44 protein-coding genes, 1 tRNA gene and 1 other RNA gene are annotated in these 57671 nt (G+C 56.4%); 27 read left to right on the top strand and 19 right to left on the bottom strand.

Annotated elements, in window-relative coordinates:
* The first annotated feature begins 107 nt into the window (after nucleotides 1-107).
* From G449_RS0100945 to G449_RS15420, 5 genes are all read left to right on the top strand, one after another.
* A complete protein-coding gene (locus G449_RS0100945; protein WP_022657437.1) occupies nucleotides 108-1487 on the top strand; it encodes an FAD-binding oxidoreductase in 1380 nt (459 codons plus the stop codon).
* Between the two features lies 1 nt (nucleotide 1488).
* Nucleotides 1489-2640 (top strand): (Fe-S)-binding protein, encoded by a 1152-nt coding sequence (locus tag G449_RS0100940; protein WP_022657436.1) that lies wholly within the window; start codon nucleotides 1489-1491, stop codon nucleotides 2638-2640.
* A 256-nt stretch (nucleotides 2641-2896) separates the two neighbouring features.
* Nucleotides 2897-4015, top strand: coding sequence for a transglutaminase-like cysteine peptidase (locus G449_RS17985; RefSeq protein ID WP_022657435.1), 1119 nt, complete (start codon nucleotides 2897-2899; stop codon nucleotides 4013-4015).
* Between the two features lie 99 nt (nucleotides 4016-4114).
* Entirely contained in the window at nucleotides 4115-6304 is a 2190-nt protein-coding gene (locus G449_RS15425; protein ID WP_022657434.1) for an HD domain-containing phosphohydrolase, read from the top strand.
* Nucleotides 6305-6344: 40 nt separating this feature from the next.
* Nucleotides 6345-7343, top strand: a complete 999-nt coding sequence (locus G449_RS15420) for a hypothetical protein (RefSeq protein ID WP_245559799.1) — start codon at nucleotides 6345-6347, stop codon at nucleotides 7341-7343.
* Between the two features lie 199 nt (nucleotides 7344-7542).
* On the opposite strand, the gene G449_RS0100915 is transcribed toward G449_RS15420, so the two are convergent.
* From G449_RS0100915 to G449_RS0100855, 14 genes are all read right to left on the bottom strand, one after another.
* Entirely contained in the window at nucleotides 7543-9342 is a 1800-nt protein-coding gene (locus G449_RS0100915; protein WP_022657432.1) for a flagellar hook protein FlgE, read from the bottom strand.
* 84 nt (nucleotides 9343-9426) lie between these two features.
* The gene (locus G449_RS15415; protein WP_022657431.1) at nucleotides 9427-10182 is read right to left on the bottom strand and encodes a flagellar hook assembly protein FlgD; all 756 of its coding nucleotides are present in this window, start codon (nucleotides 10180-10182) and stop codon (nucleotides 9427-9429) included.
* A gap of 24 nt (nucleotides 10183-10206) precedes the next feature.
* A complete protein-coding gene (locus tag G449_RS0100905; protein ID WP_022657430.1) occupies nucleotides 10207-12234 on the bottom strand; it encodes a flagellar hook-length control protein FliK in 2028 nt (675 codons plus the stop codon).
* A 123-nt stretch (nucleotides 12235-12357) separates the two neighbouring features.
* Complete coding sequence (locus tag G449_RS0100900) at nucleotides 12358-13773, bottom strand: glycosyltransferase family 9 protein (RefSeq protein WP_022657429.1); 1416 nt, start codon at nucleotides 13771-13773, stop codon at nucleotides 12358-12360.
* 2 nt (nucleotides 13774-13775) lie between these two features.
* Nucleotides 13776-15554 carry a CgeB family protein gene (locus G449_RS0100895; protein WP_245559797.1) on the bottom strand — a complete coding sequence of 593 codons (1779 nt, stop codon included), beginning with the start codon at nucleotides 15552-15554 and terminating at the stop codon, nucleotides 13776-13778.
* Nucleotides 15551-16684 (bottom strand): FapA family protein, encoded by a 1134-nt coding sequence (locus G449_RS0100890; RefSeq protein ID WP_022657427.1) that lies wholly within the window; start codon nucleotides 16682-16684, stop codon nucleotides 15551-15553. The genes G449_RS0100895 and G449_RS0100890 overlap by 4 nt, the downstream gene beginning before the upstream one ends.
* 41 nt (nucleotides 16685-16725) lie before the next feature.
* Nucleotides 16726-17079: an STAS domain-containing protein gene (locus G449_RS0100885; RefSeq protein WP_022657426.1), complete on the bottom strand. Its 354-nt coding sequence runs from the start codon at nucleotides 17077-17079 to the stop codon at nucleotides 16726-16728.
* Between the two features lie 33 nt (nucleotides 17080-17112).
* Entirely contained in the window at nucleotides 17113-17595 is a 483-nt protein-coding gene (gene dtd, locus G449_RS0100880) for a D-aminoacyl-tRNA deacylase (protein WP_022657425.1), read from the bottom strand.
* A complete protein-coding gene (locus tag G449_RS0100875) occupies nucleotides 17595-19358 on the bottom strand; it encodes a long-chain-fatty-acid--CoA ligase (protein ID WP_022657424.1) in 1764 nt (587 codons plus the stop codon). Before G449_RS0100875 ends, dtd begins: the two co-directional genes overlap by 1 nt.
* Before the next feature lie 48 nt (nucleotides 19359-19406).
* Nucleotides 19407-20618, bottom strand: a complete 1212-nt coding sequence (ispD, locus tag G449_RS0100870; RefSeq protein ID WP_022657423.1) for a 2-C-methyl-D-erythritol 4-phosphate cytidylyltransferase — start codon at nucleotides 20616-20618, stop codon at nucleotides 19407-19409.
* Nucleotides 20619-20634: 16 nt separating this feature from the next.
* Nucleotides 20635-20997, bottom strand: an RNA gene (rnpB, locus tag G449_RS17580) — RNase P RNA component class A.
* A gap of 64 nt (nucleotides 20998-21061) precedes the next feature.
* Nucleotides 21062-21838, bottom strand: a complete 777-nt coding sequence (locus G449_RS0100865; RefSeq protein ID WP_022657422.1) for a zinc ribbon domain-containing protein — start codon at nucleotides 21836-21838, stop codon at nucleotides 21062-21064.
* Nucleotides 21839-21857: 19 nt separating this feature from the next.
* Nucleotides 21858-22649, bottom strand: a complete 792-nt coding sequence (locus G449_RS0100860) for a Nif3-like dinuclear metal center hexameric protein (protein WP_022657421.1) — start codon at nucleotides 22647-22649, stop codon at nucleotides 21858-21860.
* 364 nt (nucleotides 22650-23013) lie between these two features.
* Nucleotides 23014-23823, bottom strand: a complete 810-nt coding sequence (locus G449_RS0100855; protein WP_022657420.1) for a phosphoribosylformylglycinamidine synthase subunit PurQ — start codon at nucleotides 23821-23823, stop codon at nucleotides 23014-23016.
* A 274-nt stretch (nucleotides 23824-24097) separates the two neighbouring features.
* Between G449_RS0100855 and G449_RS0100850 the strand changes: the two genes are divergently transcribed.
* The 10 genes from G449_RS0100850 (at nucleotide 24098) to G449_RS0100800 (ending at nucleotide 33752) form a co-directional block, all read left to right on the top strand.
* Complete coding sequence (locus G449_RS0100850; RefSeq protein ID WP_022657419.1) at nucleotides 24098-25741, top strand: CTP synthase; 1644 nt, start codon at nucleotides 24098-24100, stop codon at nucleotides 25739-25741.
* Nucleotides 25742-26036: 295 nt separating this feature from the next.
* Nucleotides 26037-27461 carry an RNA polymerase factor sigma-54 gene (gene rpoN / locus G449_RS0100840; protein ID WP_022657417.1) on the top strand — a complete coding sequence of 475 codons (1425 nt, stop codon included), beginning with the start codon at nucleotides 26037-26039 and terminating at the stop codon, nucleotides 27459-27461.
* Between the two features lie 35 nt (nucleotides 27462-27496).
* Nucleotides 27497-28036 carry a ribosome hibernation-promoting factor, HPF/YfiA family gene (gene hpf / locus G449_RS0100835; RefSeq protein ID WP_022657416.1) on the top strand — a complete coding sequence of 180 codons (540 nt, stop codon included), beginning with the start codon at nucleotides 27497-27499 and terminating at the stop codon, nucleotides 28034-28036.
* Between the two features lie 186 nt (nucleotides 28037-28222).
* Entirely contained in the window at nucleotides 28223-29173 is a 951-nt protein-coding gene (gene rapZ / locus G449_RS0100830) for an RNase adapter RapZ (RefSeq protein WP_022657415.1), read from the top strand.
* Between the two features lie 33 nt (nucleotides 29174-29206).
* Entirely contained in the window at nucleotides 29207-29650 is a 444-nt protein-coding gene (locus tag G449_RS0100825) for a PTS sugar transporter subunit IIA (protein ID WP_022657414.1), read from the top strand.
* Between the two features lies 1 nt (nucleotide 29651).
* The gene (locus G449_RS0100820) at nucleotides 29652-30110 is read left to right on the top strand and encodes a PTS sugar transporter subunit IIB (protein WP_022657413.1); all 459 of its coding nucleotides are present in this window, start codon (nucleotides 29652-29654) and stop codon (nucleotides 30108-30110) included.
* 198 nt (nucleotides 30111-30308) lie between these two features.
* Nucleotides 30309-30785, top strand: a complete 477-nt coding sequence (locus G449_RS0100815; protein WP_022657412.1) for a hypothetical protein — start codon at nucleotides 30309-30311, stop codon at nucleotides 30783-30785.
* Between the two features lie 78 nt (nucleotides 30786-30863).
* Nucleotides 30864-30940 (top strand) — tRNA-Arg (locus G449_RS0100810).
* 396 nt (nucleotides 30941-31336) lie between these two features.
* Nucleotides 31337-33472, top strand: coding sequence for a hypothetical protein (locus tag G449_RS0100805; protein WP_027180580.1), 2136 nt, complete (start codon nucleotides 31337-31339; stop codon nucleotides 33470-33472).
* Entirely contained in the window at nucleotides 33459-33752 is a 294-nt protein-coding gene (locus G449_RS0100800; protein ID WP_022657409.1) for a hypothetical protein, read from the top strand. Before G449_RS0100805 ends, G449_RS0100800 begins: the two co-directional genes overlap by 14 nt.
* Nucleotides 33753-33768: 16 nt before the next feature.
* On the opposite strand, the gene G449_RS17575 is transcribed toward G449_RS0100800, so the two are convergent.
* The 5 genes from G449_RS17575 to G449_RS15405 form a co-directional block, all read right to left on the bottom strand.
* Entirely contained in the window at nucleotides 33769-36222 is a 2454-nt protein-coding gene (locus G449_RS17575; RefSeq protein WP_022657408.1) for a response regulator, read from the bottom strand.
* Between the two features lie 364 nt (nucleotides 36223-36586).
* Complete coding sequence (locus G449_RS0100790; protein WP_022657407.1) at nucleotides 36587-37069, bottom strand: hypothetical protein; 483 nt, start codon at nucleotides 37067-37069, stop codon at nucleotides 36587-36589.
* 73 nt (nucleotides 37070-37142) lie between these two features.
* A complete protein-coding gene (locus G449_RS0100785) occupies nucleotides 37143-38645 on the bottom strand; it encodes a vWA domain-containing protein (RefSeq protein ID WP_022657406.1) in 1503 nt (500 codons plus the stop codon).
* A gap of 3 nt (nucleotides 38646-38648) precedes the next feature.
* Entirely contained in the window at nucleotides 38649-39641 is a 993-nt protein-coding gene (locus G449_RS0100780) for a P-loop NTPase family protein (RefSeq protein ID WP_022657405.1), read from the bottom strand.
* A gap of 227 nt (nucleotides 39642-39868) precedes the next feature.
* A complete protein-coding gene (locus G449_RS15405) occupies nucleotides 39869-40822 on the bottom strand; it encodes an AraC family transcriptional regulator (RefSeq protein ID WP_022657404.1) in 954 nt (317 codons plus the stop codon).
* 339 nt (nucleotides 40823-41161) lie between these two features.
* Here G449_RS15405 and G449_RS0100770 point away from each other — a divergent pair, with 339 nt between their 5' ends.
* The 12 genes from G449_RS0100770 to G449_RS0100715 all read left to right on the top strand — a co-directional run.
* Entirely contained in the window at nucleotides 41162-41698 is a 537-nt protein-coding gene (locus G449_RS0100770) for a flavodoxin family protein (protein WP_245170858.1), read from the top strand.
* A gap of 161 nt (nucleotides 41699-41859) precedes the next feature.
* Nucleotides 41860-42741, top strand: a complete 882-nt coding sequence (larC, locus tag G449_RS17565; RefSeq protein WP_081640422.1) for a nickel pincer cofactor biosynthesis protein LarC — start codon at nucleotides 41860-41862, stop codon at nucleotides 42739-42741.
* A 93-nt stretch (nucleotides 42742-42834) separates the two neighbouring features.
* Complete coding sequence (gene larB / locus G449_RS0100760; protein ID WP_022657401.1) at nucleotides 42835-43599, top strand: nickel pincer cofactor biosynthesis protein LarB; 765 nt, start codon at nucleotides 42835-42837, stop codon at nucleotides 43597-43599.
* 318 nt (nucleotides 43600-43917) lie between these two features.
* Nucleotides 43918-45087, top strand: coding sequence for an aminotransferase class I/II-fold pyridoxal phosphate-dependent enzyme (locus G449_RS0100755; protein WP_022657400.1), 1170 nt, complete (start codon nucleotides 43918-43920; stop codon nucleotides 45085-45087).
* Nucleotides 45077-45745: a pimeloyl-ACP methyl esterase BioG family protein gene (locus G449_RS0100750; RefSeq protein WP_022657399.1), complete on the top strand. Its 669-nt coding sequence runs from the start codon at nucleotides 45077-45079 to the stop codon at nucleotides 45743-45745. The genes G449_RS0100755 and G449_RS0100750 overlap by 11 nt, the downstream gene beginning before the upstream one ends.
* Nucleotides 45742-46482 (top strand): malonyl-ACP O-methyltransferase BioC, encoded by a 741-nt coding sequence (gene bioC, locus G449_RS0100745; protein ID WP_022657398.1) that lies wholly within the window; start codon nucleotides 45742-45744, stop codon nucleotides 46480-46482. The genes G449_RS0100750 and bioC overlap by 4 nt, the downstream gene beginning before the upstream one ends.
* Nucleotides 46483-46577: 95 nt before the next feature.
* Nucleotides 46578-47327, top strand: a complete 750-nt coding sequence (locus G449_RS0100740; protein WP_159060401.1) for a hypothetical protein — start codon at nucleotides 46578-46580, stop codon at nucleotides 47325-47327.
* 143 nt (nucleotides 47328-47470) lie between these two features.
* Nucleotides 47471-49303, top strand: a complete 1833-nt coding sequence (locus G449_RS15395; RefSeq protein WP_245170859.1) for a glycosyltransferase — start codon at nucleotides 47471-47473, stop codon at nucleotides 49301-49303.
* Between the two features lie 5 nt (nucleotides 49304-49308).
* The gene (locus G449_RS0100730; protein WP_022657395.1) at nucleotides 49309-51306 is read left to right on the top strand and encodes a polysaccharide deacetylase family protein; all 1998 of its coding nucleotides are present in this window, start codon (nucleotides 49309-49311) and stop codon (nucleotides 51304-51306) included.
* Nucleotides 51306-56228 (top strand): tetratricopeptide repeat protein, encoded by a 4923-nt coding sequence (locus G449_RS0100725; RefSeq protein WP_022657394.1) that lies wholly within the window; start codon nucleotides 51306-51308, stop codon nucleotides 56226-56228. The genes G449_RS0100730 and G449_RS0100725 overlap by 1 nt, the downstream gene beginning before the upstream one ends.
* Nucleotides 56229-56306: 78 nt before the next feature.
* Entirely contained in the window at nucleotides 56307-57341 is a 1035-nt protein-coding gene (locus tag G449_RS15390; protein WP_022657393.1) for a glycoside hydrolase family 18 protein, read from the top strand.
* Between the two features lie 69 nt (nucleotides 57342-57410).
* Nucleotides 57411-57671: transposase (locus G449_RS0100715; protein WP_022657392.1), on the top strand; the 261-nt coding region annotated here is incomplete at its 3' end.

Raw genomic sequence — 57671 nt, 5'->3', positions numbered from 1 at the left:
CTCTGCGTCAGGCAGGCTGGGCATGTAGAGCAGATTTTTTGTGTATCCCTTTCGGCGGCCCGCCGAATGAATGTTGCTGCGCAGCAATAACCGCACTGGAGTATGCCATGACAGGGGAATTTCTGACCTCGCTCACCCCTGAGCACAAGAAGTTTCTTGTGGATCTGTTCAAGGACGGCGTGTCCTTTGACCCCAAGGTGCTGCGCGTTTACGCATCCGATGCCAGCCTGCTTACGGGTACGGTGCTGGCCATGGTTCGGCCCGAGAGTGCCGGGCAGTTGTGCGAATTTATGCGATGGGCAGATGCGGAGCATGTGGCCGTGCACCCGCGCGGGCGCGGCACCAGCCTTTCCGGCGGCTGCGTGCCCACGGTTCCCGGCATTGTGGTTTCCATGCTGGGCATGGATAAAATCATCGAAATCAATAAGGAAGATTTTGTTGCCGTGGTGGAGCCGGGCGTTAATACGGCTCTGCTTCAGGCCGAGTGCGAAAAGCTGGGCATGTTTTACCCGCCGGATCCGGCCAGCGGCAAGGCAACCAGCGTTGGCGGCAATGTCATCACCTGCGCCGGGGGCCTGCGCGCCGTAAAATACGGCGTTACCCGCGATTACGTGCTTGGCCTGGAGGCCGTGTTGCCCGGCGGCGAACTGGTGAAGTTCGGGGGCCGCTCCCACAAGGATGTCATAGGCCTTGACCTCGGGCGGCTCTTTGTGGGCAGCGAGGGCACCCTTGGCATTGTGACCAGGCTTATTCTCAAGCTTTTGCCCAGGCCCGAGGCCTCGGCATCGGTGCTTGTGGGTTATCCTTCGCTGGATGCCGCCCTGGCCTCCATGAGCAAGGTTTTTGCCGCAGGTATCCTGCCCTGCGCGGTGGAATTCATGAATGAAACCGTGCTGGAAATCCTTGCCAGAACCGGCGAGGTGCCGTGGCCGGACAGCGTCAAATCGCTGCTGCTGTTTCAGGTGGACGGCAGCAAGGAGACTGTGCCGCTGGAGAATGCCCGTCTCGCCAACCAGCTTGATGACGCCCTGTGGCGTATGGAAGGCGTGGGCAAGCAAGAGGAAGACAAACTGTGGGCCTACAGACGCAGGGTTTCGGCAGCCTCCTATGTACTCGGGCCAGACCGCATCGGCGGCGACATGGCCGTGCCGCGCGGCTCCATTCTCAAGGCCGTGCGCAGATTTGAAGAAATTGCCGCCAGCAACGGCAAGCGCCTTATCGCCTTTGGGCATGCTGGCGATGGCAACATCCACGCCAATCTGCATTACGATGCCTCTGACGCTGACGATGCCCGCCGCACACAGAAAACCCATCACGAACTGGATGCGGCAGCCCTTGAATGTGGCGGCAGCCTTTCTGGCGAGCACGGCGGCGGATGCCTGAAAGAAGTTGGCAAACAGCTCGGGCAGAAGGAACATGCCCTCATGCTGCGCTTGCGCCGTGTCTTTGATCCCAACGGTATTCTCAATCCCGGCAAGGGGTACTGAAATGAAACGCGGCTGTACGCAATGCGGCGAATGCCTGAACGTCTGCCCTGTGTACGCGCTCTACAAGCGCGAGGAATACGCGCCCAAGGGCAAGCGACTGCTTCTGGAGCAGATTGATCCCGAGTTTGGCGGCAGCCTGGATTCGTCCCTGCCCTGGGAGGATATCCGCGAACTGGCGCGCCTCTGCGCAGGGTGCGAGCGGTGTCAGCAGGCCTGCGCGCGTAAGCTTTCCACCAGCGATCTGCTGGCCGAGGCGCGGGCACGTAACCCTCACTGGACGCAAACTCTCTGGGATATGTGGATTCGCCGCGCTGGCCCACTGTGGCCCATGGCGGGAAAAATCGCCATGCTTGCCCCAGATTCCATTATTCCCGGCGTGTTGCGGTCTTCTGTGGAAACCGCCCGCGCGCTGGTTGATCTGGAGCCTTGCGAACCATGGATGACCCTGCGGCCCAGCCAGAAGGTCAGCGGCGTCAGGGTGGCCCTGTTCAGCGGCTGTACGGCAAAAAATGCGCGTCCCCGCTGGATATCCAATGCCCGGCAACTGCTGGCAGGCTGGGGATACGACCTTGTGGACATTGCGGATTTTGCCTGCTGCGGCGGCACGTTGCACCATGCCGGGCAGTTGGGGGCCCTGGCAGAAGTGCGCGAGCGCAATCTTGAACTTTGGCGCAAGGCTGGCAAACCCCTGATTGCAAGCTTTTGCGCTTCGTGCAAGCACAGCCTTGATAGCTACACCGCCGTTATGTCGGCTGAGGAGGGCAAGGAGTGGAAGCAGAAGTGCGTTGGGCTTTCCTCCCTGCTTGTAGAACCGCAGATCAGCCCCACAGGCAAGGCCCCGGCAGCGGTGGGTTATCACCAGCCCTGCCACTGGGGTACTGCTGATCCTGATTTGCCCCTGCTCACGGCGGGGCTGCCGGGCTTGAAAAAAGGCACTGGCCTGTGCTGCGGCATGGGCGGCATATTGAAAATGTCCAACCCCGATCTTTCGGCAGACATGGCGCGCAAATGCCTGGAAGGCTTTGCTTCTGAAATCCGGCACATCGTCACCGGGTGCAGCGGTTGCGTCATGCAGCTTTCAGCTGCGGGGGGCAAGGATGTGCAGGTGCGCCACTGGCTTGATGTGGCTGCACTGGCAGACTCAGGCACTTAGGCGCATCCGGCCCCATACTGACTCTGCAGCAGTGTCTGTGAAGTTTTGCAGCTTGCGGGCGGGCATAATTGCCTCTGGTATGTGTGTGCAGCAACATTCAGCAATGCTTTATTGAGGAATGGTGCATGGTGCACGGCACTAGGGGAAGCTGGGACATAGCCATCCGAAAAATAAGCCAAAACGCCTCTGACCACTGGACGCTCCATAGGCGGCAGTATAGTATGCCGCAACTTGCACACCTGTGATCGGTGAGCCTATGCCAAAACTTCGATACTCCAAATTTGCACTGGTCGCGGCCCTCTCCGGGGGCATGGCGGCCCTTTTGGTGTGTCTGCTGTTCTGGGTAAATGGCTGGAACCCCGCCCAGGCTGGTTCGCTCAATCTTCAACCACGCGCAGCCATTGGCAATGCCGAAGTTTCCGAGCCGCCAGCCGTGTCTTCCGCCGCTGCGGAAAACAATGCGGCACCGTCTGTTGCAGCAACTGATCAGGCGAGCACGGGGGCTGAACAGAACGGCAGCAATGGGGCAAACTCCGCTTTGCCCACTGCTGATCAGCAGCCAGAGCAGCAGCCAGGGCTGCAATCGGGCCAGCAATCTGGCCCCCAGACAATCCAGCAGGCAGACGCTGATTCCAGCGTTCAGCCTCAGACGGACGCCGATAGCGCAGAGCAGCCCCCATCCCCTGAATCATCGCAACAAACTGGAAAGCCTGATTCTTCCGCCGCAGTCAACGCCCCCGCCAAGGTCGCGACGCCGGATGCCGCAAAAGGCGCGGCGCAATCCGCAGCACAGCCCGCAGCGCCTGCGCATGATTCCAAGGTGCAGCTTTTCGGCACTGTGGAGTTCAAACGCCCCTTATCCACTCTGCCGGGCTGGCTTGATCTGCTCAAGCGCAACCAGATGGATCCCATATTCATACCCGGCAAGGTGTTCAAAAAGGGCGTTACCTGGGACACGTTCAAGTCCAAAGCCCCGGTGAACAACAAGATGGAACTGCTGCGCTACGTAAATTCTTTCTGGAATACGTGGCCCTATGTGGAAGATATCGTCAACTGGCGGCAGGAAGATTATTGGGAAATTCCTGCGGAATTTCTGAAAAAGTCTGGCGACTGCGAAGACTATTCCATTATCAAGTATTTTACTCTTAAGGAATTGGGCATTCCGCCCGAAAGCATGCGTGTTGTTGTTGTGCGCGACACAATCAGAAATTTTGCCCATGCTGTTCTGGTGGTGTACCTGAACGACGATGCCTTTATTCTGGATAATCTCAGTAATTCAGTGCTTTCGCACACCAAGGTGCGGCAGTACAGCCCGCAGTATTCGGTCAGTGAATTCGGTCGGTGGGCCCATTTGAAGGGCCGCAAGATAGACTAAAGCCGCCGCAGGCATGCAGCGCGCAGCCCGCACCCTTGGTGTGGGAGGGTTTTCACCGCTAACGGTACGTTAATGCGCAATGTACTATAGGATAAGCCCATGAAAACGCAGGAACTTAATGAGCAATCCGTTGCTGGTCGCTATCGTCTGAAAAAAGCCGCGGTGGCTGCTGTCAGCCTGTCGCTTTTTGTTGTGACTGCGGCTGTGGCCTACGGCCTCTGCACCTTGCAGCTCAAGAATGTTACACAGGATATTCTGAATAACCAGCGTGAAATGCAGCAATCGTGGGTGGATAAATCGCTGGAATCCATCCGCGCGTGGCATGCAACCGTTGTTGAGCAGGCGCGGCTTGTGAGCAGCGCGGAGATGTTCCGCCTGTTTGCCGTGGATGTGCGCAACCTTGGCTCCGATGGCGAGGCGCGCCTTTCCGCGCCGGATGCCATGGAAAACGGCGATGAATCGCTGCGCAATCTTGCCGAGCAGATGGGCTATATGCAGGATCTGCTGCGGGACTTTGCGCGCGGCAAAAACTGGGTTTCTGCTCGGATTGTTTCGCCCAAGGGCAATCCCTTTGTGGTGAGCAAAGAGGATGCGCCCCTTGGCGAGGCCCAGGTGGGCCTTGTGACCCGCGCCGTGGACAAAAAGACTGTTGTCTTTGGCCCTGTGCGCGCTCTTGGCGACACAATGGTTATTGATCTGGCCGATCCCATGTACGAAGTGCTGGGCCGGGGCGAAAGCGTCCCCGTTGCCGTGCTTTTTGCCACTCTTCCTGTGGACAGGGTGCTGACGGCATTTCTTGCCCAACGGCAGGATCAGTACGGCGGATTGCTGCCGCGCATTTTGCAGGCCGGAGGCAGCGGCACAGAGGCCGTACTGCTGCGCGATGCCAAACCTGCGCTTGAGCCGGTGCAGCACGTGACTCTGGCTGACGGCCTTGGTTTCAAGCGTCGGCAGGGGCTTGTGGGGGGCGGCGAGGCCTATTCCCTCGGCAGCTATATGAACAGTCTGGGCTGGCTTGTGACCATCGAGGCCCCGGCAGACATGGTTGATGCGCTGGTGGAAAGCCAGGCAAAGCAGATATACGGCCTGGGCATTCTTGGCAGTCTTGGCACGGCGCTTTTGCTGGCCTTTATCTGGGCTTCGCTGGTGAGCCGCTCGCACAGGGCCACTGCCCAGCATTTCAAGCATCTGTACACGCTTATCCGCCAGCAGAAGATCATGCTCGACAGCGTCAACGCCTCATTGCAGGCCGGGCTTATGCTCATGGACAAAAATGGGCGCTTGCAGATGTGCAACCCGGCCTTCTGCCAGATGGCGGGCAAGGATGAAGATTCCCTCAAAGACACGCCCGTGGGCGAGGCCCTGCCGGAAGATGCCGCCCTTCGGCTCCTGAAGGGCATGGCTCAGGTGAGCGCCAGCGGCAAGGAAGGCAGCATCGAGATTTCTGTTCCCCAACCCGGGGATGTGCGCCTTTTCCGCGTGACCCTGTTCCCCTTTGAAGATCACGACAATTCCGGGGAAGAAGGCAAGGGCGGCTGCGTGGGGATTTTTCAGGATATTACGGAATTCCGCCGCCGTGCGGAGGCCGCGCGTGAACGTCAGGCCAACAGTATTGCCGCCCTTGTGCGGGCCATTGAAAGTGTGGACGTGAACCTCATCGGGCACTCCATGAAGATGGAGCATGTGGCAGACCTGCTCTCCGGCACCATGAATCTGCCCGACAAGGACAGGGAAACCCTGCGTCTTGCGGCCCGCCTTTCGCAGGTGGGCAAGATATTTGTGCCGCGCGAGCTGCTCACCAAGAAGGGCAAGCTCACTCCCGAGGAACAGACAGAGGTTATGCGCGCGCCGGAATATGCCTATGGCATCCTGCGCGACATGCAGTTCAACCTGCCAGTGCCGGACGCTGTTTTTCAGATGGGCGAGCGCATGGACGGCACGGGCCTGCCCCAGCGTCTGGCCGGGGAGGCCATCAATCACAATGCGCGCATTCTGGCCGTGGTCAACGCCTTCTGTGCCATGGTCAGCCCCCGTTCCTACCGCGCGGGCATGCAGCCCGAAGAAGCCGTTGCCCTGCTCATGAAAGACAAGGGCTTTGACAGCCAGATTGTCAGCGCGCTTGCCAATGTTGCTGCGGCAGATTTGCAACAGGCCATTGCCACAGCCGATGCGGCCAGTAAAAAGTCTGCTCCTGCTGCAGGATTTGCCGCAATGGAAGGGCAGGGCGGGCAAAATGAGCAGGAAAATTCCGTAGACGTAGCGCCTGCAGATTCTGCCACCGCCGAATAGAGAGCAGGGCGACATGACGGGCGCAGTGCAACAGTTGCCAATGCAACAGGACAGCTCTGAAAAGATAGACGTGGCGATGAACATTTTCGCCAAGCCGTATCAGACAGCACTCTCTGTCCTGTCGCTGCTCAAGCACAGCGGCAGGCGCGTTGGCAATGTCTGGTTGCAGTTTGAGCCTTATGGCTCGCAGTATGATATCGTCAGCCCCTATGCGGTGGTGCAGTATCTGGGCAACCTGATAGGGGAGAGGTGCCGGGTTTTTCAGCCCGACTACTGGCTTGATCTCAATGCCGCAGACCCATCACGCTTCGCCGATGATGCCTACCGCTACGGCATCCGCTACCAGTACGCCTTTGAGCACAGCACGAGCCGCAGGCTGTTTCTCATGCACAACGATGTGCTTGTGCTCAAGGATGTGCTTGGTTATCTGGGCGGCCTCATGGGCGAGGCCGTGGCTGTGGGCCATCTTGGTCAGTGCTGGAACTGCCCGGCCCGTGTGGCGGAGCTGACGCGCGAGGTCATGGGCTGCGAACCGTGCGGGCCTGAGCGGTATATGGATTTTCGGCCTGATTACAGTCAGTTGCAGCAGCTCTATGCGTTGGCCCAGCAAAGGGGCATTTTTGCAAGGCCGTATGACCGTGGCTTTGCAGGCATTTTTGATGCGCAGCCCTGGCCCCTGCCGGAATGCCGCGTCAATGAATGGGCCTGTCTGCTTGATCTGGAAAAAACGCGGCCCCTGTGTGTGCCGCATGGCCCGGTATTGCCGCCAGGCGCGTACAGGCAGTGCGGGCCAGTCTGCCTTGATATTGGCGTGGAGTGGTTCCGGGGGGTGCATGCACGCGGCATGACTGCCCGGCATGCCGATCTTTCCCGCCACCTCAAGCATTGGGTAGGCACGGGCAAGGTAACGGCCCGCCTTTATGCTCTGGCAGAAGAAAATGCCCTCAAGATATTGCTGACCACCTTTCCCGATTACTGCGACTGGCTGCGCGGCACCATCGGCAACAAGCCGCTCGGCGTGAGCGACAGAGTCCGATAGTTTTTCCGCATTTGTGGAATACCTTCCCTCTCCCTTCCTGGTTTTACTTTCAAGCTGACACAGCAGGCTTGTTTGGAACGCGAAAAGGCGTCGACCAAATGGCCGACGCCCGACACGGGAAAGAAAGGTTTGCAGCGCTATCCCCAACGCTGGGAAGGCCTTGCGGCCCCCCGGCCCTCTTTCTACTGCAATTTCTATTTTACCGCTTCATGCCGATAACAGTTTCCAGCATGTTGTCCACCGTGGTGATGGTCTTTGAGTTGGCCTGGAAGCCGCGCTGTGTAGAAATCATCTGCACGAACTCGCGCGACATGTCCACGTTGGACTGTTCAATATTGTAGGCCTTGATGCTGCCAAAGCCATTATCGCCTGCTACGCCCTGCCGGGCAAATCCAGATTCTTTTGTTTCAGAGTAAAGGTTGTTTCCTTCTCTGTACAAACCTTGCAGGTTGTCAAAGTCATACATGGAAATCTGGTACAGGGCCAATGTCTCGTTGTTGTCGTATTTGCCGTAAATTATGCCGTTAGCATCAATATTGAAGTTGTTGAGTACGCCTGATGCATACCCATCAGCTTTTGATGACTGTACAAGTGAATTACCGCTTGTCACGATCGAGGCGCCGTTTTTGCGCACAGTTGTAGACATGGTGCTCGGGGCGGTATTGTAGTCAATGGTGCCCTGAGTGGCAGGCGCAACTGGGGGGACAACTTTTAAATCATCCAAAGTGTTGGTTGAATTGTTCCACGGAGTGGTACTTGTATCCCTCAGGCCCAGGTCCAACTCGATGATGGTTTTCTCAGCGAGGCTGTGATTGCTGCCGCCGTAGGATGAAACCTCGGATACGCTGTTGCTGAGGGCCGAGCCTGAGAAGTTGGCGTTGAACACAGGCAGGCCATTGTTGGAAATCTTGGTCGGTTGCCATGAAGTGGAAAGCGCAGGATTAAGGGCGCACTGCATATCAGCGGTAGCGGTATCCTGAGCGCCATACGTATAGGCAGTCTGGTTGACAATCTGTCCACTGATGTTGAATATCAGTTGTCCGGTCATGAGCATACCGGCCTTTTTGGTGCCCTGAAATGTCTGACTGTCTGCCGGAAGAATCGGATTACCAGAAGAATCGTACGTCACCGGCGTGGTGCCGCCATATGTCCGGTTGTCTTCTGACGGAGGAACCGTCACAATATATTCGTACATTGTGTAGCCGGAAGGCAGGTTATTAACTTTGTACGAGCTGTTGCTGGTGTCAACCTTGTCGTAGTAGACCGTGAGCTGATGCTTTGTGCCGCCCTCGTCATAGACGGTAATGGGGGAACTGGCTGCATATGCTGTGTCGGCAAGAGGTGTCTTCTTGGTGCCGTCCCACTGGTCGAACAGCGCTGTCATGGGGCTAGTAGTACTGGTGGTTTTGTCCATGCCGACGTCGTTCGACAACTGCATGGTGAAAGAAACACTCTGTGTGAGCTTGGGAGGAAGGTTCCAGCTGTCAAGCACGATATCCTTGGGCGAACCACTGCCAATGTATGCAGTTGTTGAGGCTGAACTGCTGCTGGTAGTTGTAGAACCAGAGTTGAAAACAACAGAAGAACTGTCATTGTCAACTTCCCAGCCCTGAAGAAGCAAGCCCTGAGGATTCTGCAGTTCGCGCTTGTTGTTGAAATAGAAATCACCGGCACGGGAGTAGTACGCCTGCTCACTGTCTTGCTTGCGAACTTTGAAGTACCCGTTGCCAGAAATAGCAAGGTCTGATCCTGAGTTGGTGGATTCAAGAGAACCCTGCGAGTAGTCGCCGAGCACCGCGTATGTGCTGACGCCCTGCCCAATCTGGGTGGTGCCGCTGACGCTGCCGCTGTCGGTGTAGAGATAGTCGCTGAAGTCCGCGCGCTGGCCTTTGTATGCCAGGGTGCTGACGTTGGCGATGTTGTTGCCGACGATGTTCATTTTGTTCCCGTGCGCCATAAGGCCGGAAACGCTTGCCCACATGCTGGATGAGAGACTCATATCTTCCTCCGTGTCTTGGGATAGGGGGATATTTTTTCCGGGTATGCAGTTTTGGGCTGCCTGCCCGCAATTTAACTATTCTGCTTAACCGCCAGATGAACTTGATGAACTGGACGAATCGGACGAAGTGGGGGTGGTGGCCGCTTGCGTGACCTGCCGCACTTTTGAAAGCTCCATCAACTGGCCGCCATCAAGACCCAGATACACTGTGCCATTGTTGTTGACCACGCCTGTAACCTTGGCGTCCACCACCTGATCGGAAAGAACAGCCTCGCCACTGGCGTTGAGCAGGGACAAATTGACCGTGTACACGCCATCCGGGGCAACTGTTCCGCTGCCGTTTTTGCCGCTCCAGTTGAATTCGTAGGTGGTTCCAGCTGCTTTGGGAGCCACAGCTTCGGTGTAGATGACGTTGTTTTCGGCATCCCGCACCGTGATGGTGCCGCTGGCAACGGCATCGTTGGGCGCAAAGCGGAACTTGGTTATGGATGTCGTCTTTGCGGTTGCGTCCGTCACCTTGCCTATACTGTTGCCAGAGACGGTCACTTGCTTGCCGATGTACGACGTAGCGTTGATCATCTGCTCGTTGTTGGTGGCGTCAGTCAGCGACCCCATACTCGTATTCAGGTTGATGAGCTGTTCAAGGCTGGAGAACTGCGCCATCTGGGAGACAAATTCCTTGTCGTCCATAGGGTTCAGCGGATCCTGATACTTGAACTGCGTCACCAGAAGCAGCATAAAGGCGTTCTTGTCGAGGTTCGCGCCGTTTTTTTGCTTGCCAACAACGGCATTGAACTCGTTGTTAGCCTGGGTGATTGCTGATGATACGCTGCTGGCCATACTTCATTCTCCTCACGGCCCGGTTCAGGCAACCACGTTGAGGTTGCTGGTGGCATATCTTGCCGTGTTACCAAGAGAATGCACAGGCTGTTCCAAAGTTGAAATATTCATGTTTGAGCTGGAATTTCGCACTGTTGCAAGATTCTTCAGCCGGGAAAGTTCTTCCCTGCGGGCATCTTCTTCCTGCCGGGAATTGTGCTGGTTGAAATCCTGCCAGGATGCGCTGTTCTGCTCTTGCCGCGTTTCCTGCCGCACTTCGAGCTTGTCTACCTTGAGGCCCTGCTGCTCAAGATTCATGCGGATTGCATCCACCTGACGGCTGATCATGTCGTTGGTTTCCGACTTTTCAGAACGGATCACCGCGCTGACTTCGCCATTGCGTACCGAAAGGGAAACCGTGATGGATCCCAGCTCCTGCGGATTAAGTTGCAGGTCAAGCCGGGTGCCGCCGCCCTTGACGGTTGAAAGCATGCCCTGTTCAACCTGCTGCGCCACCTGCCGCCCGATGGGGGCAACGGCTGAGGGATCCTGCACGTCAGATGTGTTTTGGGCTGCATGGGCAGCTTGCATGGCCTGTGCTGCCGCGTAGGCGGGAGTGGAGCCGCGCCCTGTAACAGCAGCGGATTGCGTGTCTACCTTGCCCAGCAGATCGCCCCACGCAGACTTGCCCTTTTGATCCTTGTCAGATTCGCTCTGTCCGGAATTGCTGTCAGCATTCTTCTGACCCTTGTCGTCCAGAACGGCGGCCTGCTGAGTGGCAGACTGCGCGTGAATCTGGTTGGCTGCGGGAGTTTTGTCCGATTGCGAAGATGGCAGCACATTGTTTTGCGCAGCTGTCTTACCCGTTTGCACGTCTGCCTGCGAACTTGCGCGAGAAGCTGTCTGCGAACCAGACTGTTGCGCCGCCTGCGTGTTTGACTGCTTCGCGGCTGTGCTGTCGGCAGTTCTTTCTGCTGGCATGCGCTGGGTCACTGTGGCCTTGTTCTCGGCTGTGGTGCGATCCCCTTCATGCTTTGTGGCGGTCGCATCCTTGCCGATGGCTTCGCTCTGCGCAGCGATCTTGATATCGCCCGGCTCGGCCTTCTGACCTGCTTCAAGGGTTTCACCAAGAATATTGCTGCTTTTTTTCTGAACGGTTTTGTCTATGAGAGCCTTGCTCTGTTGCACCGTGCGGTCGCGCAGCGAACTGGCCTGCTTCTCTTGTTCCGTGCGCGCCCGTGCCTTGCTGATAATGGGCTGCAACGTGGTTTTGAGGGCAGTATCAAGAGTTTTTTGCGCAGCGGCCTGCGTGGTGAAAAAATCTGTCACCGGAGCCATAAGCGTGCCGAACTGTTCGTTCAGGCAGGTGATGGAGGCGCTGTTGCCAAAGTTGTTGGCCAGGGTTTGCAGGTTGGCAGTGCCAAGCCCAAGGCCGCGCCCAAGCGAGATGGCCTCACCCTGGCTCACTTCAAGGGTGCCCGCCGGGTCAAGCTTGTTCACAAAGGACGATATGGTGTTGAATGCCTGCTGTGTGTTGCCCTGCAACATCATGGCCTGAACATTGGTATCCAGAACGCCAGAGGGGTCGATCTTTTTAAGCAGCGAGGTGATGTTGGCCTTGTCCTCATCAGTGAGAACAGGGATGCCGCCGCCCTTAACGCTGGCAGTGATCTGCGCGAGGGTTGCGCCGTCAGGCATTTCTGCCAGGGCCGCAAGCTTGGTAAGGCTTTCAGGCGCAGCGCCAGCCTTGATGAGCTTGCTGTGCATATCCTGCACTTCCTGCTTGGTAAAACAGACTTCGTTCAGCGTGTAGGTAACGCCGTTGCTGGTGTTGCGCGAATAAGGGCTTTGTACCTGCGCGGCAGCTCTTGCGGTGGGCGTAAAAGGAGTACTGGGCTTGGATTCTGACTTGCCCTCAAAGACATCGGCAGATGCGTCAGCCTCTTCAACGGCCTTCAGACTGGAGTTGAGGGCGTCCATAAAGGAAGACGTCCGCTCGTCATTGGGGCGGTTGTTGTTGGCGGCGTTCCAAAGCGTTTGGTTGGTGCTTACGCTTGTGGGAATAATCTGCATGGTTCACTCCTTGCGCCCTGAGCTATACAAGGAGTGTTCCAAAATTGTTGGTATAATTAATTCAATGAGTTAAGAAAATGTGATTTGCGGGAAAAGGGCAATACTTGCCGAATATGGAGCATGCTAGGAGGCAGGATTGGCAAAAACCGGAGCCAGGGCGGCAAGCCTGTGCACTGCTGTGCGCCAGCCCTGCTCGCTGAAACCTTCATTTTGCAAAAACATGTGCAGGTGCCCGGTGAACAGCCGTATCATGCCGGGCTGAACGCGCCAGAAATCATCGGGCAGGGGAGTGCGTTTTTTCAGGTGATCGCTGCACAGGCCACAAAGGTGGGCAAGGCGGGCGGCAAGGCGTCCAGCAAGTGCGGGATGTCCCGCATGAAGGCGGGTCAGCCGCTGGCGCAGCAGGGTTTGCTGGCCTGGATCATACAGAAAAAGAAAAGCAGCCTGCCATACGTCTTCGAGCTGGGGGCGACAGGAATTGCCGCGTGGCTCAGGGTAGGGTTTCAAGGTATGCAGGCCAAGAGCGTCACGCCCGGTTCGGTAAAGCGTAAGGCCATCGCCTGCGGCCTTGCAGCAGGGTTTGCCGGTGGCAAGCTCCTGATGAATTTGCAGAGCAAGCTGGGTTACAGAAGCGGGCATGAACGCCTGTTTGCAAAAAAGACGGCTGCGTCTGCACTGCCAGCAGCCCACGCAGCTCATGGCGGCGCGAAGCACCCACTGCCCGGGTGCGGATGGGCCTGTTTCGCGGGCGTGTACCGGCCCCATTGAGAGATTGAGCACAGGTACGCCAAGGTAATCGGCAAGGTGCATGGGGCCTGTGTCAGGCGTTATGCACAGGTCAAGCGTGCCCATGAGGGCGGCAACCTCGCGCAGGGCAAGCTTGCCGCACAGGTTTGCCTGCGCAAGGCCGGAACGGTGCGCCACTTCATCGCCCAGTTCCTGCTCGGCCTTGCCGCCCAGAAAAACCGGGGCCATATCTGCCGCCGCAAGGCGCATGGCAAGCCGCGCCCAGAAGGCCGCATCCGGCCTTTTGGCTGCTTCGCTTGCGCCCAGCACCAGCCCAACGCGGCGCGTTCCTGCGGGTTTGGGGCGCGAATGCCCCACTACGGCAAGGTTGGGAGCGGGGGAAAGATCCAGCAGGTGCAGGTCGGCCCAGTGAAAGGCATTGGCGTGGTTATTCTGCGTCAGGGCCGCGCGGTACAATTGCCAGAAGCCCTGAACGCGTAATCCATCGCTGTCGGCCACAGGCCCAAGCTTGAGGGGAGACTCAAGTCGCGCCATAAGCTGGGCCGCGACCGGACTGCTGCTCAGATTGATCGCCGCCGCGTATTTTTGGCGGGCAAGCTCCTGGCAGTGCGAAGGGGGAAAAAATACTGCTTCCGGCGCAAGCGGCATGAGCTGCTGAAAAAAAGCCGGTTCTGCAACGACCCACAGGGGATTGTGGGGCCAAAGCTGGCGCAGGCGGATAAGCAGGGGAAAGGTGAGGATCAGGTCACCCATGCGGTGCAGTTGCAGCACCAGAATCGGATCAGCAGCCATTATCAGCCCCGGACGGCCTGACGGGCCGCAGGTGTGCCGTAAACCTCGCGCATGCGTTCCAGCATGGTCTGCAGCCTGTGTTGCCATGTGTGACAGGCAAGCACACGCTGCCGGGCCGCCTGCGTAATGCGGCGGCGCTCAGTTGGGCGGGCGAGGTAGTGGCGCGCCAGTTCAGGGGCTTCATCCGGCTCATGGTAACAGACGATTTCGTGCGGCTCAAAAAGCTGCTCCATCTGCTCGCGCCAGTCGGTAAGCACAAAACTGCCTGCGGCGGGCACGTCAAATACCCTCTGGTTGACCGCGCCCTTCATCTGCTTGCTGGTGCAGTTGAAGTTGATGGCTGAGTGCCCGTAAAAGAGGGGCAGTTCCGTGTAATAGCTCAGGGCGTCCAGATAGCGGGGTTGCAGGGGCTCGTGGCGAAATTCCACCTTCTGCCAGCCTGCATCGCCCACAATAAGCGGGCGCAGCGGCAGCAGACGCCGCACGCAGCCATTGCGGTACAAACGGGTGGCCTGCCAGGTGACAGCGGTTTCATAGGCCAGTTTGGCTTCGTTGTCCGGCAGGGCCTGGTAGTGAGCATAGGCTTCTGGCTGGCAGTCGCGCAGAAAATCAGCAACCGAGCGGTGGTGGCTGTCCATGAACTCCTGGGCCACGGCGTAAAAGGAGAGCAGCAGCGGGCGGGGAAAATGCCCGTTTTTCAGCCTGCCGCCAACCTTGTAGACCATGGAATTGCCCACAAAGGAAATATCTGCCTTCCATGCGGCTGGTGCGGATGCGCCCCTGGAGGGGTGAAAGCGATCCGGGTCTGTGCCCAGAGGCAGGTAGAACACATGCTCAAAACCCGCCGCGCGCAGGGATGAAATATTGTCAGAATCCCAGGTGAACAGGGTCGTCCAGGGGCTGACGCAACGGGAGTACAGATGGATAATGAGGTGGGGATTGTCCACAAACCATGAGGCCAGGGGCAGCTGCAAACGGGCCAGCAGGTCCATGAGCACACCCTCTACGTCCACGCCCATATGGTTGAGCGTAATACAGCAGTCCGGCCTGAAAGCAACCACGGCTTCCAGCAGCTGCTGCACAAAATCCGCGCGGGCCACGGCTTCATCGCGGATGACCACCAGCTTGTATTCAATGCCAAGCTTGCGGCATGCGCCCTCGATTTCACCCATGAGGAAGTATTTGCTGGTCAGCAGCAGCACGCGGGGGCTTGCACCGGCAAAGCGCGGCCCAGCGGCGCGGCTCCAGAAGTCAAACCTGGCGCTGGCGAGCAGATCTTTTTGCAGGGAACCGTAATAATCGCGGTCAAGGCGCAGATAAAAGGGCAGGGCCAGAGGCAGAAGACGCAGGCCGCCGTGGAGCATCTGCCAGTGGGTCAACTCCGTAAGGGCATCCTGATGGCTCGGGCTGGTGATGAGCGTAATGCGCTCACGCAGGTTGGTCGGCAGGCTTTGCAGCACACCTGTGATGGCCTGAAGCCCGGCTTCCTTTTCCACCACGGCCACAGGCCCGTCAACGCACTGCAATACCTGGCGCAGTGCATGCCCAAGGCCGCAGCCAAGCAGAACTGGCAGGCAATCGCGCTGCAATTCCTGCATCTGCCCGGTTACAACCGCGGTTTCACGCTCAGCGCCGCCGGGGCGCAGCATGTGAAAAACACGCTCGCCCAGCCTGACTTCAATATCGTCTGGTATCCCGGATTGTTGTGCGGTCTGGCCCTGATGTACGGAATGCTCGGAATACACCGCCAGAAAATGCGGCGTTTCAGTCTGCTTCATCATTTGGGACTCATATGCGAGGGCTGCATGGGTTCCGCAATGATTTCATTGTCCACCAGGCGGAACAGCGTGCACTGGTATATGCGCTCAACAACCATAAACGCGCGTCCGATGGAGATTTCCACACCGGGGTATACGGTGCCCTGGCAGAGCAGGCGGCAGTTCTGCATATAGTTTTCGTCCTGGGCCAGTCTGCTCCACAGTTCGTCGCGCCTGTTGATGAGTTGCCTGCGCTGTAGCCGCAAGGCTTGCAGCTTGCGGGACGCATCGTTGGTTTCGGGCGGCAGATGCCCGGCAATGGCATTGAGGTGGGTGATGGTTTGCGACAACTGAGCGATAATTTTGTCAATTTTTTCCAGCTGGCGGATGCTCAGGGGGTCGTACCCCAGATAAACCTTGGTGGCCAGGGCCGCCTTGTTGCCAAGCTGGCCGCCCACGTAAACGCTGCCGTAGGCGTTAGTAGTGCCGCCGTAGAGCTTGTCGCGCACAACCATGTTGCTGCCGGCGTATACTGTGCTGTACAGACAGGTTTTTTCAATAACCATGTTGCCGCGCGCACGGGCGTCCACGCTTTCCAGAAAGGGGGTCATGAGCTTGTCGCCAGCATCAACCTTGCTGTGCTTGCCTGCGCCGCCGCGCACCCCGCCATCAATCATGAGATCGCGGCGGGCTCGCACAACGCCGCCTTCAACCATGCCCATGATGCGCACGTTGTTGCCCTGAACGGAAAATCCGGCGCGCACAGAACCGTGCACGGCCATATCGCCCACAAAAAAGATGTTGCCGGTCTGAAAGCTCACGTCCTGACGCACGTTGAGCAGGGTCTTTACGGTAATTTTGCCGTTAAGGTAAAAAACATAGCCCTTGGCGGCGGCAAGCAGATAGTTGGGATGGCGCGGATCTACGCGGGTGTTGCCACCCATGGGGAAGGCTTCATTTTCAAGGATGAAGCGCTGATCAACCTTGGGCCCGGAGGCGTCCAGAGGCACAAGCTCAGCCAGTACCTGCCCGGCGATAACATTCTGGACGTAGCCCAGACTGTATACATCGGACTTCCCATTATCTCCACTCGGTTTGAGATTGAGATAATCGAAATCGGGATTGAAGTAATGCCTCAGATAGTATTGCACCATGCACCATCCGTCGGGCTGAAGGGCAAAACCCCGTGATATTGTTACTCAGCAGTATCGGGAATATAGCCTTTCAGTTCATCTTCGCTCTCGAATGTTGGGAAAAATCCCTCGATCTCGGCTTTGCGCAGCAATTCGGCCACGTGCGGCGCGGGCATCAGCAGAACAAGCCTGCGCCCTCGCCCCCGGCCCTTGGTGCTGGCGCTTACCAGCACTCCCAGCCCGGAAGTATCCACTTTTTCAACGTGGCTCAGATCAAGCACCACCTGGCGAATATTAGGCGCCAGCAGATGCCCTTCAAGCAGCTTGCTGAACTCGGCCACATCGGGCAGCAGAAGATTTCCAGAAAAACGCAATACCGTGACGTTGGTGTGCGATTCCGCCTTCAGCTCAAACATGGCTGTATTTCCTCCGTAAGGCAACAGGTCGCTTCAACGGGAAAACAGGTTGGCAGAGTCCAGAGATATGGTCACAGGCCCCCAGTTGCACAGGCGCACATCCATGTCCGCTCCGAAGATGCCTGACGATACGCTGACGGCGCAAGTTTCGTCAACCATTTGAACGAAATCCGTAAACATGTCTTTGGCCCAGGCGGGGTCGCCTGCATCAGTAAAGGAAGGCCTGCGGCCCTTGTGGCAATCGGCGTACAGGGTGAACTGCGGCACCAATAATATCTGACCACAGATTTCATCCAATGAAAGGTGGAACTTATGGGCATTCTCTCCTGTGCCGGGAAAGATGCGCAGCCCCACAAGCTTGCGGGCCATGCCCGTAAAAGCCGGGGAAGAGCGAAATTCTGGCCCATCCTCCTGCCCAAAGGCAACAAGGGCCATAATGCCAGTGTTGATGGACGCCACAAGACGGCCATCAACACTAACAGAAGCTTCTTTAACCCGTTGCGCGACAATCCGCATCAGGCATGGCCCACTTGTTCATCTTCGCCGCTGGCGGCAGGAGCACTGGCAGCAGCGGCAGCGCGCCGGTTTTTCCTGTTGGCCATCTTTTGCTCTTCTTCTTCGCGCAAAGCCCTGCGCAGAACCTTGCCCACAATGGTTTTGGGCAGTTCATCGCGAAATTCCACAAGGCGCGGCACCTTGTAGCCAGCCAGCTTCTGGCGGCACCAGGCAATGACGTCGGCCTTGGTCAGTTCTTCGTCAGGGCGGCGCACCACAAAGGCCTTGAGTATCTCGCCGCGCATCTCGTCGGTAATGCCGACAGTGACGGCTTCAAGCACCTTGGGGTGTTCCAGCAATACTTCGTCCACTTCGCGGGGGTACACGTTGTAGCCGCCCACAATGACCATGTCTTTTTTACGGTCAACAATATAAAAATAACCGTCTTCATCCATGGTGGCAAGGTCGCCCGTATACAGCCAGCCGTTGCGCAGGGCGCTGGCGCTTTCGTCAGGCCTGCGCCAGTAACCGTGCATAACCTGCGGCCCCTGCACGATCAGCTCTCCCATTTTGCCGGGGGGCAGGGTGAGGGAGCCGCCTTCCATATCCACAATGCGGGCATCAGTGCCGGGTACGGGCATGCCGATGGAATTGGGGCGTTGCCCTTCCTGACCAAGCGGGTTGCAATGGGTGATGGGCGAGGCTTCTGTAAGACCGTAGCCCTCCAGAATAGCGGCGCCGGTGGTTTCCTGAAATTTGCGGAATATTTCGCGCGGCAGCGGCGCGGAGCCTGAAACGCAGATTTTGATGCTGCGCAGGTCAAACTCCGCCAGATTCTTCTGTTGCAGCAGCGAAATATAGACCGAGGGCGCACCGGGAAAGACCGTGGGCTTGTACTTGGCAATAAGGCGCAGCACATCCTGCGGCACATAGCGCGGCAGGGGCAGGGTGGTGGCCGCCAGGGCGATGGGAATAATCAGGCCTGTGGTGAGGCCGTACACGTGGAAGAAGGGCAGCAGGGAAATGAAGGTGTGCTTGTCCTCCGCCTTGACGTGGATGATGTCCAGCACCTGACGGCAGTTGGTGCCCACGTTGCTGTGCGTCAGGGTAACGCCCTTGGGCAGGCCCGTTGTGCCGCCGGTATACTGCAACATGATGGGGTCGCGCAGAGGGTCGGCAATGGGAGCGGAATAACGCTCCGCGCCCTTGCAGAAGTGTTTCCACTCATGAACGTTCTTGCCGTCGTAGGGCACGGGTTCCTTGGCGCTGCGGCTCGTTTTGAGGCGATAGAGCCAGTTGAGCGGGAAGGAAAGCGCATCCGCAGCGCCGGTAACGATGAAGTTTTTCAGGGGCAGGCGGTCGCGCAGGGCGGAAACGCGGGGCCAGAGCAGATCGAGCAGCACCATGTGTTCTGCGCCCGAATCCTGCATGTTGGCCATGATTTCCTTTTCCATATACAGGGGGTTGGTCATGACCACCACGCCCCCGGCCTTGATGATGCCCCAGAAGGCCACCACGGTCTGCGGCATGTTGGGCATCATCAGGGCAACGCGGTGCCCTGTCTTAACGCCGATGCGGCGCAGCGCCCCAGCAAAACGCTCCGCCTGCTCGCGCAACTGCTTGTAGGTGATGCGCGTATTCTGGAAAATGACGGCCAGTCGATTGGGATATTTGTCTGCGGCCTCATCCAGCAAGGCATAGAGCGGCTTGTTCCACACCTCGGAAGTGCGCGGAACGAAGGAGTCATAGTGGGCAAACCAGGGCCTGCTGAGTTCTGTGTTCATGTCCTTCCTTATGGTGTCGAATCGTTATGGCAGGGGAGGCGGAGCTAATCAGCGCCCCCGCGCGGTCACAACTGCATATGCCTTGATGCCTTCGGAACGTCCGGTAAAGCCCAGGTGTTCCTCTGTGGTAGCCTTGAGGTTCACGCATGATGCGGGCAACCCCATGAGCCGGGCGACGTTCTTTCTGATTTCTTCGCGGTAGGGCGCGAGTTTGGGAACCTGCGCCACTATGGTCATATCCACGTGACAGGGCGTACAGCCCGTCTCGCGCACCATGTCCAGAACCTGATGCAGCAGAATGGCGGATGAAATGCCGTCAAAACGGGGATCCTTGTCTGAAAAATGCTGACCAATGTCGCCAAGGCAGGCGCAGCCGAGCAGAGCGTCGGACAGGGCATGCAGGAGAACATCGCCGTCAGAGTGGGCCAGAACCTCGGGCGCGTTGGGAATGCACACGCCGCCAAGTCGCATGGGGCGGCCCTGACCGTAACGGTGAACATCGTAGCCCATGCCCGTGCGGATGGAAGGAAGGGGATTTTCGTCTTGCAGCAGGTCCAGATCTTCAGGACGGGTAATCTTCACGTTGGCAGCCTCGCCTTGTATGACGCGTACCTCAAGGCCGAGGGCCTCCAGAAGCGACGCATCGTCGGTTACGGCAAGCCCCGCCTCAACCGCGTGGGCGTGGGCCGAGAGCAGCGCTTCAAGCTGAAAGCCCTGCGGGGTCTGCACAGCCGCAAGCCCGTCGCGCGGCAGGGTGGCCGTTACGCGGCCATTTTCCACCGTCTTGATGGTGTCGGTAACTGATATGGCGGGGATAACGCCTGCAGCACCCTCTGCAAGCGCCTCGCAGACGCGGCGCACAAGCGCCGGGGAAAGAAAGGGACGGGCGGCATCGTGCACAAGCACGCTGGCGGGGCGCAGGGGCAGGGCGGCCAGACCAAGGCGCACGGAATCCTGCCGCAAAGGCCCGCCGCAGACCGTAACCCAGGGCAGCCCGAGATCATCGTGCCTGTGCAGGTCGGCCAACAGTTCGCTGGCTTCGGTAAGCTGGCTGGGAGGAAAAACAAAGACAATCCCGGCCACACAGGCGCTGCGGCTCATGGCGCGGGCGGCATGCCAGAAAAGCGGCGCGCCCTGCCAGGGCAAAAACTGTTTTGCCGTGCCGCCAGTGGCATCGGCCATGCGCGTACCTTGCCCGGCAGCCAGTATGAGCGCCCAGGGTTTTGCCGCAACAGAAGATGTGCCGGAACTTTCTGACATTACATACCTTGTAACAAGTGGGAGTCGGACGATAAGCCGGGTTCTGTCATGCGGTTGCCCGCACCAGACCGTCATTCCTCTAGGAGCGCAGTTACCTGCGCCCTCAAGCAACCTACCCGGAAGGCAATGGTCGGGCCGACCACCTTCCCTATTTGGTCTTGCTCCAAACGGGGTATGCCGAGCATGCCGCGTCACCGCGACATCTGGTGGGCTCTTACCCCACCGTTTCACCCTTACCCCGCTGCGAGGCGGGGCGGTTTGCTTTCTGTGGCGCTGTCCGAGGGTCGCCCCTCCTGGGTGTTACCCAGCGTTCTGCCCTGTGGAGCCCGGACTTTCCTCCCCGGGCCTTGCGGCCCGCAGCGACGGTCTGTCCGACTCCCACTTGCTGATCTGGTTCTCCGGCGCGGTCTGCGGAACATGCCGCGCCGGAGAAAGGATTGTTTTTAGTCGGTAATGGTCACCGGCTTCTGGGCGCACTGCGGGGCATCTTCAACAGAAAAATGCTCGCACCAGAAAATAAGGCGCTGGCAGTTGGGGCAGCTCAGAATCTGCTGACCGCGCTGCAATTCAATGAAAGACTGCGGCGGCACGGCAATGTGGCAGCCGGAGCAGATGCCTTCTTTCACGGCAACAATGACGGGGTGCTCAAGACGCCTGCGGATGAATTCATAGCGCATGAACACGGGCTGAGGAATATTCTTGCTGGCTGAAGCGCGCTTTCCGTTCAGGCCTTCAAGGGCTGCGTTGCCCTTTTGCAGCTTTTCTTCAAGGCCATCGCGCTTGACTTCAAGTTCGGCCTTGATGGCGGTGTAGGTCAGGTCGATTTCGGCCAGCGCATCATTCTGGTATTGCAGTTCCTCAAGAAGGGTCATTTTTTCTTCTTCACGGGAACGGTTGACCTTTTCCATGCTGTCCATTTCGCGCATCATGGCGTGGTATTCACGCTGATTGCCAACTGCCATGAGCTTGTTCTTGCTCTTTTTGATGCGCGCGGAGTCGTCATCAATTTCGAGCGAGAGGCGCTTTTGCTGATCCTGAAGGTGTGAAAGCTTGTCCAGAATGTAGTTGCGCTGGGTTTCGATGGCGGCAAAGCGCTGCTCAAGGGAATCAAGCTCGCTCGGGGCGTTGCTCAGGTCCTGCTTGACGGCGTGGATGGCGTCATCGACCTTCTGCAACTCAACAAGCTGCTTGATCTGGTCAAAATATACGGCATTGCTCATGAGAGTCCTCCTGATAAAATCATGACAGGGCAACAGGGCGGAAGGGCGAGGCGGAAGGCACAAAAAACACTTCCGTCTCTGGCAGGCGCTGTTGCAGCAACCGGCTCATGCGCAGCATCATTTCTTCCTCAAGGCTGTGGTGGCCCACATCCAGAAGGCAGATTTCCGCGGCAAGCGCCGTGTGGTATTTGACATCACCGGTTATGAAAAGCTGCGCATCGGCAGCTTGCGCCGCGCCAAGCAGCGATGAACCCGAACCCGTGCAGTAGGCCACGCGGGTAATTGTTTGCGGTTCCGGCCCGCTCACTGTGGCTGTGGCAAGGGGAGCGTTGCGGGCAATGATGCCTGCAATCTGCGCCACGGTCATGGCCCTTGGCAGATCGCCCGCAAGGCCGAAGCCCAGCGGCAGATCCTCGCCCACAGCCGGGGCTACAGGCTCCAGCACCGCAAGATTGCGCAGCTCAAGCGCACGGGCCAGCCAGCCTGCCGGGCCGTAAGCGTTTACATCCAGCGAGGTATGGGCCGCGTACAGCGGTACATCGGCCTGAAACAGCAGGCGCAGCACCTCGTGGTAGTCGTCAAGCCTGTGGGGCAGCACGGCCTTGAGCAGCAGCGGGTGATGGCTGAGCACAAATTGCGCGCCCTTTTCCAGCGCTGTACGCACTGATGCGGGCGTTGGGTCGAGGCAGACGGCAAGCTTGGCAACATCCTGCCTGTGCGCCGCCACCTGTTGGCCCGAAACATCCCAGCCAGCAGCAGCGGCCAGAGGTGCGATTTCTTCTATCGCCTTAATAATTTCAGTATGTTGCATAGATATCACCCACCATAAAAAAAGGCACTTTCTTGCTGGTGCAGAGAAAGCGCCTCGTTGAATACGGCGTAAAAAAATGTGCAACGTGTTGTGGCAATGTTGTTTCGCACCTTGTCTGACGCGTGCGCGCAGGAAAATCCAAAGGGGGTTCAGCTCTTCGGAATCAGTAAAACTATCGAAGCCCGGGTGCTTTGTCAATAAACATTGCGCGGGATATGCCTGCCGCAAGGCCGCGCCATGCCGCAAAATGTATACAGAAAGGGGAGGCTTCGTAAAGCCTCCCCCAAATAATCATGGCGACAAAGTGAGCCGGACTGTGCAGAGCATTATATAATGTTTGTCGGCATCAGGCTCAGCTGTCTCTCTATTGACCGCGCAGGTAGCGCACGGCATTCACAAAAATGAGCGTACCGGGGGCATCCAGCTCGCCGCGCGTCCAGCCGGGGTGGTTGGTCACGTGGTGGAAGGCCTCGGGGTGGGGCATAAGGCCGAGCACCCGGCCCGTGGGGTCGGTCAGGCCCGCAATGGCAAGGGTGGAGCCATTGGGGTTGAGCGGATATTCCTGTGTAGGCTTGCCCGTTGCGGGGTCTGCGTATTGCAGGGCGATGAGGTTTTCTTCCTCCAGGCAGCGCAGGCAGTCCGCATCGCGGGCAACGAGCTTGCCTTCGCCGTGGCGCACGGGCATGGAGAGCAGGGGCAGATTTTTGGTGAACACGCAGGGGCTTGCCGCATTGGGCAGCAGATGCACCCAGCGGTCTTCAAACCTGGCGGAATCGTTGTTGCCCAGCGAAACCTGGCGCTCAAAGCGCTGACCGCCAAGGGCAGGCAGCACGCCCAGCTTGACCAGCAGCTGAAAACCGTTGCAGATGCCCAGAATCAGCTTGCCCTCATCCAAAAACTCGCGCAAGCTCTGCAACAGGGCCGTGCCCGCGTCATCCTTGAGGTAACGCCAGCGCATGGCCGCAGCCTGGGCCGCGCCGAGATCGTCGCCATCCAGAAACCCGCCGGGGAAAACCAAAAAGTGATAGTCGGCAAGGCGAACCTTGGCCGCCACCAGATCGGAAAAATGCACCACATCGGCCTTGTCGGCACCGGCCAGACGGGCCGTGTGGGCTGTTTCCATGTGCGAATTTGTACCGTAGCCGGTGATGACCAGTGTGTTGACCGTACCCATGCGGGGGAAGCCTCCTTGGCTTTGCAACGCGGATAATTCCGGCCATGCCCTAAGGCGTGGGCCGGACGTGCTTTTGCCTTGGGAACCTTGGCTGACCCGCGCCGGGCACAACAGGTGACCGGCGCGCGGGCCGCTTGTGGTGGGCACGCACGCTGAAAAGGGAATAACACATTACTTAGCTTGTTTTACTTAGTCAATGCTAGCCAAAAAATTCAATTTGGGTTAAGACTGTTTGGTTGAACTATTCAACATACCCAAGTACAGGTGGAAGTGCATGAAAACTAAATACATTTTTGTGACGGGCGGCGTTCTGTCGTCGTTAGGCAAGGGCCTCGCAGCTGCGTCTTTGGGCGCGCTGCTGCAAACGCGCGGGCTTACGGTAACCATCCAGAAGCTTGATCCTTACATCAATGTTGACCCCGGCACCATGAACCCGTTCCAGCACGGCGAGGTATTTGTTACCGATGACGGCGCGGAAACGGATCTGGATCTCGGGCACTACGAACGTTACCTCAACGTGCCCATGTCGCGGAAGAACAACACCACTTCCGGCGCCATTTACAACCACGTCATCGCCAAGGAACGTCACGGCGATTACCTGGGCGCCACTGTGCAGGTGATCCCGCACATTACTGATGAAATCAAGAGCGTGGTGCTTTCCCTTTCTGAAGGCGAGGACGCGCCCGATGTCGCCATTATCGAAATCGGCGGCACCGTGGGCGACATTGAAGGCCTGCCCTTTCTTGAGGCCATCCGCCAGTTGCGTTCCGACCTTGGACGCGACAACTGCCTGAACATCCACCTCACGCTGGTGCCTTACCTGCGCAGCGCTGGGGAGCACAAGACCAAGCCCACCCAGCACAGCGTCAAGGAACTGCTCTCCATCGGCATTCAGCCCGATATCATCCTGTGCCGCTGCGAGCAGAGCATCCCCGAAGAACTGCGCCGCAAGATTGCCCTGTTCTGCAATGTGGATCAGGACGCCGTGTTCTCTTCGGTGGACGTGAACAATATTTATGAAGTGCCGCTCAAGTTCTATGAGGAAGGCTTTGACCAGAAGGTGGCCATCATGCTGCGCCTGCCCGCGCGCAATGCCCACCTTGAAGCCTGGGAAAGGCTCGTGAGCGACTGCGCCAACCCCAAGGGCAAGGTCACCATTGCCATTGTGGGCAAGTACGTTGACCTCAAGGAAGCTTACAAGAGCCTGCACGAAGCCCTCATTCACGGCGGCGTTGCCAACCGCGTTGAGGTTGAGCTGCGCTACGTCAATTCCGAGAATGTGGACGAAAGCAACTGCGCGGAATCCTTCAAGGGCTGTCACGGCATTCTTGTGCCTGGCGGCTTCGGCTATCGCGGCGTGGAAGGCAAGATTGCCGCCATCCGCTATGCGCGTGAAAACAATATTCCCTTCTTCGGCATCTGCCTTGGCATGCAGTGCGCGGTTATCGAATTTGCCCGCCACGTGGCAAGCCTTGACGATGCCAACTCCGAAGAATTCAACCCGCTTTCTGATCACAAGGTCATCTACCTTATGACCGAGTGGTTCGACTTCCGCACCAAGAACGTTGAAAAACGTGACGCGGGCAGCGACAAGGGCGGCACCATGCGCCTTGGCTCCTACCCCTGCAAGGTGCAGCCCGATACCAAGGCCTTTGTGGCCTACAAAAAGGGCATGGTCGATGAACGTCACCGCCACCGCTACGAATTCAACAATGCCTTCAAGGAAATGCTTGGCGAAAAGGGCATGGTTTTCAGCGGCACCGCCCCTGACGATTCGCTTGTGGAAATCATTGAGCTGAAGAACCACCCCTGGTTCCTTGGCTGCCAGTTCCACCCTGAATTCAAATCCCGCCCCATGAACGCGCATCCGCTGTTCCGCGAATTTATCGGAGCGGCTAAAAAGTTCGCCAAGGTGTAATTTCGCGGCGTTAACGCAGCGAGGCTTGTTGATTTTCACCAAGCTTGGGTATCGCAAAATCGCGCAACAAGGGGAGGGCATTGCCTTCCCCTTTTTTTGTGCGCAGATTATTTCAACGGCGCAAAAACTGCGGCAAATCAGGTTTTTTGGCGCTGGCAGCCCTTGCCGCTGGCTGGGGATGCCGTGAACCTGATCTTGCAACTGTTAGCTATTGCATAATTTTTGCAGATGTGGCACAGTACTTGTAAACAGATAATTCTATAGTCCTATGGCTAGTTAAGGCAAAAGAGCACACATGGCACTGGAACTACGGCAGCAACTCAAGCTGTCACAGCAACTGGTAATGACCCCGCAATTGCAGCAGGCAATCAAGCTGTTGCAACTCTCACGCGTGGAACTTCTGGAAACTGTGCAGCAGGAACTGCTTGAAAACCCCTTTCTCGAAGAATCTTCACTTACTGACGATCCCTCTCAAGAGCAGCACGAGGAAAGCCGCGAAGCGCCCAAGGAGGAAGTATACGACAGGGAGCTGGCCAAGGACGCCGACTGGGAAGATTACCTCGGTGAGTTTGCCAGCACCCCCCGCCTTTCGCAGTCGCGCGAATATGAACTTGCCGAAGAAATTTCGCCTCTTGAAGCCCGCTATGCGGCCAAGCCCACCCTTGAGGGACATCTGTTCTGGCAGTTGCGCCTTTCTTCGCTGACAGAAGAGCAGAAGGCCATTGGCGAGGTCATTATCGGCAATCTCTCCTCAGCCGGGTATCTGCAAGCCACCATTGAAGAAGTGGCCGAAATGGCCGAGGTCGCGCCCGAGGCCGTGCTGCCTGTGCTTGAAAGGGTGCAGCTTTTTGACCCCATCGGCGTTGCTGCGCGTGACGCGCGCGAATGCCTGATGGTGCAGATCAAGAACCTCAATTACGCCCGCGACCCCATCCTCGTGGAGCTGGTGGAATCGCACCTCGAAGACCTCGAGGCCAAGCGCTACAAGCCCCTGCTGCGCAAGTTCAAGCTCGATATGGAAGAGCTCAAGGAGTATCTGGATATCATCCAGAGCCTTGACCCATTGCCTGGTGCAAGTTTTGGCGGCGGTGAGCCAACCTACGTAAGCCCCGATGTATTTGTGTACAAGATGGGCAACGAATTTGTGATCCTGCTCAACGATGACGGCCTGCCCCAGTTGCAGCTTTCGGCCATGAGCCAGATGAACATTGGCGGCTCGGAGAAGGAAAAGGACTACTGCTCCGAAAAGATCCGCTCCGCCTCGTGGCTTATCAAGAGTCTGTACCAGCGCCAGCGCACGCTTTACAAGGTTATGGAAAGCATTGTGCGCCATCAGCAGCCATTTTTTGAAGACGGCGTGACCAAACTTGCGCCGCTCATTCTCAAAGACATTGCAGACGACATCAGCATGCACGAATCAACGGTGAGCCGCATTACCACCAACAAGTATGTGGCAACGCCCCACGGCATCTTTGAATTGAAGTTTTTCTTTAACAGCGGCCTTGAACTCGATGACGGAAGTCAGGTAGGCTCAGAAAGCGTCAAGGCTCTGATCAAGAAATTCATCTCTGAGGAAGATACCCGATCCCCCCTCAGCGATGAGCGTATCGGCGAAATGCTCAAGGAGCGTCTCAAGGTCAATATTGCGCGGCGCACGGTGGCAAAATACCGCACGGCGCTTGATATTCCATCTTCGTCAAGGCGCAAGGAGCATTTCTGATTCCCCGTCGAGTGGCTCAATACTAGGAGGAACTTATGAACATCTCATTTGCTTTCAAGAATTTTGAAGCCTCCGAACATCTGAAAAAGTATGCCCGTCGCCGCATGGAAAAGCTGGGACGGTTTTTTGGCAAGGCCTCTGGCCTTGAAGTTGCCGTTGTGCTGACAGTCGACAAGTTCCGTCATCGCTGCGAAGTGACCGTTACGGGCGAAGGCCTGCACATCAATGCCACGGAACAGACCTCGGATATGTATGCCGCCATTGACCTTGTGACAGACAAGGTCGAATCGCAGATCAAGCGCCAGGTGGCCCGCGTAAAGGCCCAGCGGCGGCACGCCCGCAATACGGATGTGGACGTGTTTACCTACAACCTCGATGCCGAAGCCGACGTGCAGCAGCCCGTTGACGGCACCGACCGCCTCGCCACCAAGCCCCTGCATCTGGATGAAGCGCTCATGCAGCTTGATTCCATCGGCAGCGAGTTTCTGGTGTTCTTTAATGCAGAAAACAACCGCATCAATGTGGTATACCGCACCAAGGTGAGCGGCTACGCCCTCATTGACCCAGTGTTGTAAGCGTTCATAATGAGGGGGCGGGCTGGCAACGGCTCGCCCCCGTTTCAGGCGCATCCCCCTGCCGGTTGCCGCGCAATGGCCTTTACACGGGCTTGAGCGCGGCGCGGATTTGGCAACGTCCGTCAGAAGCCTGTGGCGCACACCCCCGGCTGCAAACGGCGATCTGACCCCGAAGAGGCGAATGTCATGAAGGATTCCGCGCAGATACCCCCCACAGATTCCACCCTTGACGCAAAGCCTGATGCGGACGCGCCCGTTCCCGGCGTGGATGTGCAGGTGTGCATTGTCACGGGCCTTTCCGGAGCTGGCAAAAGCACGGCGCTCAAGGTTTTTGAAGACATGGGCCACTTTGTGGTCGACGGGCTGCCCGTGAGCCTTGTCATGGAAATGGTGGACATGATGTCGCGCCCCTCCATGAGCCACTTCAAGGGCATCGCTCTGGGCATGGATCTGCGCCAGAGCAATTTTGTGGAAGACATCAACGATTGCCTGAGCATGCTTGCGGGCAAAAACATCCGCCCCATGCTGCTTTTTCTTGAGGCCAACAATCAGGAACTCATTCGCCGCTATGCCTCGACCCGCCGCCCGCATCCGCTGGAGCGCGAGGGCATGGGCCTTGAGGCGGCGCTGCTGGCAGAGCGCAGCAGCCTGCGCCCCCTGCGCGAAATGGCTGATCTTGTCATCGACACCTCGCGTTTTTCCATCCACGACCTGCGGCGCGCCATCCAGAAGCGCTGGAGCGGCAACAAGGGCAAGCTGCGGGCCATAAGGGTCAACGTGATTTCTTTTGGCTTTAAATACGGTGTACCGCGCGAGGCTGATCTGGTTTTTGACCTGCGCTTTCTGGCAAACCCTTATTTTGTGGACGAGCTGCGGCCCATGAGCGGCAAGGACAAACCCGTTGCCGACTATGTGTTCAATTCGCCCCATGCCCGCGAATACCGCGACAAGCTGGTTGACCTGCTGTTTTTTATGCTGCCGCTCATGGAGGCCGAAGGCCGCTACCGCATAACTGTGGCCGTGGGCTGTACGGGAGGTCGCCACCGCTCGGTGGCAATGGCCGAAGAAATTTTACAGGCGCTGCGGCAGGCTGATTATCCGGCTTTTCTGGAGCATCGGCACCTTGAACTTGGCTAAAAAAGCTGGCACGTTCTGTTGCGTGAGGTTGTCATGACGGACGAAAACAAGAAGACTCAGGTTGGAATCATTCTGGTTTCGCATGCCGACTATGGTTCGGCCATGCTGCGCACCGCCGAATTCATACTCGGACAGCAGAGCGATTGCAGCTCCATCAGTGTTGACGTGGCGCACGAGGTTTCCGAAACCGTTCGCCGCCTTACAGACGCAACCCAGCGGCTCGACAAGGGCGCGGGCGTCATTATTCTTACGGATATGTTTGGCGGCACGCCCACCAATCTTGCGCTTTCGCTGCTGGCAACCCATAAAGTTGAGGTTGTTACCGGCGTGAACCTGCCCATGCTGCTCAAGGTGTTTACCTCGCGCGACAAGGAGCTTGAAGAAGTGGCCCGCATCGCTGGCGAGGCAGGCGCAAAAGGCATTGTGGTTGCGGGCAGCATGCTGCGCAACAAAGCCCGTGACAAAGCCGATAGCTAGTATGTGGTTTCGCGTGGACAATCGCCTGGTTCACGGCCAGGTCATCGAAGCCTGGTTACCCTACACAGGGGCGCGACACCTGGTGGTAGCCAACGACGAACTTGCGAACGACATAATGCGGCAGCAGATAATTGAACTGGCAGTGCCGCAGCGCGTGATGACTCACTTCATCAGCGTAAAGGAACTGGCGGCCACGCTCAATTCATGCGGCGATGACTGTTTTGTGCTGTTTGCCAATTGTCAGGATGCGCGGCGCGCCTGTGATGCGGGCATCCTCATGCTGGTGCTGAACATGGGCAACCTGCACTACGCGCCGGACAAGCTACAGGTGCTGCCCCATGTGGCCCTTTCCGCACAGGACAGGGAAGACCTGCACGTTATACAGGATCATCTTGTGCAGCTTGATTTTCGCTGCGTTCCCACAGAGACAGTTCGAGGCCCCAATGATCAACTTTTCTGATTTATTCGCTGCTGGGGCTCCCTACGCTTTTTTTTTGCCCTGGCTGGCGCTGCGCGTTCAACCTGCATCGTTGGCCTTGTAGACCGCCCCATCTGTCTGGCCCTGTTCGCGGGCTTTTTTACCGGCGACTGGTCGCTGGCTCTCCCCCTTGGCATAATTATCGAACTGCTCTGGCTTGACGCGCTGGAACTTGGCAGCGTGGTGCCGCCGTATGGCAGCCTGAGCTTTCTGCTGGTGTTTCCCCTGTGCAGACAGTTTGGGCTGGATCAGCCCGGTATGGCGCTGTTGCCGCTCATATTGTCCATGATGGCGGCCTACACGGCAAGCTGGTGTGAACTGCGTCAGCGCATCAGCCTGAACCCGATGGTGGACGCCGTGGCGGCGTGGGGGAGCGGCAGCGGGGGAGCATCGCCGGGGCGCGTTATTCTGCGGGCCGGGCTGTGCCGCGCCTTGTGGCAGGCGGCGCTGTATATTGCGTGCTTTGGGTTGATTTATATGCTGCTGGCGGTGCTGTCGGGGCATCACGCCATACCGGCCCTGCGGGCGGTGACGTGGTCGGCCCTGTATGTGGCGGCCCTGCTTGGGGCGGTGCTGTCGCTGCGCACACGGCAGGCCTACGCCGTGCTTGTGGGCACGCTGGGCGCACTGGCCCTGCTCATTTGGGGCGGCAACTAGCGGGGGAGTTGGGTGTAAGAACATCTGCGTCATGCCCAGCTTGACATGACCCTAAAGAATTACTACAAAATTCGGATTGCGCTCGTAGCTCAGTTGGATAGAGCGACAACCTCCTAAGTTGTAGGCCACAGGTTCGATTCCTGTCGGGCGCACCAGCCATTTTAAAAGGGCCACACGGAATTTCCGTGTGGCCCTTTTTTCTTGTCCTACACAATCCCAATAATAATTCACGCCACCCTTATGACTCACACCTTGCCAATTATATAAAGGAGCCGAACAAACCAATTAAGTTGAAGAAAAGCAATTCTTTTTCCGTGCTATGTATGTCACGTCAATATCTTACAATTTTTTATAATAAAATAGGTATGTTATGTGCATGTTAACGAGGTGCAAGTTTGTTGTAAAAAGATGATATTGGAAATGTATGGCTAACGAATAAAAAATTACTTTATAACTTGCTATTTTTGTGCCATGCTTAAAATTAATTATAGAGAATAATTCAATATCTATTTTTTGTGCATTTTACTAAATTCAGGGGAGGGACTGGGGATATGAAAATTGACATTCACACACACACTAAAAAATGTAAAACTGGAGATAAAGCAACTAGAGAAATCAGTTCATCTGATTTTTGTAAAAAAATTTTGTCGACTGATGTTAAAATTGTAGCAATTACCAATCATAATCATTTTGATAAAAAACAATTCGATGAAATTCAAAATATTTTTAATGGAGCAGTCCAAGTTTGGCCGGGGATTGAAATTGACGTTATTCGTGGTGATAATCGTGGACATTTGTTAGTTATTGTTTCTCCTAATATGTCGGATGAATTTTCAAATGTTGTTAATAATCTTATTGGAGAGACATCTCCAGATGATTTTTCTATTTCGATAGAAGATGTTTTCGGTGTTTTTGAAATCTTTCACCCATTATACATCCCTCATTATCACAAAAATCCTAAAATTGCAGAAGAAGACATAGATTTTTTATTCACAAATACTCATTGCCCTGAAAGAATTCTTAAAGAAGTTAGTAATGCTATTTCTGCAGGAATATATATAGCTCATGGATACTCATCTATTTATGGTTCAGATGTTCAAGATTGGTCAGATTATGAAATTAACTCTACTAAACTTCCAGAGCTTAGGCTTCCAGTTGATAGTTTTGAGCAATTTTGTCTTTTACTTAAGAAGGATATTGCAACTATTAATACAATTTTGAATAAAAAAAATGTAACAGAGTTGGATCTTTTTCCATTTGATGATGAAGTAATGCTCAAACTAAAAGTTTTTGATGACATAAATATTATTTTTGGGCCTAAGGGGACAGGAAAGTCATGCATATTGGCTGCTATTGAAAAATATTATATGCGCAATGGAATTAGAGCGACAAAGTATGCATCATCAGATCGTAAGATTGACGAAGAATTTGATATAAAATGTTCTAATTTAGAATTTAGTTCAAAGAACTATAATATTAATGATTGCTCAAATGAAATAAAATTAATTTTATTATCAAAGGATACTGATATAACACCAATTAATAGGTATATTATTTTCTTTAAAACTGAGAGAACTAATAAAAATTCAAATATTATAAAAATAAAAGATATGCAAAATGAAGTTTATGAAAAAATATATAATATATTTAATGAATATTGCTCTGCAATTGAAAAATTTGATGATTTTGATAAATTTATAGAATCAAGTAATACAGTGCAGGAATTACTTTCAAGATATAATTTACAAGAATTTATTGATTATTTTTCTGTGATTCAAGGTAAATTAAAATCTGGTGCGCGGGAGGCTTTTTTAAGTTGGAAGGAAGTTTTCTTTTTAAATTTTTCAATTGATGTTGTAAAAAGTGCGGTGTCGTTAAAAACCGGAACGCCTCAGCGTCCTTCTACTACAGGGTTTCTTGATTACGCCAAGGGGCGGATCAAAATTAAGTTTGCTGCAAAAGTTATACTGGAAGCGCTTAATACTACTATTCCTATGCAGGAGGAAGAGGTTGGATATCTTGGTGAAAATAAGGGGGAGTTAAAGCTCAACACAGAATTTAAATTTCAAAATGGCAGTATTACAGATGGATCGTTTGCTGCTAACATTAAGAAAATGTTACAAAAAAATTTCGCTTTAGCTCTTGCCTCTGTTTATCAAGATGCATTTTCAAGTGGATTATATAATTCTATTTCTCAGATTAAGTCATTGGAAGATATAGATATGATTCAGAGTGTTAATGACTTGATATTGATCAAAAGATATTTCTCTTTGGATGGAAAGGCTTATTCTCCATCGACTGGCGAATCATCAATGATATTACTTCAGAGAGAAATTTCTGAAAATAAAGATATCTATATATTGGATGAGCCTGAGAGAAGTTTAGGGAATGATTATATAAATGACGTAATTGTTCCAATAATTAAAAGCAGGGCTATTGTTGGAAAAAAGGTGTTTATTTCAACCCATGATGCAAATATTGCTGTTAGAACATTGCCATATAGTTCAATTTATCGGTGCCATGGATTGGATGGCTACAAAACCTATTGGGGAAATCCTTTTACAAACAAACTTATAAATATATCAGATGAATCAGATGTTCTTGATTGGAAAAATATAAGTATGCTGACACTAGAAGGTGGCGAAGATGCTTTCGGGGAGAGAGGAAAAATCTATGGAAAGTTATGAAGCAAAGGTAGTCCTCGCTGAGGATAAATTTTCGATAGAAATTTATGCTGGTAGTGAAAACATTATTATACCTATGTCTGAAGAAAATCCCGCTGGCATAAAAATGGCGTTTAATAAAATTATTCAGATGCTAACTACTGTCGAGTTTGAAATTCATCTCATTGATGTGGGTGAAGATTTGTTTTCGCAAGTTGCCCTTGAGTATATTACACAGTTAAATCGTGAAATAAAGGGTGTTTATGAAGAGCTGAGGCAATTTGGCTTTCTCAAAACAGTTTGATTTAATGTTTTCCCCCTCACCTCTTCTGCAACCACGCGCAGAGTTTCTGGTAGAGCAGCGACACTGAAACGGGCTTGGCGATAAAGTCGTTCATGCCAGCCTCGATGCACAGTTCCCGGTCTTCGGCAAAGGCGTTGGCTGTCATGGCGATAATGGGGATGGTAGCCCCCACCGGGAGCAGTCGTATCTGCCGTGTGGCCTCCAGGCCGTTGATGTGCGGCATCTGCATATCCATAAGAATCAGATCATAGGTAGCGGCCTGCACCCGCTCAATAGCCTTGCCGCCGTCTTCCGCAAGGTCAACGATAAAGCCCACGTCTTCCAGCAGGGCCTGGGCAATCTCACGGTTGATAGGCTCGTCTTCCACCAGCAGGATGCGCTTGCTGCCAAGCTTCTGCCGGATGGTGCGTTCCGCATCCTCAGCGCTGATTCTGGTCGGTTCGCTGTGCGGGGGCGCGTCTTTGCGCAGCACGGCAGTGAACCAGAACGTGCTGCCCTTGCCCTCCACGCTGGTCATCCCCGCCTTGCCGCCCATGAGTTCCGCAATTTTTTTGGTGATGGCAAGGCCAAGGCCCGTGCCGCCATACTTGCGGCTCATGGAGTTATCCGCCTGCTCAAAGGCGCTGAAAAGGCGCGGCTGCATCTCCGGGCTGATGCCGATGCCTGTATCTTCCACCTCAAAGCGGTACGTCACGGTGCTGTCTGTCTGCGATTCCGGGCGCACTGCCACCTTGACATAGCCGTGATCCGTAAACTTGAGCGCATTGGTGGCGAGGTTGAGCAGGGCCTGCTGCAACCGGCTGTCGTCGCCATAGACGGGGCAGGTTTCTGGCGCAGCGTCCACAATCAGCTCAATGCCTTTTTCCTGCGCCTTCTGCCCCAGAATGGAAGTGATGTTCTCAAGCAGGGTAGAAACATGCACGGGCACATGTTGCAGCACGAACTTACCGGCTTCAATTTTTGATAATTCCAAAACATTATTGATGATTTCCAGCAAGTGATTGCTGGCGATCTCGATCTTGGTGAGCTTTTCCACCTGATTGGGCGTGAGGCCCGATTTGCGTAAAATATGGATCATGCCCGTGATGGCGTTCAGGGGTGTGCGAATCTCGTGGCTCATGTTGGCGAGAAAGGCGCTCTTGGCAACGCTGCCAGCCTCTGCCGCGTTTTTGGCAATAATCAGATCCTGGGTGCGCGATTCCACCAGCGCCTCCAGCCGTTCACGGTGGGCCGCAAGCTCGGCCTCAACCTGCTTGCGTTCTGTGATATCCCTGACCAGCCCGATGGCAATCCACTTGCCCTGCATGTTCATGGTAGACAGCGCAAGCTCAATGGCAAATTCCTGCCCATTCTTGCGCAGGGCGCTCAATTCAACGCCAGAACCCAGAAAATCCCCCTGGCCGCTGCGGCAGAAATCTTTCAGACCCTCGGCCATCCTATTGCGATAGCGGGGTGGCACCAAAAATTCGTGCAAAACGCGCCCCATAACCTCGTCTGCCGTATAGCCAAAAATAGTCTCCGCCGCCTTGTTCCAAAAGATGATGTGCCCGGAGCAATCCAGCAGAATCAGTGCGTCCTTGATGCTGTTTGTGGTCAGGCGGAAGCGCTCCTCATTCTCGCGCAGGGTTTGCTCGCGCTTCTGGATTTCAGCGCCCATCCTGTTGATGCATTCGGCCAGATCACCAATTTCATCCTTGCCCATTGTGTCGGCCCGCGCGCTGTAATCGCCTGCGGCGAGCTTTTTGGTGCTTTCTTCCAACCGTGCCAAACGGGCAACAACGTATTTGTTGAGCAGACCGCCAAGTGCAAGCAAAAGCACAAGATACCCCAGAATGTGCATCACAATCTGGAATATCCATTCAGAATAATACTGGTGGCGCAGTTTTTCAGACGGAATGAAGATGCTCAAAATCCCACGGAGGTCGCAAATATTGTAGTCGTATGAGTCCGCATAGGCCGCAGCAATGGACTGCGGCGCGTCTTCCCGTTTGCCATGACATCGCAGGCAGTATTCTTCAACTTTTATGGGGCTGGTATAGTGATAATAGGCAAGGCCGTTCTCTTTCACTTCAACCATCCGGCTTTTGGCGGAAGGGTTGGCCCGGAACCATGCCAGGGCGTCAAGCTCAAGAGGATTTGCCATGTTGGCGGGATTGCGCGGCCTGTCAGACACATTGCTGAACCTGAGCCCGCTGGTGCTCCAGTTATGGAATTCTGCCGAAATTCTGGAAAGCGCATGCGCAGGCAAAAAGCCGATGGTGGCATCGGTTACGGGCAGGCCGCTTTCAATGAACTGTTTTTGATAAACACGGCGGGTGGACAGGATAATGGCGCGGAAATCTTCTGCATCACGCAGCAATTCTGTGCGGATGGAAGACTCAATTTCGCGATAACCAGAATAGATATCAGCACAAATGATTATGCTGATAATTGCAGCGGTAAGGCACCAAACCTTGTACTTGATGCGCATAGCAGCCTCTCAGTCAGCCTATGGCACGTTATCAGTTTCAGGCCCGTGGTCTTGCGATGTGCGTTGTATCAAGAGATGCAGGAAGATGAGGCAGGAAAAACAGACTAATAACAAGTTATGACTTGGAAGATAACTTGTATTGTCTGTATAAACAAAAATTTTGGTGAATATACAGTCGTATGATGATTATGTCAAAATAATACTCATATGTTATGAGTTTATTTCAATATTTAAAAAATCATATATTTTATGCTGATAGATGTGTGATGATTTTTTTGCGCAAGATGTAAACCATTTTTTATTGTTAGGTTGCTAATTAAAAGCATGTCCAGGTTCACATATCTGCCGCAACACATCATTATATTCATTGCCCTGCGGCTTGTGCTCCTGCGGCAAGGCGCAAAAGGCGCTCTGCAAGCAGGTTGGGGGCAAGCATTACCTTGGCGGCGGCAGAGGTTTGCACGCTGCCGCTCACGCTCATGGGCTGGCTGTTGTCTGCCCTTTGAATTTCTGCTTCCAGGGCGGCGCGCAAGCGCTGAAACGATTCTTCCACTTCCGGGTATTCGTTGGTTTCGCGCCAGGGCAGGATGAGGCTGCGCGTCCACGAATGCCCTTTGTGCGATGGGGCCTCAAGGGTGTGAAAACGGGTGGGGGTGTATCCTTGCGCCCGCTCGAACAGGCCGGGATAGCAGTAATCCTGCCGCTCTTCTTCCGGCTGCGGAATAGTTGAAACTATGCTTACTATTGGCAGGGCCAGGGCTTTTTCGTGTTCTTCAAGCCGCACGGAATATTGCAGGATGGGCCGCAGGTAGCCGCGTTTCTTGGTGATTTTCCATTCAATATGCATGGCGACCTCGTGTGGGGCTGCGGTGTTGCTTGGGGGCTGGCATCAATTAAGGCACCTGACTCAGGCGGTCTGTTCAGATCGCGCCCAGTGCGGCTGCGGGTTCCATCAGGCATATCACCTGGCCGAATGGCGGCTGCTGCTCGTGCGGCGCGCTGCAAATCCACAGCACAGGATATTCCGGCTCGGCGGGGTAGCGGTCGCACTCCAGATCGGTAAACCAGATCAGGCAGGTGGGGGCCAGCCGCTCGTCTTCAATATGCGCGCACACAGGGCGGTAATCCGTACCGCCGCCGCCCACGGGCGCAAGGCTCGCGGGCATGTCCATGCGCGTAAGCGTGAGGGTTTTCTGCACCTTGGTGTCGTGAAACAGCACCGTGAGCGTGGTGTCGTAGGCCTCAAGCACGGTTGCAAGCTCTGCGCAGAACATGGCCAGCGCCTGCTCGTCCACAGAACCGGAGCAGTCCACAGCCAGCGCCACGTGGGGCAGGCGGGCCTCCCGCCGGGCTGGCAGGTAGATGTTCTGGTACAGATAGCGGCGGTTGGGCGTTGTCCACGAATAGTCGTTTTGCGCGCACTGCTCAAAAAAACGGTGCAAAAGCGTGCGCCAGTCCAGCTTGGGTCGCCACGCCCTGTCAAGCTGCCGGGCCAGACCTGCGGGCATGCTGCCCATGTTGCGGGCGCGCTGCATGGCCTGCATCATGGCTATATCCGCCTCCTGCTCTGCGGCCTTGAGGGCCTGATCGTTCTGCATGCCTTGCGCATCGGGGTGATCCTGCACCTCGCCGGTGAAGCTGGTCTTGCCCTCTGATTGCTCCGGGCGACCTTTTTCGCGCTTTGCTGCGGCCTTGTTGCCAGCGGCGGATTGCGGGTCGGCGTCCGCGTCCTTTTGCTGCTCGTTGTTTTGCGCGCCTTGCGGCGGGGTGGGCTGCTCTGGTTGCTCTGTCTGCTTGCCGCCATCAAAGGCGGTTGCGCCAGCGCCTTCTGTCTGCTCCGCGCCCTGCGCAACCTGCGCGTTTTGCGCGCCTTTGTTGGTGGGGGCGTCTTGCAGGCTTGCCAATGCGTCAAAGATTTCATCCGCATTCATACCCGCATAGGCCGGGTTGTGCGTAAAACCCTGAGGCAGGGTAAAGCCGGACTCCACCAAGATGTGATTGATTGCCAGATCGCAGGCGCGGTTCCACAGCTTTGCATCGCGGCCTTTGCGGCGCAGATGATGCCCGAAGGCCAAATGCAGAACCTCGTGCGCCATTGCCCCCACCAGCGATTTTTGCGAAAGGGCCGTGGAGAATGCAGGGTTGTAGCCAAGGGTTTTGCCGTCTGTCCACATATCCGCGCAGGTAGGGTCTGCCTTGAAGCGCAGGCGCAAGGCCAGAGAGCCGAAGAAGGGATGCTCCATAACCAGCGCCGCGCGGGCGCGCGTGATGCAGTGCTGGGCCGTCAGGGTTGCATCATCAGTGTCCGCTGTGGCTGCGGCTGGTTTTTGCTGGTTTGGCAGCTGCGGCGGCTGATGCAACAGTGGTGAAGCGCAAGCCGCGCTGACTGTGCGGGGCTGCTGCTGGTTCTCGAATGTGTGCATGGCTTAGAGCAGAACTTCCGCGTTTTTTTCCGCCCAGCGGTTGAAGGCCGGGGTGTTCACCACATCCGTATTCTGGCAGACGGCATCGCGCATCAGCAATACGCTGAATTCAGCGGGCAGGCGCTCGGCATAAGTGGTGAGGGCATCCATGGTGTCTTCTGCCGCGCGCAGGCTCAGGGCCTCGCATGTGGCGTACAGGGCGGCGGGCTCTTGCGGCACTGTAGCGGCCTCGGGCTGCGCCAGGATGGAATCCACCGTGGGCAGCTCGCGCCATACGGAGAGAAAGCCCATGAACTCCGCTGCGGCTGCGGGGCCGACCGTGCCCTGAAACAGCTCGTATTCCACCTCGCGGGCGGGTGCGGCCTCCAGTATGCGCGAAACAAATTCCCACGAGCGGGGCGAGGCAAAGGCTTTTTCCATGCGCTGCGGGTCAAAATCATGCAGCAAACGAGGGCGAAAACGCAAAAAGGCGCAGACCTCGTGGCGAATGCCAGCCCCCTGCGCCCAGGCGAGCCAGTCGTCAAGGCTGGCGTCAAACTCCAGATGCACCATGCGGTTAGCCAGAGCAGAAGGCATGCGGTACGAGACGGCCTTGTCCTTTTCCCGATTGCCAGCCGCAACAATGGACCAGCCATCCGGCAGGCGGTATTCGCCAATGGCTCTGTCGAGTATGAGCTGGTAGCAGGCCGCCTGCACCAGCGGCGAGGCGGCGTTGAGTTCGTCAAGAAACAGGATGCCCTGCGGCGGGTCGTCCGGGCCCGGCAAAAAGGCTGGCGGGCACCAGACGGCGGTTCCCGCATCTGTAAGTCGCGGCAAGCCGCGCAGGTCAACGGGGTCAAGCAACACGGCCCGGATGTCGCGCAGGGCCATGCCCCGCATGGCGGCCACCTGAGATACTATCTGGCTTTTGCCCACGCCCGGCGCGCCCCACAAAAATACGGGCTGATGAATGCTGGTGAGGGTCTGCAAAGCGGAAATAACCTGTGAAGGCGTCATGTTTCTTCCTGAAATAGCAGTGATTGAGGGGGGCGCGTGTGTACGTGGAGACGCACCCGATGAAGTAGGAAGATGAAGGAAAAGAAATTGAAAGTCAATATCAATCAAAAATGCGGGAGAGGAAGACGGAGAAATAGAGGCATGGCGGGGGAGGTTGCCCAGCTACAGCGTGAGCCTTGCCACCGCATAAAACTGTACAGCTAAGTGCCCTTAGTGTGCGGATTGCTTCACATTGTCTTGTGGTTGCCGCAGGAACTGCCGCTTTGGGTGCTGATGAGCCCCTTAATGTCGCGCAGGGGCGGGGTGCCGAACTGGCGGCGATATTCGCGGCTGAATTGCGAGGGGCTTTCGTACCCCACCTGAAAGGCGGCGCTGGTGGCGTCCAGATGCTCCATGAACATGAGACGTCTGGCCTCGTGCAGGCGCATCCACTTTTGGTATTGCAGCGGGCTCATGCTGGTCATGGCGCGAAAATGGAGATGAAAGGTCGAGGTGCTCATGCCTATCTGCCTGGCGAGGCTGTCTATCTTCAAGGGCTGGACGTAGTTTTTCTTGAGCCAGTCAATGGCCTGCGCAATCTGGAAGCCGTGGCTGCCGGCTGCCACAATCTGGCGCAGGTAATGCCCCTGCTCGCCCAGAAGCAGTCGGTAAAGTATCTCTTTGTGAATCAGAGGCGAGAGCACGGCAATGTCTTGCGGGTGATCGTGCAGGTCAAGCAGCCGCTGAAAGGCGTTGAGCAGTGGCATACATACTTCGCTGACCCGCATGCCACGCCCGGATTTTGCCGCGCGCGTGACCGGCAGATTGCTGTCCACCATCATCTGGGCCAGCATGCGCATATCAAGCTTGAGCACCATGCCCAATAACGGAACTTCCGGGCTGGCCTCCACCACATTTGCCACCACCGGCAAGCCGACAGATGAAATCAGGTAGTGGTTGGCATCATACAGATATTCTTCATCCCCCAGCATAGCGCGCTTGGCTCCCTGAGCAACAAGGCAGATAGTTGGCTCGTACATGCAGCTTGCGGGCTGGGTCGGCGCTTCATACCGCACAAGCACAAGCCCCGGCACTGCCGTTTCCAGGCGGTGGTTTTGCTCGGTCTGGCGGGCAATATTGCGGGCCAGCGCCTGCCGCTGAATATTCAGCATGTCGCATTTTTCTTTGTCTTGCTGGGGCATGGTCGTTCTCCCTTTCTGGTTTTTTACCAGAAAAGGACGGATAAAAACAACACAATAGTTTGAATCATCGTACAATCAGGCAATAATTTGAGAGAATCGGACTATACGCTTTTAGCCAGGACTCCTAAAAGAATAGAGCAGCGGCTAGGCCAAGCCGAGCAAGTTTGCGTGCCTGACGCAGAGGCAGGTTGACCGCAAAAATGCCTGACAAAAAGTTAAAGTAATGGTTTAAATATTCAGGTTGAAGTTCATAAAGATGCCCTTGAATAGCTAAAATCGGCGTCTGACCAGCAACTGGCGAGGGATGAAATACCCACAAATCAGCATATGGAGCGAGTAATGAAAAACATCCTGATTTTTTGCGGCAGCCCTCGCAAGGGCGGCAATTCTGATCTGCTGTGCGAGCAGTTTATGGCTGGAGCTCAGGAGGCAGGCCATAAGGTGGAAAAGATTTTTGTGCAGGAACATAAAATCGCTCCATGTCTTGGCTGTGGATACTGCCAGAGCCATGAGGGCGCTTGTGTGCAAAAGGATGGCATGGAAACCATGCTGGAAAAAATGATCAAGGCCGATGTTCTTGTGCTGGCCTCGCCCGTGTATTTCTATTCTGTAAGTGCGCAGATAAAAGCCCTCATGGACAGGACGGTTGCTCGCTACACTGAAATCAAGAACAAGATCATGTATTACATTATTGCCGCAGCGGACACTGATTTGTCGCATATGGAGCGAACTATCGAGTGCTTCAGAGGTTTTGCCTATTGCCTTGAGGGATCGGTAGAAAAGGGCGTTGTGTACGGCGTTGGCGCGTGGAATAAGGGCGATGTGAAAGGTCTGCCCAGCATGGCGCAGGCTTTTGAGATGGGCAAGAACGTGTAGAAGCAGCCCCTGTGGTGTGACAGATCGCCGCCATCATGCAGAAATAGGCAAGAATCGAGCCGTATTGTCTATTCCCTGTTGCGGGCAAAATACCTATATTGCGCACGGGCGGCGGCAGTCTGCCCCTCTTTTTTCAGATGCACATTTCTTGCCGGGGCTTTATGAAGATACTGTATTACGATTGTTTTGCCGGAATCAGCGGCGATATGAATCTGGCCGCCCTGATTGATCTTGGGGTCAGCCCCGATTACCTGAAGGCAGAACTGGCAAAGCTCGCCATAGATGACGAGTTTGCGCTCCAGTGTCAGCCAGAAAAATGCAGCGGGATTCAGGGGATGCAGGTTCATGTGCACTTGAACGGTCAACAGCACGGGCACAGCCACGTGCATGACCACAACCATGAGAACGGGCATGAACACACTCACATCCACGAGCATGAACATACGCATGCTGCTGCACCTGCCCATGTGCATGGCCACAGCCCCGCGCAGGGCAGTCACCTGCTGCACAGGAATCTGGCCGGCATCACGGCTATCATCACGCAAAGCACACTGGCAGACCCGGTCAAACAGACGAGCCTGAGTATTTTTCGCCGCATAGCCGAGGCAGAAGCCAAGGTGCATGGCAAGGCTCTGGAAGACGTGCACTTTCACGAAGTTGGCGCTACCGATTCCATTGTGGACATCGTGGGCGCGGCCATCTGTTTTCATGCTCTTGATGTTGATGCCGTGTGGTCTTCGCCCCTGGAGCTTGGCGGCGGTTTTGTGCGTTGCGCGCATGGCATGATGCCAGTTCCTGCACCGGCGACAGTCGAGATTCTTCATGGAATCCCCACCTCTCGCGGCGGGGTGGAGCATGAGGCCACAACGCCAACGGGGGCGGCCATCATTGCCACTCTGGCCCATGCCTTCAAGGCAGCCCCGGCCATGACAACCCTGAGCACCGGTTATGGCATTGGGCACCGCCGTACCGAGCGGCCCAATATGCTGCGGGTACATCTTGCGGAAGCGGACGAAGCTGCGGTCGCTGGCCCAGCCAGATGATTCTGCCTGCTCTGGCGTAATCTTGACGCTACGAATTGTACGGGGCAAATTACGGTCGCGGGTAATGAAGCCCGGACATGTTGGAGTAGAGAAATGTCAGGTGGTTCACTGGAAAAATTGCTCACTGAAATCAGGGACGGAAGCCTCTCTGTTGCCGATGGCATGAATCTGCTGCGCGAGAGTTCGGTGCTTGACCTTGGGCACACCAAGTTTGATTTACAGCGCCCGGCGCGCAATGGCTTTCCTGAGGTCATTTACGGCGAGGGCAAAACCCCTGAGCAGGTGGGCGAAATATTCCTACGCGTGGGCGACCGCAGCAATGTGCTGGGCACAAGGGTTTCGGCAGAGATGGCGGCCCACGTGCAGTCTGTATGCCCCAATGCCGAATACAATCCTCTTGGGCGCGCCCTTACGCTGGTCGTCAAGCCCATTGTATGGAAGCAGGGTGAAGTTGCCATTGTTACCGCGGGCACCTCTGACCTGCCCGTGGCGGAGGAAGCCCGTGAAACCTGCCGCATGCTTGGCGTGCGCGCCAAAATCCTTGCAGATGTGGGCGTGGCGGGCATCCACCGCCTGATCAACAACTTGCCCGAGGTGCTTGCCGCCCGCGCCGTCATTGTGATTGCAGGCATGGAGGGCGCACTGGCGAGCGTGGTCGGCGGTCTGGTGCCCCAACCCGTTGTGGCGGTTCCCACTTCTGTGGGCTATGGAGCATCGTTTGCGGGGCTGTCCGCCTTGCTTGGCATGCTCACCTCCTGCGCAAGCGGCGTCACTGTAACCAATATCGATAACGGCTTCGGCGCTGCCTGCGCTGCCTGCCGCATTATCAATGCCTGCGAGGGCAACAGCAAATCCTAAAAAACTGAATTGTCCGGCAGCGGACAATTGCCTTTATATTCCCCCACAAAATCTGGTCAGCGTAGTTGCGCTGTTCTGTCAGGCCACGCGTTTTTGTTTTCAGCCATATGCCGCACAGGCGCAGGGCTTGGCATGACCAACGGCGCAATTGACTTGTCGCCTTTTGAGGGTGACGATATCCTGTTGCGGGAGCGACTGCTTTTTTGCAGCGCCGTAATTCTGGCGGCCGCTTGCGCCGCTTCTTTCAATGTTTTCTGCTTACCTTTGATACGCGGCTGGCCCCTTGCTGTCAGACGAGAGACGCCTAACGGACAGAGAATGATGCAATATACACAGTGGCTTGATGAAAAAAAGCAAAACGGCAGTCTGCGCGCCCTGCGCAATATTGACGCAGTGCAGCGCGAGAGGGAGCAGGCCTGCGCGCCCTTCATCAACCTCAGCTCCAACGATTATCTTTCACTTGGCGACGATGCCGACCTGCGGCAGGAATTCTGGTCGCAACAGGATGTTTCCGCCCTGCGCATGGGGGCGTGTTCCTCGCGCCTGCTCACGGGCACCTGCGACCAGCAGGAGGCCTTTGAGCGGGAACTGGCGACGGCCTACGGCGCAGAGGCCGCACTGGTGTTCGGCAGCGGCTACCACGCCAATCAGGGCATTCTGCCCGCCGTGTGTACAAACCGCACGCTTATTCTGGCTGACAAGCTGGTGCATGCCAGCCTTATTGACGGCATACGCATGAGCGAGGGCAAGTGCATCCGTTTCAGGCACAATGACTACGCACAGCTTGAAATGCTGGTGCAAAAACACGTTGCGGATTACGAAAACATCATTATTGTCACTGAATCCATTTTCAGTATGGACGGCGACGCCTGCGACCTGCCCCGGCTGGTGGCGCTGAAAAAGGCCAACCCCACTGTGCAGCTCTACGTTGATGAGGCCCACGCTGTGGGTGTGCGCGGCGCAAAGGGCCTTGGCTGCTGCGAGGAGCAGGGCTGCGCGGCGGATATTGATTTTCTGGTAGGCACAATGGGCAAGGCCTGGGCCTCGCTGGGCGCGTATGTGATCTGCTCGTCAGCCCTGCGGGAATACCTTGTTAATACCGTGCGGCCGTTTATTTTTACCACGGCCCTGCCTCCGGTCAATATTGCCTGGAGCCGCTTTGTACTTGCAAAGTTTGCCAGCGCCGAGGTGGCGGCCCGCAGGGAGCATCTTGCCGGGCTGGCGGGCATGATGCATGCCTTTACTGATGGCCTTGGGCAGTCGGTGCGCAGCACCTCGCAGATCGTGCCCGTCATTACGGGCGAAAACCAGCGCACACTTGCCATTGCCGGGCATTTGCAGCGCGAGGGTTTTTACATTATGGGCATACGCCCGCCCACGGTGCCTGCGGGCAGCTCGCGCCTGCGCATTTCGCTCACTGCCGGAACCGCGCGTGAGGAGGTTGAATCCCTCATAGCCCTGCTGCGCAGGTTGCTGCATGAATATTGATTTTCTGCGGCGCGCCGGTTGTCCGACCCTGGAACTGTTTTTTGCCGGGTGGGGCATGGACAGCCGCCCCTTTGGCTGGGCTGCGGATTCCCCGCATACAGCGCACTGCGATTTTGCCGTGTGTTATGACTATTCTGACATGGCGCTGGATGCGGAGGCCCTGCGCCCTTACAGTGAGGTGCGGGTGCGGGCGTGGTCGCTTGGCGTGTACGCGGCGTCTCTGGTCTTGCCGGGCTTGCACTGCGCTGTGAGCAGCGCCCTTGCCATTAACGGAACGCTCACGCCTGTTGATGATACTCTTGGCATACCGGTGGCGGTCTATGATGCCACGCTTGAGAACCTTTCCGCTGAAAGCGTGGAGCGTTTCAACCGGCGCATGTGCGGGGCGCACCGGGCCGTGTTTGAAGCGCGCAGATCACCACACAGTTTGGCACGCACGGTGGATTCACTGCTGGCGGAACTGCGGCATATCAAGGAATGCTCTGCCTACAGAGACAGGGCGCAGTTTACTGGCTGGAACATGGCAATTCTGGGCAAAAAGGACAGGATATTCCCCATTGCAAACATGCGCAAAGCCTGGTCTGCAATCCCGGTGCTGGAGCTGGACGAGCCGCACTATATACCGGATATCCCTTTTGTATCTGTAGAACTGCCATGAGTGCTTCATTTGTCAGGCGGCGCTTCAGCGCTGCTTCCGCAAGTTATGATGCTGAGGCGCAGGCCCAGCGGCAAATTGCCTCGCGTCTCTGGGCTTTGGCAGCACCATACCTTCCCCGTAGTGCAGCCATACTGGAAATAGGCGCGGGCACGGGCCTGCTGACGCAGCATATTCTGAGCGCGCAGCCCAGCAGCCTCACTGTCAACGATCTTTATACCAGCCCGCAAGTGCAGGCCCTCATGCAACAACAGCCTGGCGTGCTTTCCTGCCGCGAAGGCGATGCGGAAACGCTGGACTTCTGCGGCCCGTTTGACGCCATTTGCAGTGCCTCAACCGTGCAGTGGTTTGCAGATGTTAAAGGGTTTTTGCGCCGTTGCGCCCGGTATCTGCCCAAGGGCGGGCTACTGGCCTTCAGCAGTTTTTTGCCCGGCAACCTGTACGAAGTTGCCGAGCTTACGGGTGTTGGGCTGGACTATCCTGATGCTGCCGCTCTGCAAAGCTATCTTGAGCAGGATTTTAATCTGGTTGCAATGGAGCAGGGCGAAATCACGCTGGATTTTGCCAGCCCGCATGACGTGCTGCTGCATCTGAGGCATACTGGCGTAACGGGCATCAAGTCTGTGGGCTGGAACAAACGCAAGTATCTTGCGTTTGTTGACGGTTACACTTCCCGCTACAGCACTGGGCGGGGGGTCCGGCTGACTTATCGGCCAGTGTATGTTGTTGCCCTGCGCTAGAGACTAGGGTAGATATTTATTATCAGATTGGGCCATTTTTGTTTTGTTTCTTATCTTTTTAGTATTGTTGTCTGGACAGTAAAGGGAGGCGCTGGATGAAACTTACGGCAAGATTTCTTTACTGGTGCGCCACCCTGTTGATCCTCTGCCTAGGCCAGAGGGCTTTAGCCGCATCATCCTCCCAAGAGGATGCCGTTGCGGGTGGAGCCTATGGATTCGAATCTGCCAAGGCACACCTTGAAATGCAGGGGCGCGACCTGGCAGAAGCGCAAAGCAAATTTGAAAACGATCTTTTTCAAAACCTCGATGAAGCAAACGCCATTAATATCAAATACAGGGCCTTGCCCCCCAACTATGTGCTGTACAGATTGAAACTGGCGGAAAATATCGAGAAAAACGTTAGCAAGCCAGACAAGCTGACCGCATATTGCAAGGAATTTCTGTATATTGACAATACAGAAAGAGAAAGTGCGGATAAGTTTTTAGCCTATAATGAATCCATGACGGAAAAGTTCATTCCGCGCGACACGTATCAGGTCATGGATGAAGATATATTGCGCAACGTGCTTGTACGGTATCTTGAGACATACAGCATGGTGTATGGTTTCAAAAATCCTGATTCCATCAGGATTCGGATAGAAAAGGCCATTCCCTACAAAAATGCCGAGGGCGACTTTGGCATCTTATACTCCATCGCCCTGACGGATAAGGACGATGCTGACGATTCTGCGCCGGAAAAGATGTTTCAGGTTTCATACTGCAATGGAGAAGTTGTCAGTTTTGAGCCCTCAGCAAATGACGCGGAGGATGCAGCAGTGCTGAAGATTTGCAAGTCACGGCAGTAACGGCAAGGTTGGCGGGGCCATGCGGACAGATAGTATTTTTTTGACGAGGTATGGAATTTGCTTTAAGTACTCATTATCAAAAATCTGACTATTTGTGTTGCCCTTTTTCGCCACCACACCTGAACCGAGTTGCCCGAATGCTGTTGTCCACCAAATTGTTTTCCAAGGTCACGCCCCAGTTGCCCTTGGACGTTGAAATTTACCCCAAGGCCAAGAGTGATCGCCGTCTCGCCCCCAACATTCCCGGGCGTGGCGGATCAAGGCGTGGCGCTCACCAGCGGTATGAAGCCCAGCTTCTGGTGTCGGTATATGATGCTTCGGAAGAATCCGCCCCGGTGCGCTGCCTGAGCGAAGACCTCTCGTCTTCGGGCATGCTGCTGCATTGGGCTGAGGATGCGCCGCTTCCTGCCGAGGGGCAAAAGCTTGTGCTGCGCTTTACCATGCCGCCGGGGATCCTGCCGGAAGGGTATGAATCGCGCGTGCGTATCCCCGCCGAGGTGGTGCGTATTGTGATTGGCGAAGACGGTGAAGAAAAGGTTGCCGTCAATTTTGTGCGCAATCTGGATAACTATCTGCGCCTGAAAAAGTGGCTGCGTCTGATTGCGACCTCTGTAATTCTGCTTGCCCTTTCTGTATATGCCGTTGCCTACATGCGGCAGGAAAGCCTGTTTTACTTCATGTTTGACGTGCCCGTATTTACCTACGGGATTATTGCGTCCGTTTTTCTGGTAAGCCGATTTGTTTTTTCCTTTTTTTACCGCAACGTTCCTGTTGATCCTGACTTTACGCCCGGGGTCACTATTGTCATTCCCTGTTTTAACGAAGAAGAATGGATTGAAAAAACCATCCAGTGCGCTATCAATCAGGATTATCCTCAGGAAAAACTGGAGGTTATCCTTGTGGACGACGGCAGCACGGATAAATCCATGGAGCGTGTGCGGCGCATAGAAAAGCAGATTCGCAAGGAAATAACCGGCGACCGCTTTGTGGTCATTGAGCAGCCCTACAACATGGGCAAACGCCACGCTCTTGCGGCAGGGGCGTTGCATGCCAAATTCGAGTTGCTGGTCTTTGTGGATTCAGACAGTTTTCTGGAGCCGGACGCCGTGCGGGAAGTGGTGCAGCCCTTCCGCGACCCCAAGATGGGAGCTGTCTCTGGCAGAACAGAAGTGCAAAACAAATGGACAAACGCCCTCACCAAGATGCAGGCCGTGCGCTACTATGTGGCCTTTCGGTTCATCAAGGCGGCGGAATCCGTTTTTGACGGCGTTACCTGTCTTTCCGGCCCCCTTGCCTGCTACCGCAAGGATCTTGTGCTGCACTACCTTGATGAATGGCTCAACCAGAAATTTTTTGGCTATCCGGCCACGTTTGGCGACGACAGAAGCCTCACAAACTACATCCTTGCCCACCACCGCACAGGCTATCAGGATGCGGCGGTGTGTTCCACCATTGTGCCTTCACGCATGCGTACCTTCATCAGGCAGCAAATGCGCTGGAAACGTTCGTGGTTGCGCGAAACCCTGCGCGCCAGCTCCTTTATGTGGAGAAAAGAGCCTTTCATGGCGCTTTCGTTCTATATCGGCTTTTTGCTGCCCGTGCTGGCCCCGCTGGTGGTTGTGCGCACCATGGTGGTCATTCCGCTTGAGCTTGGCCTTTTCCCCTACAAATACCTTGCGGGCATTCTTGTCACCAGCATGCTCATGAGCGCCTCCTATCTGTTGTTCAAGCGCAGCAACCTGTGGCCCTATGGCATTGTTTTTTGCGTGTTCTATCTGGGAGTACTGCTGTGGCAGCTCCCTGTGGCAGTGCTCACGTTCTGGAAGTCGGAATGGGGCACACGCAATACCTCCGCCGACGTGGCCGCGCAGGAAAAGCTGCGCTACGAGCAAAAAATGTTCGTCATGCCCTCTGAAAGCGCCGTTGCAGCAGGAGCGGGGCAGTCAGGCGATCACGGTAAGCACGGTGAGGGCTAGAGGGCATGCGCGCGCTTTCCAAAGATACCTGGAAGATCCTGCGGTCATGCCTGCAATGGGCATTTTTGATCGGCCTGTGCGTATTTATTGTTCAGCTCTTTATGGAGCGGGGCAGGCCGCCGCAGTTTGACCGTGAATCGTGGACGCAACGCGATGGTTTTACGGCCATTTCTTACGGTTCGCTCACGCGCGATGAAAAGCCGGGGCTAAACTCGCGCCAACAGTTTGCTGAGCATGTGGCAGCCATTGAAAAAGCTGGCTACCAGTGGATAACTACTGACGATGTCATCAGCTTTTATCGCGATGGCGAACCGCTGCCGGAGAAAGCCCTGTACCTTATGATGGAAGGAGGCCGCAAGGACTCCGTCATCTTTGGGCAGGAGATCATGGGTAAAACAGGGGTGCACGCCTCGCTGTTTACAACAACCGGCACCCTGAAAAGCTGGAACAACTTTTTTGTCACCAAGTCCAACGTGGCGGCGCTGGCAAAAAGCCCTTTCTGGGATTTGGGCAGTCAGGGGCTTGGGCTGTTGCCCATCAACGAGAATATGCCCAAGGTGACGCCCGGCTACTTTTTGACAGATTTTTTGCGTGATTCCACTGGGCTGCCAGCGGAAACCGAAGAGCAGATGCGCGACCGGCTGGCGGCGTATTATAAAGATTCGTTCGAGCCGCTGGCAAAGCTCATGCCCGAGCCGCCCAAGGCTTTTGTGATGATGCCAGCCAACTCCTTCAACGCGGCCATGCCGCATGCGGTCAAAGAGGCTAACCGCGATCTGGTTCAGCAGTATTTTCAGATGGCCTTTTCCAGAGAAGGGGCGGCGTTCAATTCAGCAGTGGATGACCGTTTTGCGCTCACTCGCGTTCAAATTAAGCCGGATTGGCCGGAGCAACACCTTCTTGAGGTGCTCTCGCTCAAAACTGCCAAGCGCACACGATTTTCACTGGCAGAGGGCGACACCGCCGATAGCTGGATGGCCTTTCGCACCAGGGTGGAAGCCTCGGGGCGGGATATTGTGCTGACCCCGCAGGAGGGCAAGGCTGACCCGGTCATGCTGCGCGGCAGCAACATGTGGGATAATGTTTCGCTGTCCATGACCATTGCGCAAAAGGAAAACGTGGATCGCTACGTCTACCTGCGCTATGCCACGCCCAGCGCCTTTTTGCGCGTGACCCTGCATGGGGCGCGTCTGCTGGTGCAGGAGCGCGTTCCCGGTCAGGGACTGTACACCATTGCGGACGAAACTATGTCTACCCAGCCCCCCTGGCGTTTTGACATTTTGCTCAAGGGCAACAGACTTAAAGTTTTGCTTGATGGAAAGGCGCTCGGCCCAGGATTTTTGCCAGTTTCGCCCACACTGCGACTTGGGGCGGTTGCTCTTGGCACAGGCGATGTGGAGGGGTACGAAGGGCGTTTCGGCTCGCTGAATATTGTGCGTATTCCTTCGCTCTGGCGCGTTGAGTCCACGGGCAGTGCCAGTTCTGGCAGTGTGGTTCCGGCCAGGGCGCAGGAGGTCACCGCATGCGTGGTGCCATTGGCGGCCGGGGCCAGTGCCAGCAGTGCAGATGCCGAAAGGGTTTCGCGTCAGGTGCTGCGCGCAAGGGCGGAGGGTAGCATGACCATTGCCGCTCTTTCCCCCGGCAACCTTGTTCTGAACGACAGCATGCTGCTGATGGCGCCCTTCAGCATGGAGCAAAGCCGCAGGCTGTGGGACGGCATCATGGTGCAGCCCCTTGCCCAAAGCTCGTGGAAGGATGTGGCCGCTACCCTCAAGGCCATTGCCGCCGCAGGCTACCGGCCCGTGGTGCGCCTTACGCGCGATGCGGCGGCAGCGCTTGCGGCCTCCGGCGTTACCTTGTCCGCAGATCATTACCTGCTTGATTTTACGCGGGCGGAAATTCCCGAGTCTCTCTGGACACCCCTTGCCCATAGGCATAACCGAAACAATTTCCTTTATGCTACCGCAGAAAAGGGCGTTCTGTACGCCGCGGGGGGCAACTGATGCGCGGCAGTATTCTTTCTTCCAGTCTGCTGTTGGCCCTGTGCTGCGGTTTTGTCGCAAGCGCTGTGTGCGCGCAGGAATTTCCAGCTGGGGATAGCCGGGCGCGCCTCGATCAGCCTAGAGGTCTGGAACCTGCCAAAAGCGCCAACTCTGCAAAGGGGCAGGAGCAGACAAGTGGCGCGGAACCGGAAAAGCTCTCGGCAGCCTACTATTACAATCGCGCCAACTATGCCATCAGCCGCGAAATGTACGCGGAAGCATTGGGCGAAATCGACAAGGGCATGGATCTGGATCCTGGCTTTCTGCCCTTCATCACGCAAAAGGCCCTTGTGCTTTCGCGCCTGTCGCGGCACGAGGATGCCGCGCGTTTCTATTCGCTGGCGCTTGAAGCCAGACCGGACGATGCGCGGCTTGCGGCCCTTGCGGCAGAAAATATCCAGAGCAGCCGGGCCAGTGATTCCGCAGGGCTTTCCACTGATCTGGCAAGGTTTTTCAGCGGCCTCTCCGTGCAGGTAACGCCGGAGCTTCTCAAACAGCTGGCTGAACGGCAGGATCAGAACAACGCGGTCTTTTTGCCTGCCCTGCGCGCCGCAGGGGCCGTTGGCAAGCTCACTGACGAGGAACAGGCGGTGCTCAAGGCCTGCCTTGCCAACAATGGCACTGTTGCCGCAGCCCTGCTGCGCCGCCAGAACGACTGGCCGCAAGGCTCGGAGCCGCTTCGGGCCGTGTTTGAGGCCATGACGGCCCGCGCCCTGCAACTGGCTGGCAAGCAGGACGAAGCCGAGGTTTTTTATCGGCAGGCGGCGGCGCGGGGCTTTAGTCAGGAAACATTGAACGCCATCAAGGCGCAAGCCTATCTGAACCGCAACGAGCAGAAAATGGCCGCTACGGTGTACGAGCAGGGCTGGCGCATTGCCTCCAGCCCGCAGGTCTGGGCCGTGCGCGCGGCAGATGCCTACGCCGCCTCTGGCGGCATCAGGGAAGCCTGCGATATACTTGAAAAGGCTGCAAAAATCGCCCCGCACGACCTCTATTTGCAGGGGCAGCTCTATTACCGCCTTGCCCAGGCCGGGAAAACCGCTGAACTCAAGGCTCTTGAGCAGAGGCTTGAGGCCGGGGGCAGCAACATTGCCGTAAACTTTGGCAAATTCCTCTTCGCCCGACAGAGCAAAAATCGGGATGCCATGCAAAAAGCCCGTCAGGCCGTTGTGGAGCATGTGGACGATGTCAGCGCCGTTCACTCTCAGGACGACATCCGGCTGATTGTTGCCAGCCTTGGGTTCAGCGGTGCGCGGGCTCCGCAGGAGCAGCAGGCCGAACTCATGCGCAATAACGGCTGGGAGCTGTGGGACAGCGGAAAAATAGACGATGCCTATGTTTCGTGGCGCGATTCAATTGCTCTTGACCCCCAGCACGGGCAGAAGGCTGGCCCCTCCATGTGCGCGGTCCTGTTGCAGCAGGGCAGAACTGCGGACGCCATGGAACTTTTCCGCCTGCAGTACCCTGAAATGCCAGTGTTCTCCCTTGCCTTGTATCTGATAAAGGACAAGCAGTGGTCTGCGGCTTACCCGCTGTTGCGGTCTATGGCTGCCCCCTCGGGCGCCAATGCGCCCTGGTATGCGCTGGCCCTTGCCGCAGGCGCGCTTGAAGGCGGCGACATCCGCGCAGTGGAAACCAGCGCCAGGGCCTTGCTCGCCCTTGATCCGCCGCAGGAAAGCCACACGGTCAGTATTCCCGCCGCTGATGCGGGGGCAGGGCAGTTGCAGTTGAGCCGGTCGCTGTATCTCTCCATGCTGTCGGAATATCTGGGTAAGCTGCTGGATCAGCAGAATGTTGCATTGATCCCCGAGCTTCTGGCCAGCAGGCAGCTTCAGGGCATACCCGCGCTACAGGCCGCTAAAATGTTGAGCGAAGCTGGTTTCAGCCTTGCCGTGGGCGACAGCGCGCAGGCTGCGGTGCCCTTGTGGCAGCGTGCACTTACGCTCAGTCCCGATCTGCCAGAGGCTCACTTGGGTATGGCCCTTGCCGCCGCCATGCAGGGAAATATGACAGCTGCGGAAATGCATCTGAATGCTGCACCGGTCAATGCTTCGCCCCGGCATGAATTCATTCTTGGCCGCATCAGGATGCTTGAAGGGCAGACGGATGTGGCTATGCGCCATTTTGACAGCTTTTTGCGCGCGGAACCCGGCAATCTTGCCGCGCGGTACGCAGTTTTCAATATTTTTATGTCGGTGGCAGACTACACCCGCGCCCGTGCGCTTTACGGCGAATTCAAAAATGCCGCAGGGCCTACCGCCCGGCTGTATGAAGGGCAGTGCGCCCTTGCCTTGGGCGATGCCGGTCGGGCAGAGGCGATTTTCCGTTCCCTCATGGTCAAGGGGGCAACCACAAGGCCAGTGGCCCCGCTGCTGGTGGCGGCTTTGCGCGCCCAGAACCGTTGGGCCGAGGCGGCTTCCATTTTGCAGCAAAGCGGCCTGCCAGACCCGGGAAAACTCACGGCCCTGCGCCGTCAGGCCGAAGACGCACTGGCTGAAGCCCGCTACCCGGCGGCGCGCGGCTATGCCCAGACCTATCTGGCCGATGATCCGGATTCCGCCTATGTGCAGTCGCTGTACAACAGCTCCCTGCGCGATGAATACAGGATGCAGGCTGACCGCCTTGAAAAGCTCAAGCGTGAGCAGATACGGATTGCCCGAGGTACGCTTGACCCTGAACGCCTTGCCCCGCAGGAAAGGGAAAAACTGGCGGAGCTGCGCTCCGGCGGTCAGGCTGCGCTTGAGCCCGACAGATCGCTCCTTGATGATGCGCAGACGCATGCCGAAGGCCTGCTTGCCCGCAACACCATACAGCGCGATGCGCTGGAAAGCGTGCTGGATATCTCCCTGCAACGGCACGACTATAACGAAACGGCCAAAATCTCCCGCCATATGGCGCAGGAATATCCCTACGACATGCACTATCAGTTGCAGTCTGCCGTGCATTCCGGCGCAGTGTCGCGTTTTGACCGTGCTCTGCCTATGGTGCAGTCCCTTTCGGCCCGTGGGCCAAACGGGGCGGGCATGGCCCTGTGCTTTGCCAACATTACCTCGCAGTCGGACGGCAAAAGCTATACCCCGCAGGATGTTGCCGCTTATCTGGATCAGCTTGGCGCAAACTATCGGCCGGTTTCCCTGCCGGAGTTTCTGGCTCCTGCACCCACTGACGCGGCCACTGTTGCGCCGGGTAAAATACCTCTGCTGCTCGTCATCGGGCAGACGCGGCCTGAAGAATTGCAAGCCATAGACGCCGCTCTGGCTCAACGTGGCGGCAGGGCCGTACTGTTGGTGAGCAGGCAGTCGTTTATTCCCGGCACGCCGGACGACCTGCCCAATACTGCGCTCTTGCGCAGGCTTGTGGCCACAGGCCGCTGGGAACTGGCGCTCACGGATACCTCGGGCCGCACCATTGTGGATGTAACAGGCCGCAGGGGCGGCTTCTGGGCACGGCGCGCAATGGTGGACGGACGGCCTGAAACTGTCGACGAAATGAAAAACCGCTGGGCTTCGGCAATGGCCGAGGCGCGCCAGCTCGCGCAGTCTCAGGGCTTTGCGGTGACGGCGTGGATGTACCCCGGCGGCGATTACGGGCAGATCAGCCTCAACGGCGATGCGGACATCCGGCAGGCCTATACCGAGGCTGCCCGCGAGGTCTTTGCCGTGGCCTTTGTGCCCACTGCCAACGGCTATCACACCAACAGCCTTGATCCGCTGTTTGTGCCCGTGCGCAACGTGTATGCGCAGCTGGACGCCAAGGCCATCGCCTCCATGCCGCAGAACCATCCCACGCGTCTTGCGGTGCAGACAGAGGGCTTGCTGGCGAGCTGGCACGGTCAGCTGCCGCGTGCGGAAATGCTCTTTGCCCGTGCGGCTTCGCTTGGCCTTTCGCCTGCGGATAATGCCTACTACCGCGCCAGCAACGCCCTGTTTGACGAAGATGCCCCCTATGCCAACGAGCTTGCGCGCGAAGCCAAAAGGCTTGACCCGGATAATCCGCGCACGGACGAACTGCTCGATCGCGCGCAGCGGCTTTTGCGGCCCAGAGCCACGTTCAGCCCTCACGGCTGGACAGATAATGCCGGGCGCAGTTTTGCGGAATACGAACTTAAGGCTTCCACCTTTTTGCAGGAGAATCTCTCTGCCCAGGCTTCGGTTTCCGACCTGTGGTGGAAGAGCGATCACAATTCGCTGCACGGCCATGCTGTGGGCATCGGGCTGCGCTACTTCCCCTTCAAGCAGCACTGGCTTGATCTGATGGTGCGCGATGTGCAGCCGGATAGCGGCTCTTCCTTTATGGAAGCCCGGGCCGCCTGGCGCGGCGTGTACTCGGTCGATCCCTTGCGCATCAACGGGCCGTACACCCTCAGCTACAGCAGGCAGTCAATCGAGACGGCGGAAAGCGTCAAAAAGGGCGTGTACGCCGACAGGCTGGGTCTGAATACCGAGGCCCGCATACTGGACTGGGGTGTGCTTCAGGCCGAAATTTTCGGCACCCAGCGCACGGATGGCAACCGCACTGTGGGCGGCACTGTCAGCCCCCGCTATATTGTGTGGGACAAGCCGCAACTCCAGATAGGCTATCTGTTTAGCGCCGCCGACAGCGACAGGAATCCTGCCGACTATTACGCGCCGCAGGAATACGTTAATCATATGGCTGTGGCCTCGTTTGATGTGGCGCTTTTTGACCAGATGCACGTGCGCGGCTTTGCCGGATACGGCACAGCAATATCCAAGGACAAAAACTGGGAGCAGGTTCTGCGTTACAGCCTTGATCTGAACTGGGTTCCTGCCGATAACTGGAGCCTTGCCCTTGGCTACAGGCGCATGGAATTGCCCGATTACAACATGGATGAATATTCGCTGAACCTGCAATACGTTTTTTAAAAAGCATTCAGCGTGCTGCGCCGGGCCGTCTGGCCCATGCGTCAAATCCGTCCGGGCCGTTGCGCCGGGGAGGTTGCTATGAAATATCTGCGTTCTGCCGTTTATGCGGGTCTGCTTGCGTTGTGCTGCTCGGTTCCGGCCATGGCAGCGGATGCCTGGGTGGCGGATTGGGACATGCCCAACGGGCTTGCAGAACTGCGCCAGGGCAACTTTAAAAACGCGCTCATGTTTGCCGCGTATTTTGACAGGCAGGGCAGGCCCTTCCTCACCGATGACATGAAAAAGGCCCTGCGCGGCGGGCTTGCCGCCTCACTGGGCCAAAGCTCCAACAAGGCGCAGGGCGTGTTTCTTTCTGTCGTTAACGATGTGGTTGAAGCCCCCGGCAAATCTGTGCAAAAAGATCCCTCCCTTGTGAGCAGGCTCATGGCCACGGATGCCAGCCGCGCCGCGCACCGCAGCGATCTGCTGGCCCTGCTGGCGGCTTATCCCTTTACCGGGCTGGAGCTTGATTACGAAAGGGTGAGCATGGATGACTGGCCCCGGCTGCTGCAATTCGCGCAGGAGCTTTCCGCTACGCTGGCTGCTCAGGGCAGAAAGCTGCGGCTGGTCATGGAACCAAAGCAAAAGTACCTGCAAGGCAATCTGCCCGCAGGCCCGCAGTATGTGGTGATGGCCTATAACCTGCACGGTGGGCACAACGGGCCGGGGGCCAAGGCTGACGATGCCTTTTTGCGCCAGTTGGCCCAATGGTGCGCCCACTGGCCTGTTAAGCCGGGCTTGGCGCTTTCTGCGGGCGGTTTTGCCTGGACGGGCCGGGGCGTTGTGGATCTTACCGAGCGCAAGGCCACCGCATGGGCGCAGGGCGCGGGCATACAGCCCAAGCGCGACCCAGCCAGCCATGCCCTGTACTTTAAGGCGGCAGACAACACGCCCGGCAGCCCCCTGCTTGCAAAAGGGGGCACCAATGGCAGCGTTTGTGAAATCTGGTATGCAGATGGCGAAACCCTTGCGCATTGGGCCGATGTGGGGCGCAGCCTTGGTTTTGGCGATGTGAGTTTGTGGCGGCTTGGCGGCAATACGCCGGAATCTCTGGCTAAAATTTCAGGAAAGTAAGTTGACCTGCCCCCAAAAAACTGGTCCGCCTAAAAAGTTAGTATAAGGTGGAGCCATGGAGGGCATCAAATGGGTCGCAAAGCATTTACTCCAGAGCAAATCATTTTCAAGCTTCGCGAGGTTGAAGTTCTTGTGGGACAAGGCGAAAGCATTGCCCTGGCTTGCCGCAAAATTGCTGTAACCGAGCAAACGTATTATCGATGGCGCAAGGAATATGGAGGCATGGGGACTGAGCAGCTCAAGCGATTGAAAGAACTAGAAAAGGAAAACGCTAGGCTGCGACGAGCCGTCGCTGATTTAAGCCTTGAAAAAATTATTCTTGCGGAGGCG

It is taken from the genome of Desulfovibrio desulfuricans DSM 642 (assembly GCF_000420465.1).
GTDB classification, from domain to species: Bacteria; Desulfobacterota; Desulfovibrionia; order Desulfovibrionales; family Desulfovibrionaceae; genus Desulfovibrio; species Desulfovibrio desulfuricans.
The sequence above is the reverse complement of the archived record's forward strand: the minus strand, read 5'-3'. Positions and strand labels throughout refer to the sequence as shown.

Excerpts from the sequence above, each read along its gene's own strand:
- G449_RS0100945 (WP_022657437.1), top strand. The coding sequence starts at position 108 with ATGACAGGGGAATTTCTGACCTCGCTCACCCCTGAGCACAAGAAGTTT.
- G449_RS0100940 (WP_022657436.1), top strand. The coding sequence starts at position 1,489 with ATGAAACGCGGCTGTACGCAATGCGGCGAATGCCTGAACGTCTGCCCT.
- G449_RS17985 (WP_022657435.1), top strand. The coding sequence starts at position 2,897 with ATGCCAAAACTTCGATACTCCAAATTTGCACTGGTCGCGGCCCTCTCC.
- G449_RS15425 (WP_022657434.1), top strand. The coding sequence starts at position 4,115 with ATGAAAACGCAGGAACTTAATGAGCAATCCGTTGCTGGTCGCTATCGT.
- G449_RS15420 (WP_245559799.1), top strand. The coding sequence starts at position 6,345 with ATGCAACAGGACAGCTCTGAAAAGATAGACGTGGCGATGAACATTTTC.
- G449_RS0100915 (WP_022657432.1), bottom strand. The coding sequence starts at position 9,342 with ATGAGTCTCTCATCCAGCATGTGGGCAAGCGTTTCCGGCCTTATGGCG.
- G449_RS15415 (WP_022657431.1), bottom strand. The coding sequence starts at position 10,182 with ATGGCCAGCAGCGTATCATCAGCAATCACCCAGGCTAACAACGAGTTC.
- G449_RS0100905 (WP_022657430.1), bottom strand. The coding sequence starts at position 12,234 with ATGCAGATTATTCCCACAAGCGTAAGCACCAACCAAACGCTTTGGAAC.
- G449_RS0100900 (WP_022657429.1), bottom strand. The coding sequence starts at position 13,773 with ATGGCTGCTGATCCGATTCTGGTGCTGCAACTGCACCGCATGGGTGAC.
- G449_RS0100895 (WP_245559797.1), bottom strand. The coding sequence starts at position 15,554 with ATGATGAAGCAGACTGAAACGCCGCATTTTCTGGCGGTGTATTCCGAG.
- G449_RS0100890 (WP_022657427.1), bottom strand. The coding sequence starts at position 16,684 with ATGGTGCAATACTATCTGAGGCATTACTTCAATCCCGATTTCGATTAT.
- G449_RS0100885 (WP_022657426.1), bottom strand. The coding sequence starts at position 17,079 with ATGTTTGAGCTGAAGGCGGAATCGCACACCAACGTCACGGTATTGCGT.
- dtd (WP_022657425.1), bottom strand. The coding sequence starts at position 17,595 with ATGCGGATTGTCGCGCAACGGGTTAAAGAAGCTTCTGTTAGTGTTGAT.
- G449_RS0100875 (WP_022657424.1), bottom strand. The coding sequence starts at position 19,358 with ATGAACACAGAACTCAGCAGGCCCTGGTTTGCCCACTATGACTCCTTC.
- ispD (WP_022657423.1), bottom strand. The coding sequence starts at position 20,618 with ATGTCAGAAAGTTCCGGCACATCTTCTGTTGCGGCAAAACCCTGGGCG.
- G449_RS0100865 (WP_022657422.1), bottom strand. The coding sequence starts at position 21,838 with ATGAGCAATGCCGTATATTTTGACCAGATCAAGCAGCTTGTTGAGTTG.
- G449_RS0100860 (WP_022657421.1), bottom strand. The coding sequence starts at position 22,649 with ATGCAACATACTGAAATTATTAAGGCGATAGAAGAAATCGCACCTCTG.
- G449_RS0100855 (WP_022657420.1), bottom strand. The coding sequence starts at position 23,823 with ATGGGTACGGTCAACACACTGGTCATCACCGGCTACGGTACAAATTCG.
- G449_RS0100850 (WP_022657419.1), top strand. The coding sequence starts at position 24,098 with ATGAAAACTAAATACATTTTTGTGACGGGCGGCGTTCTGTCGTCGTTA.
- rpoN (WP_022657417.1), top strand. The coding sequence starts at position 26,037 with ATGGCACTGGAACTACGGCAGCAACTCAAGCTGTCACAGCAACTGGTA.
- hpf (WP_022657416.1), top strand. The coding sequence starts at position 27,497 with ATGAACATCTCATTTGCTTTCAAGAATTTTGAAGCCTCCGAACATCTG.
- rapZ (WP_022657415.1), top strand. The coding sequence starts at position 28,223 with ATGAAGGATTCCGCGCAGATACCCCCCACAGATTCCACCCTTGACGCA.
- G449_RS0100825 (WP_022657414.1), top strand. The coding sequence starts at position 29,207 with ATGACGGACGAAAACAAGAAGACTCAGGTTGGAATCATTCTGGTTTCG.
- G449_RS0100820 (WP_022657413.1), top strand. The coding sequence starts at position 29,652 with ATGTGGTTTCGCGTGGACAATCGCCTGGTTCACGGCCAGGTCATCGAA.
- G449_RS0100805 (WP_027180580.1), top strand. The coding sequence starts at position 31,337 with ATGAAAATTGACATTCACACACACACTAAAAAATGTAAAACTGGAGAT.
- G449_RS0100800 (WP_022657409.1), top strand. The coding sequence starts at position 33,459 with ATGGAAAGTTATGAAGCAAAGGTAGTCCTCGCTGAGGATAAATTTTCG.
- G449_RS17575 (WP_022657408.1), bottom strand. The coding sequence starts at position 36,222 with ATGCGCATCAAGTACAAGGTTTGGTGCCTTACCGCTGCAATTATCAGC.
- G449_RS0100790 (WP_022657407.1), bottom strand. The coding sequence starts at position 37,069 with ATGCATATTGAATGGAAAATCACCAAGAAACGCGGCTACCTGCGGCCC.
- G449_RS0100785 (WP_022657406.1), bottom strand. The coding sequence starts at position 38,645 with ATGCACACATTCGAGAACCAGCAGCAGCCCCGCACAGTCAGCGCGGCT.
- G449_RS0100780 (WP_022657405.1), bottom strand. The coding sequence starts at position 39,641 with ATGACGCCTTCACAGGTTATTTCCGCTTTGCAGACCCTCACCAGCATT.
- G449_RS15405 (WP_022657404.1), bottom strand. The coding sequence starts at position 40,822 with ATGCCCCAGCAAGACAAAGAAAAATGCGACATGCTGAATATTCAGCGG.
- G449_RS0100770 (WP_245170858.1), top strand. The coding sequence starts at position 41,162 with ATGAAAAACATCCTGATTTTTTGCGGCAGCCCTCGCAAGGGCGGCAAT.
- larC (WP_081640422.1), top strand. The coding sequence starts at position 41,860 with ATGAAGATACTGTATTACGATTGTTTTGCCGGAATCAGCGGCGATATG.
- larB (WP_022657401.1), top strand. The coding sequence starts at position 42,835 with ATGTCAGGTGGTTCACTGGAAAAATTGCTCACTGAAATCAGGGACGGA.
- G449_RS0100755 (WP_022657400.1), top strand. The coding sequence starts at position 43,918 with ATGATGCAATATACACAGTGGCTTGATGAAAAAAAGCAAAACGGCAGT.
- G449_RS0100750 (WP_022657399.1), top strand. The coding sequence starts at position 45,077 with ATGAATATTGATTTTCTGCGGCGCGCCGGTTGTCCGACCCTGGAACTG.
- bioC (WP_022657398.1), top strand. The coding sequence starts at position 45,742 with ATGAGTGCTTCATTTGTCAGGCGGCGCTTCAGCGCTGCTTCCGCAAGT.
- G449_RS0100740 (WP_159060401.1), top strand. The coding sequence starts at position 46,578 with ATGAAACTTACGGCAAGATTTCTTTACTGGTGCGCCACCCTGTTGATC.
- G449_RS0100730 (WP_022657395.1), top strand. The coding sequence starts at position 49,309 with ATGCGCGCGCTTTCCAAAGATACCTGGAAGATCCTGCGGTCATGCCTG.
- G449_RS0100725 (WP_022657394.1), top strand. The coding sequence starts at position 51,306 with ATGCGCGGCAGTATTCTTTCTTCCAGTCTGCTGTTGGCCCTGTGCTGC.
- G449_RS15390 (WP_022657393.1), top strand. The coding sequence starts at position 56,307 with ATGAAATATCTGCGTTCTGCCGTTTATGCGGGTCTGCTTGCGTTGTGC.